This is a genomic window from Butyrivibrio sp. NC3005, from assembly GCF_000424545.1.
GTDB lineage: Bacteria > Bacillota > Clostridia > Lachnospirales > Lachnospiraceae > Butyrivibrio.
On sequence record NZ_AUKC01000029.1, the window covers coordinates 1 to 48,075 of the forward strand.

44 protein-coding genes, 1 tRNA gene, 1 rRNA gene and 1 other annotated feature are annotated in these 48,075 nt (G+C 35.3%); of the genes, 39 read left to right on the forward strand and 7 right to left on the reverse strand.

What is annotated here, in order from left to right; translation table 11 throughout:
* The 8 genes from G634_RS0108870 to G634_RS0108905 form a co-directional block, all read left to right on the forward strand.
* Positions 1-324, forward strand: a 23S ribosomal RNA gene (locus G634_RS0108870); the annotation flags it as partial.
* Between the two features lie 259 nt (positions 325-583).
* Positions 584-1,504, forward strand: coding sequence for a chemotaxis protein (locus tag G634_RS0108875; protein ID WP_026504995.1), 921 nt, complete (start codon positions 584-586; stop codon positions 1,502-1,504).
* A 153-nt stretch (positions 1,505-1,657) separates the two neighbouring features.
* Positions 1,658-2,455 carry a hypothetical protein gene (locus G634_RS20315; RefSeq protein ID WP_051233790.1) on the forward strand — a complete coding sequence of 266 codons (798 nt, stop codon included), beginning with the start codon at positions 1,658-1,660 and terminating at the stop codon, positions 2,453-2,455.
* Complete coding sequence (locus G634_RS0108885) at positions 2,455-4,953, forward strand: hypothetical protein (RefSeq protein ID WP_026504996.1); 2,499 nt, start codon at positions 2,455-2,457, stop codon at positions 4,951-4,953. Before G634_RS20315 ends, G634_RS0108885 begins: the two co-directional genes overlap by 1 nt.
* A 196-nt stretch (positions 4,954-5,149) precedes the next feature.
* On the forward strand, positions 5,150-5,761 hold the full coding sequence (gene hisH, locus G634_RS0108890; RefSeq protein WP_026504997.1) for an imidazole glycerol phosphate synthase subunit HisH: 612 nt from the start codon (positions 5,150-5,152) through the stop codon (positions 5,759-5,761).
* Between the two features lie 27 nt (positions 5,762-5,788).
* Positions 5,789-6,550 (forward strand): imidazole glycerol phosphate synthase subunit HisF, encoded by a 762-nt coding sequence (gene hisF, locus G634_RS0108895; protein WP_026504998.1) that lies wholly within the window; start codon positions 5,789-5,791, stop codon positions 6,548-6,550.
* Between the two features lie 37 nt (positions 6,551-6,587).
* A complete protein-coding gene (gene ung, locus G634_RS0108900) occupies positions 6,588-7,268 on the forward strand; it encodes a uracil-DNA glycosylase (protein ID WP_026504999.1) in 681 nt (226 codons plus the stop codon).
* 128 nt (positions 7,269-7,396) lie between these two features.
* Complete coding sequence (locus tag G634_RS0108905) at positions 7,397-8,680, forward strand: diaminopimelate decarboxylase (protein WP_035799477.1); 1,284 nt, start codon at positions 7,397-7,399, stop codon at positions 8,678-8,680.
* A 165-nt stretch (positions 8,681-8,845) separates the two neighbouring features.
* On the opposite strand, the gene G634_RS0108910 is transcribed toward G634_RS0108905, so the two are convergent.
* Complete coding sequence (locus G634_RS0108910) at positions 8,846-9,877, reverse strand: 3-deoxy-7-phosphoheptulonate synthase (RefSeq protein ID WP_026505001.1); 1,032 nt, start codon at positions 9,875-9,877, stop codon at positions 8,846-8,848.
* Positions 9,878-9,994: 117 nt separating this feature from the next.
* A complete protein-coding gene (locus G634_RS0108915) occupies positions 9,995-10,564 on the reverse strand; it encodes an alpha/beta hydrolase (protein WP_026505002.1) in 570 nt (189 codons plus the stop codon).
* 169 nt (positions 10,565-10,733) lie between these two features.
* Between G634_RS0108915 and G634_RS0108920 the strand changes: the two genes are divergently transcribed.
* From G634_RS0108920 to G634_RS0108950, 7 genes are all read left to right on the forward strand, one after another.
* On the forward strand, positions 10,734-11,729 hold the full coding sequence (locus G634_RS0108920) for an AAA family ATPase (protein ID WP_026505003.1): 996 nt from the start codon (positions 10,734-10,736) through the stop codon (positions 11,727-11,729).
* 18 nt (positions 11,730-11,747) lie between these two features.
* Positions 11,748-12,689: a DUF58 domain-containing protein gene (locus tag G634_RS0108925; RefSeq protein WP_026505004.1), complete on the forward strand. Its 942-nt coding sequence runs from the start codon at positions 11,748-11,750 to the stop codon at positions 12,687-12,689.
* Positions 12,674-13,159 (forward strand): hypothetical protein, encoded by a 486-nt coding sequence (locus G634_RS0108930; RefSeq protein ID WP_026505005.1) that lies wholly within the window; start codon positions 12,674-12,676, stop codon positions 13,157-13,159. Before G634_RS0108925 ends, G634_RS0108930 begins: the two co-directional genes overlap by 16 nt.
* Positions 13,150-14,313: a hypothetical protein gene (locus tag G634_RS0108935; RefSeq protein WP_026505006.1), complete on the forward strand. Its 1,164-nt coding sequence runs from the start codon at positions 13,150-13,152 to the stop codon at positions 14,311-14,313. Before G634_RS0108930 ends, G634_RS0108935 begins: the two co-directional genes overlap by 10 nt.
* 6 nt (positions 14,314-14,319) lie before the next feature.
* Positions 14,320-15,321 carry a vWA domain-containing protein gene (locus G634_RS0108940; RefSeq protein ID WP_026505007.1) on the forward strand — a complete coding sequence of 334 codons (1,002 nt, stop codon included), beginning with the start codon at positions 14,320-14,322 and terminating at the stop codon, positions 15,319-15,321.
* A 13-nt stretch (positions 15,322-15,334) separates the two neighbouring features.
* Complete coding sequence (locus tag G634_RS0108945; protein ID WP_026505008.1) at positions 15,335-16,072, forward strand: tetratricopeptide repeat protein; 738 nt, start codon at positions 15,335-15,337, stop codon at positions 16,070-16,072.
* Positions 16,073-16,412: 340 nt separating this feature from the next.
* Positions 16,413-17,192, forward strand: a complete 780-nt coding sequence (locus G634_RS0108950; protein WP_026505009.1) for a hypothetical protein — start codon at positions 16,413-16,415, stop codon at positions 17,190-17,192.
* 264 nt (positions 17,193-17,456) lie between these two features.
* Here the strand turns inward: G634_RS0108950 and G634_RS0108955 are convergent.
* Positions 17,457-17,529, reverse strand: a tRNA-Gln gene (locus G634_RS0108955).
* Positions 17,530-17,659: 130 nt separating this feature from the next.
* Complete coding sequence (locus tag G634_RS0108960) at positions 17,660-17,839, reverse strand: hypothetical protein (protein WP_026505010.1); 180 nt, start codon at positions 17,837-17,839, stop codon at positions 17,660-17,662.
* A 169-nt stretch (positions 17,840-18,008) separates the two neighbouring features.
* Between G634_RS0108960 and G634_RS0108965 the strand changes: the two genes are divergently transcribed.
* From G634_RS0108965 to G634_RS0109065, 19 genes are all read left to right on the forward strand, one after another.
* Positions 18,009-18,203 (forward strand): hypothetical protein, encoded by a 195-nt coding sequence (locus tag G634_RS0108965; RefSeq protein ID WP_026505011.1) that lies wholly within the window; start codon positions 18,009-18,011, stop codon positions 18,201-18,203.
* 121 nt (positions 18,204-18,324) lie between these two features.
* Positions 18,325-18,639, forward strand: a complete 315-nt coding sequence (locus G634_RS18600) for a class I SAM-dependent methyltransferase (protein ID WP_051233791.1) — start codon at positions 18,325-18,327, stop codon at positions 18,637-18,639.
* A gap of 649 nt (positions 18,640-19,288) precedes the next feature.
* Positions 19,289-20,023, forward strand: coding sequence for a CPBP family glutamic-type intramembrane protease (locus G634_RS0108980; protein WP_026505013.1), 735 nt, complete (start codon positions 19,289-19,291; stop codon positions 20,021-20,023).
* A gap of 328 nt (positions 20,024-20,351) precedes the next feature.
* A complete protein-coding gene (locus G634_RS18605; RefSeq protein WP_051233792.1) occupies positions 20,352-22,001 on the forward strand; it encodes a L,D-transpeptidase family protein in 1,650 nt (549 codons plus the stop codon).
* 448 nt (positions 22,002-22,449) lie between these two features.
* The gene (locus G634_RS0108990; protein WP_026505014.1) at positions 22,450-23,721 is read left to right on the forward strand and encodes an SPFH domain-containing protein; all 1,272 of its coding nucleotides are present in this window, start codon (positions 22,450-22,452) and stop codon (positions 23,719-23,721) included.
* A gap of 126 nt (positions 23,722-23,847) precedes the next feature.
* Positions 23,848-24,972 carry a hypothetical protein gene (locus G634_RS0108995; protein WP_026505015.1) on the forward strand — a complete coding sequence of 375 codons (1,125 nt, stop codon included), beginning with the start codon at positions 23,848-23,850 and terminating at the stop codon, positions 24,970-24,972.
* Positions 24,973-24,983: 11 nt separating this feature from the next.
* Complete coding sequence (locus G634_RS0109000) at positions 24,984-25,826, forward strand: TPM domain-containing protein (RefSeq protein WP_026505016.1); 843 nt, start codon at positions 24,984-24,986, stop codon at positions 25,824-25,826.
* A 455-nt stretch (positions 25,827-26,281) separates the two neighbouring features.
* Positions 26,282-27,745, forward strand: a complete 1,464-nt coding sequence (locus tag G634_RS0109005; protein WP_026505017.1) for an anthranilate synthase component I family protein — start codon at positions 26,282-26,284, stop codon at positions 27,743-27,745.
* Complete coding sequence (locus G634_RS0109010) at positions 27,742-28,308, forward strand: anthranilate synthase component II (protein ID WP_026505018.1); 567 nt, start codon at positions 27,742-27,744, stop codon at positions 28,306-28,308. The genes G634_RS0109005 and G634_RS0109010 overlap by 4 nt, the downstream gene beginning before the upstream one ends.
* A 397-nt stretch (positions 28,309-28,705) precedes the next feature.
* A complete protein-coding gene (locus G634_RS0109020) occupies positions 28,706-28,918 on the forward strand; it encodes a FeoA family protein (protein ID WP_026505019.1) in 213 nt (70 codons plus the stop codon).
* A 33-nt stretch (positions 28,919-28,951) separates the two neighbouring features.
* Complete coding sequence (locus G634_RS0109025) at positions 28,952-29,176, forward strand: FeoA family protein (RefSeq protein WP_026505020.1); 225 nt, start codon at positions 28,952-28,954, stop codon at positions 29,174-29,176.
* Positions 29,177-29,247: 71 nt separating this feature from the next.
* Positions 29,248-31,728 (forward strand): ferrous iron transporter B, encoded by a 2,481-nt coding sequence (gene feoB / locus G634_RS0109030; protein WP_026505021.1) that lies wholly within the window; start codon positions 29,248-29,250, stop codon positions 31,726-31,728.
* Between the two features lie 114 nt (positions 31,729-31,842).
* Positions 31,843-33,168 carry a Y-family DNA polymerase gene (locus tag G634_RS0109035; protein WP_026505022.1) on the forward strand — a complete coding sequence of 442 codons (1,326 nt, stop codon included), beginning with the start codon at positions 31,843-31,845 and terminating at the stop codon, positions 33,166-33,168.
* Positions 33,169-33,191: 23 nt separating this feature from the next.
* The gene (locus tag G634_RS0109040; protein WP_026505023.1) at positions 33,192-34,133 is read left to right on the forward strand and encodes an RluA family pseudouridine synthase; all 942 of its coding nucleotides are present in this window, start codon (positions 33,192-33,194) and stop codon (positions 34,131-34,133) included.
* An 82-nt stretch (positions 34,134-34,215) separates the two neighbouring features.
* The gene (locus G634_RS0109045; protein ID WP_026505024.1) at positions 34,216-35,067 is read left to right on the forward strand and encodes a class B sortase; all 852 of its coding nucleotides are present in this window, start codon (positions 34,216-34,218) and stop codon (positions 35,065-35,067) included.
* Positions 35,068-35,186: 119 nt separating this feature from the next.
* Positions 35,187-35,747 carry a CAP domain-containing protein gene (locus G634_RS18610; RefSeq protein ID WP_196805322.1) on the forward strand — a complete coding sequence of 187 codons (561 nt, stop codon included), beginning with the start codon at positions 35,187-35,189 and terminating at the stop codon, positions 35,745-35,747.
* Positions 35,748-35,829: 82 nt separating this feature from the next.
* Positions 35,830-36,112: a binding site (T-box leader), on the forward strand.
* 65 nt (positions 36,113-36,177) lie between these two features.
* Positions 36,178-37,269 (forward strand): ABC transporter substrate-binding protein, encoded by a 1,092-nt coding sequence (locus tag G634_RS0109055; protein WP_026505025.1) that lies wholly within the window; start codon positions 36,178-36,180, stop codon positions 37,267-37,269.
* A gap of 35 nt (positions 37,270-37,304) precedes the next feature.
* A complete protein-coding gene (locus G634_RS0109060) occupies positions 37,305-38,177 on the forward strand; it encodes an ABC transporter permease (RefSeq protein ID WP_026505026.1) in 873 nt (290 codons plus the stop codon).
* A gap of 27 nt (positions 38,178-38,204) precedes the next feature.
* Complete coding sequence (locus G634_RS0109065; protein ID WP_026505027.1) at positions 38,205-39,008, forward strand: ABC transporter ATP-binding protein; 804 nt, start codon at positions 38,205-38,207, stop codon at positions 39,006-39,008.
* A gap of 140 nt (positions 39,009-39,148) precedes the next feature.
* On the opposite strand, the gene G634_RS0109070 is transcribed toward G634_RS0109065, so the two are convergent.
* Positions 39,149-39,613 carry an aspartate carbamoyltransferase regulatory subunit gene (locus G634_RS0109070; protein WP_026505028.1) on the reverse strand — a complete coding sequence of 155 codons (465 nt, stop codon included), beginning with the start codon at positions 39,611-39,613 and terminating at the stop codon, positions 39,149-39,151.
* A gap of 22 nt (positions 39,614-39,635) precedes the next feature.
* A complete protein-coding gene (gene pyrB / locus G634_RS0109075) occupies positions 39,636-40,592 on the reverse strand; it encodes an aspartate carbamoyltransferase (protein WP_026505029.1) in 957 nt (318 codons plus the stop codon).
* A gap of 295 nt (positions 40,593-40,887) precedes the next feature.
* Here pyrB and G634_RS0109080 point away from each other — a divergent pair, with 295 nt between their 5' ends.
* Complete coding sequence (locus G634_RS0109080) at positions 40,888-42,267, forward strand: MATE family efflux transporter (protein ID WP_026505030.1); 1,380 nt, start codon at positions 40,888-40,890, stop codon at positions 42,265-42,267.
* A gap of 187 nt (positions 42,268-42,454) precedes the next feature.
* Here G634_RS0109080 and G634_RS0109085 read toward each other — a convergent pair whose 3' ends face one another.
* Entirely contained in the window at positions 42,455-43,501 is a 1,047-nt protein-coding gene (locus tag G634_RS0109085; protein ID WP_026505031.1) for a DUF5050 domain-containing protein, read from the reverse strand.
* A gap of 265 nt (positions 43,502-43,766) precedes the next feature.
* Between G634_RS0109085 and pheA the strand changes: the two genes are divergently transcribed.
* From pheA to G634_RS18615, 4 genes are all read left to right on the forward strand, one after another.
* On the forward strand, positions 43,767-44,894 hold the full coding sequence (gene pheA / locus G634_RS0109090; RefSeq protein WP_026505032.1) for a prephenate dehydratase: 1,128 nt from the start codon (positions 43,767-43,769) through the stop codon (positions 44,892-44,894).
* A 23-nt stretch (positions 44,895-44,917) separates the two neighbouring features.
* On the forward strand, positions 44,918-46,186 hold the full coding sequence (locus G634_RS0109095) for an ATP-binding protein (protein ID WP_155830544.1): 1,269 nt from the start codon (positions 44,918-44,920) through the stop codon (positions 46,184-46,186).
* 8 nt (positions 46,187-46,194) lie between these two features.
* Positions 46,195-47,736 (forward strand): Ppx/GppA phosphatase family protein, encoded by a 1,542-nt coding sequence (locus G634_RS0109100; RefSeq protein ID WP_026505034.1) that lies wholly within the window; start codon positions 46,195-46,197, stop codon positions 47,734-47,736.
* A gap of 108 nt (positions 47,737-47,844) precedes the next feature.
* The coding region (locus tag G634_RS18615; RefSeq protein ID WP_035799482.1) for a MerR family transcriptional regulator at positions 47,845-48,075 on the forward strand (231 nt) is incomplete at its 3' end.

A 48,075-nucleotide genomic window follows, 5' to 3' on the forward strand; every position in this document is an offset into this window, starting at 1 on the left:
CGAGCTGGGTTCAGAACGTCGTGAGACAGTTCGGTCCCTATCCGGCGCGGGCGTAGGATATTTGAGAGGAGCTGTCCTTAGTACGAGAGGACCGGGATGGACGGACCGCTGGTGTATCTGCTGCGAAGCCAATCGCATAAGGCAGGGTAGCCAAGTCTGGCAGGGATAAACGCTGAAGGCATCTAAGCGTGAAGCCCCCCTCAAGATGAGATATCCCCCAGAAATGGGTAAGACCCCTTGAAGAGTACAAGGTTGATAGGCATGAGGTGTAAGTGAAGAGATTCACTCAGCTGACATGTACTAATAGGTCGAGGACTTAACCAAGATAGGAAAGAGATTGATTAGTTTAGAATTCAGTGTTCGGTTTTGAGGGAGCGATTTTTTTACATAAAAATGTTTTTGGGGCTTCTACTGTTGCAGTAGGAGCATTTTTTTTACCAAAATTCTTGCTTGATCAGTACCAATGTTAAGCAATAAGTTTTTGAATAATATATTTGAAAAAATCATTTTAAGTGTTAAGTATTTAATCGCTTTTCCGATATATTTAGTGATCCATTATATATTTCATTGCGAGGTGAGAAGGATGGAAAGTAAAATTCTATTGGAAAATGGTACCAATGAATTAGAGGTACTAGAGTTTAAAATTGATGACCATTGTTACGGTATCAATGTGGCGAAGATCAAGGAGATCATAAATTATCAGGATGTGACGCCAGTTCCTAACGCTCATCCAAGCATTGAAGGTATATTTATGCCCCGCGATACTATGATTACAGCGATTGATCTTAGAAATTGCCTACAGCGTGGCACTTCAAAGCCAGGAGGATTATTTATCGTAACAAATTTCAACAAGCTTGATATCGCATTTCATGTGGATTCAGTTGTTGGAATTCATCGTGTTTCATGGGCTGATATCATTAAGCCAAATGCAACTATTTCTAAAGCAGAAGAGAGTATATCTACAGGTATAATAAAATACGATGATAGACTTATTATTATTCTTGACTTTGAGAAGATTGTTGCAGATATTAATCCTAATACCGGACTTAATGTTGATCAGTTGAAAGAAATTGGTCCGCGCAGCAGAACAGATGTACCAATTGTTTTGGCAGAAGACTCACAGTTGCTTAATAAGCTGATTGTTGATTCTTTGAATAAAGCTGGATATAATAATGTAAGACATTTTGAAAATGGAAAACTTGCATATGATTATATTCAGAACCTTAAGAAGAGAGGTCAGTTAGAGCAGTGTAAGTGCATCATCACTGATATCGAAATGCCTATCATGGATGGTCATAGACTTACTAAACTTATCAAGACTGATGATGCTACAAAAGAAATTCCACTTGTTATTTTCTCATCGCTTGTCAATGAAGAAATGAGAAGAAAGGGTGAGCAGTTAGGTGCTAATAAGCAGCTTTCTAAGCCTGAAATTGGAAATTTGGTACAGACAATTGATGATTTGGTTAATGTCAAGGAAAGACCTGGTGGCGGCGAAGGTTAATTAATTATTTATACTCCCTTTGTAGATGCAGTGTAGACAGGTCTACATCTGTAGATATAGAGGGAGTTTTTTGTTTTAATGATGGTTAAAACAAAATGTAAAGCAAGTAGTAAAGAAAAAAAGTAAAGAAAAGAGAAAAGAGGATTAAGATACATGTCGGGGAAGTTGACAGCTGCGATAGGACAGACAAAGAAAGTTTTAGTTGGACTGGGAAATGAATGGAAACTAAAAGATTCATATATTGAAAATGATGAGCTTTATGGTAAGGCCTTTAAAGCTATAAAAGATAAAAGTGATTATTTAGTTCCTTTTTTTAAAAAATTCTACTTAGAACGTAGAGAAGACCCAAGAAAAGAGGCTTTTGAAAGATTAAATAGTATGCTATCGGACAAAGACTATTTTGTTATTTCAACATTGGATGATGTTGAAATTTCAAAATTTGGATTTGTTGAAGAAAAAACTGTATTTCCATGCGGAAATATCCGATATCTTCAAAAGAAGCATGATGCTAATGGAGTTCTTATCAATACTGAACTGAGTAATGAATATAAAGAATTGGTTCAAAAGTTTGATGATTTTGTTGAGAATAAAATAAATCTAGACAGTTTTTCTCCATTAATGTATGAGAATGATGAGCTTATTCTAAATCAAAAGTCAGCTAGAGAAATTGATGTAAAATATAATGAGTCCGCGTATTTACCATCATGGAAAAAATACAATGAGTGGATTGCATCAACATTGTCTCAAGATTTGCTGATTTTAGAGCTTGGTACGAATTTAGAATATCCGGCTTTGATACGTTTTCCATTTGAAAGAATTGCATATTTCAATAAAAAGGCATATATGATTCGTGTGAATGAGACGTTGTATCAGTTAACACCAGAAATTGTTAATAAGGCAGTATCTGTACCTGTTAATTCTGTTAAATACGTACTTCAGGAGAATGAATAATGGCTTTGGCAGAAAAGGATATCACAAAAAAATCGAATAAAGGTTATGATTCTGCATCTGAAACAGGTGTGGATAATTTGGATGTATCTGATTCTGTCATTACAGAGAACAAAGATTTAAAAGAAATAAATGGTATGCTAGGCAAGGTCGAGGAAGGTGAACTTGTTGATGAAGCCATGCAAAAGAAACAGCAGCAGTATGCAGAAGCTGAAATAAATAGTGAAAACATCTATACGTATACTGTTGGCGATGAACCAGATTCTTTTGAGGAAGACGAAGAAGAAACACTGCTTAACAAAGCAATTGAAGATGCAGAAAATCTTCTGAAGTCGCAGGAAGAGTTACTTGAAAATACCCCTAACTTTCCGGAACAGACTCAAAATGATGAGATTGCTTTAGAAGGATTAGATGATTTTCCTGAAGTAGATGAAATAGATTTAAGCGCTGAAGATTCATTTGCAGGTAATCAATCTGAATCAGAGAATGTAAATGATGAAGTAGATAATAATAATATTCTTTCTAGCCTTGAAGAGTCTAGCGAAATAAATGGTTTTGAAGGAAAACTGGATAATATTTCAGAATCCAAAGATGATTTAACTGAAGAAAACAGACTTGATGATAATACAGATAGTTTTGTAAGTAATGAAGAAGTTTTTGAGGAACAAAACGGATTAGAAGAGACTTTTGATAGTTTGCCTCATATTGATGAAGGCGAGGGATTAACTAATAATTTTGAAGAAAATGTTGATATAGGCAATGATTTAGAAGAAAATGCGGAAAATTCTGAGGAATTGGATGATCCGCTTGATTTGGATGATGATACTATCCCGGAAGATATGATGTTAGCAGGTTTTGGAGAAAAGCCTGATACGAATATAGCTAATGATGCATTTGCAGAAGATAATATCAATGAAAATATAGAAGACAGTTTAAATATAGAAGATGTCGGCGAAAATATAGAAGACAGTTTAAATGTAGAAGATGCCGGTGAAAACATAGAAGACAGTTTTAATATAGAGGATACCAGCGAAAGTATAGAAGACGGCATAGTCAAAGAAAAAGCCGAATTAGGTAGTGATTTAGAAGCTATTGATAAACAGGAAGTTGTATCGGATTTAACCAATAATAAAGACGATAAGTCGGAAGGGAGTGCGACCGTGGCAGAGAATCAGAATCCTACATCGGGAGCGGATGACCCAAATCATGTCATGACTCCAGACGAAATAGCAGCACTGTTAGCAGCATCTGATGATGACGCGGCTGATGCGACACCACCTGCTGATGATATTCCAGTTGAGGATATTCTATCAGAGGGAAGTTCATCTGTAGATGAACTTCCAATAGAAGATATTAATGAGAAATCGGATGAACCAATCGGAATGACTACATTAAATGAATCAGATAGTGAGGACATAGATTCTATTATGAACTCTCTTTCAGACGAAAATATGACGGATAATACTGATGCAGCACAAAGCACTGATGAAGCTATGTTAGATGGTTTATCAGAGGAAAATATTGATTCTTCAGGTGGTGATTCTACAGAGATTTCATCTTCAGAAGAGCTTACAGATGAATTAGATGATATTGAACTTGAAAAGAGTCAGGCAGAAGATAAAAAAGGTAAAAAAGTCAAAGAAAAGAAAGCAAAGAAGCCTAAAAAGGAGAAAAAAGAAGGCGAAGGTGGAGAAAAGAAAGGTTTCTTTAGTAAACTCTTAGCTGCTTTATTTGAAGATGATGAGGAAGACGAAGAAGGTAATGTTCAAAATAATGAACTTGCATCTTTGACGCAAGAAAATCAGGAAGTTCTTAATGAACTTGAGGGCGGTAAGAAAAAGAAGAAAGAAAAGAAGGAAAAGAAACCTAAGGAAAAGAAAGAGAAGAAACCTAAAGAAAAGAAAGAGAAAAAGCCAAAAGAACCTAAGCCAAAGAAGGAGAAAAAACCAAAGCCTCCAAAACCGCCTGTACCGCCTGAAAAGCCAATGGCAAGAAAAAAATACATAATGGCTTTTCTGATAGTTATTCCGATTGGTATTATGGCTATTATTCCAGGTCTTGTAATGCCTGAAAGAAATGCTAAGAGTAGAGGAATTGCAGAATATCATAATGGCAATTACAGGGAAGCATATGAAGATTTGTATAGTTTATACAAAGCAGATAAGCTAAGTGAATCAGAAGTTCTTATTTATCGCAAGGCTCGTGCTGTTAGCAAGATGGATTACTATTATCGAACATATGAAGTATTTGCAGCTAAGAATCTTGATGTCGAAGCGCTTAACCAGCTGCTAAAAGGAGTAGAAGCATATCCTGAAGTTTATCAGATTGTTGAAGAAACAAATGACAGCGAGGTAGCAAAACAGATTAATACAACATATGGCAATATTCAGAGTACTCTTATGAATAAGTATGGAGTATCACTTGAAAAAGCTAATGAACTATTAAATCTTGAAAAAAAGAAAGATTATTCAAAACAGTTGCATAGAATATGTGGTAAATAACTAAAAAAAGAAAGCATCACTTAATAAAAACATAGAGATGCTTTCTTTTTATGTTTTTAACAATATTTTTGAATTCTTTCCTTCAAAAACTTGTATTTTCAATAATAGCAGTTCTTGGATAAATGTGTTATAATCATGCAAAATGTGTGCCGGAAGGTAATGCTTATAATATAAAAAAGCGCGGGAGTGAGGGAAAATGGTAGCAATTATTGATTATGATGCAGGAAATATAAAAAGCGTAGAGAATGCGTTCAACCTGTTAGGAGAAAAAGTTATTGTTACTCGTGACAGAAATCAGATTCTTGGTGCTGATCATGTGGTTTTGCCAGGGGTTGGAGCATTTGGAGATGCTATGCAGAAACTAAAAGAGTTTGATCTTATCAGCGTGATTGAAGAAGTTGTAAATTCTAAAATTCCTTTTTTGGGCATATGTCTTGGAATGCAGCTTTTATTTGATGAAAGCGATGAAACACCAGGAGTTCAGGGGATTGGAGTCTTAAAAGGTAAAATTAAAAGAATTCCGAGCACAGAAGGTCTTAAGATTCCTCAGATTGGATGGAATAGTTTAAACTATCCAAATAAGGGAAGACTTTTTGAAGGTATAGAAGCTGGTTCTTATGTATATTTTGTTCACTCTTATTACCTTGATGCAGAGGATAAATCAATTGTTCGTGCTACAACAGACTACGGAGTAAAAGTTGAGGCTTCAGTTGAAAAAGAAAACGTATTTGCTTGTCAGTTTCATCCAGAGAAAAGTGCAGAAATAGGTATGAAAATCTTAAAAAATTTTGTTGCTGTTAAGAACTGAGTTTACTTACTGAATAAGGGGGAATCAATGCTAACTAAGAGAATTATTCCATGTTTGGATGTTAAAGATAATAGAGTTGTAAAAGGCATCAATTTTGTGAGTTTAAAAGACGCAGGAGATCCTGTGGAAGTTGGAAAAGCTTATAGTAATGCTGGTGCTGATGAATTGGTTTTTTTGGATATAACAGCAACTTCCGATGCTAGAGAAACTGTTACTCAGATGGTTCGAAAGGTTGCAAAAAATGTCTTTATTCCATTTACTGTCGGAGGAGGAATACGTAGCATAGATGATATGAAAGCTATTTTGCGCGAAGGAGCTGATAAGTGCGCTATTAATTCTGCGGCTATTAATAGACCTGAACTTATAAGTGAAGGTGCCAGAAAATTTGGAAGTCAGTGCATAGTTGTAGCTATTGATGCACGTAGAAGAGAAGATGGAAGTGGATGGAATGTATTCAAGAATGGAGGTCGAATTGATACAGGTCTTGATGCAATAGAATGGGCAAAAGAGGCCAATAGACTTGGAGCTGGAGAAATTCTTTTGACCAGCATGGATGGTGATGGTACCAAAAATGGTTACGATATTAAATTAACTAGACTTGTTTCTGATGCAGTGAATATTCCCGTTATAGCTTCAGGAGGAGCGGGAGCAAAGGAGCATTTTTATGAAGCGCTTACAAAAGGAGGCGCAGATGCAGCACTTGCAGCTTCTTTGTTTCACTACAAGGAATTAGAAATAAATGATTTGAAAATGTATTTAAAAGATAAAGGTTTGTCTATTAGAATCTAAATCTTTGGGACAAAGCAGATTGGAGAAGTTTTATTTTATGTCAGCAATTACAGGAGAATGGTTGAACGCAGTTGGAGATGAGTTTCATAAGCCATATTATTCAAAGTTATATAAGTTTATTTCGGAAGAGTATTCAAAACACGTTGTTTATCCGCCATCAGAGGATATTTTTAATGCCCTTCATCTAACACCTTTGGATAAGGTAAAAGTTGTTATTATAGGTCAGGATCCATATCATGAACCAAATCAGGCACATGGTCTTTGCTTTTCGGTGAAACCTGAAGTTGATATTCCGCCATCTCTTGTCAATATTTATAAGGAGCTCCATGACGATTGTGGATGTTATATACCCGATAACGGTTATCTTGTGAATTGGGCAAAACAGGGAGTTTTAATGCTTAACACATTGCTAACAGTTAGAGCACATCAAGCTTTTTCACATAAGGGACAAGGATGGGAACAGTTTACAGATGCTATAATAAAGGCAGTAAATATGCAGGATAGACCAATTGTTTATCTGTTGTGGGGGAAACCTGCGCAGGAGAAAGCATCTATGCTCAATAATCCAAAACACCTTATATTGAAAGCACCTCATCCAAGTCCGTTGTCAGCATATAGAGGATTTTTTGGATGCAAACATTTTAGTAAGACAAATGAATTTTTGGAAAAAAATGGAATCACACCAATAAACTGGCAAATTCCAAATTTGAAAAAATAATAATTTTAAATAAATGCTGTACAATTTATTGTTTTCATGTTACTTTGTTATAGTAGTGTATCAAAGTGATTATGATTTGCAAGTGAGCACTAACAAAATAATTATTGCTGATGAAATGGAGAACTATTATGAAAAAAGCATTTTTGACAAAGCAACAGGCAGAAAAAATAGCTCAGACTTACCCAACTCCTTTTCATATATATGATGAAAAGGGAATAATTGAGAATGTTAAAGCTGTTAACGAGGCTTTTGCTTGGAATAAAGGATTCCGTGAGTATTTTGCAGTTAAAGCAACACCTAACCCAGTACTTATGGATATACTCTTGAAAAACGGTTGTGGATTTGATTGTTCATCAATGGCTGAGTTAGTGCTTAGTAAATCGCTTGGTGCAGAGGGTGAGAGAATAATGTTCTCTTCAAATGATACACCTGCAGAAGAGTTCTTATATGCTGAGAAAATCGGAGCTACTATAAATCTTGATGATTTTACACATATAAAATATCTTGAAGATATAGGTGCATGTTTTCCTGAGACTATGAGCTGCCGTTATAATCCAGGCGGAGTATTTGAAATGAGTAACGGAATTATGGATAATCCAGGAGATTCTAAGTATGGAATGACAGAAGACCAGATGGCTGAAGCTTTCACGATTTTGCAGAAAAAAGGTGTAAAGCATTTCGGTATTCATGCATTTCTTGCTAGTAATACAGTTACAAACGAGTATTATCCAAAACTTGCAGGAGAACTTTTCAACCTTGCAGTTCGTCTTCACGAAAAGACAGGAGCAGATATTGCATTTATTAATTTGTCTGGCGGTGTTGGAATTCCTTACCTTCCAGATCAAAAGCCAAACGATATCAGAAAAATCGGTGAAGGTGTACACGAGAAATATGATGAAATTCTGATTCCGGCAGGCCTGAATAACGTTAAGATTTTCTCTGAAATGGGAAGATTCATGATGGGACCATATGGAGCGCTTGTTACAAAGGCAATTCATGAGAAACACATTTATAAAGAATATATTGGAGTTGATGCTTGTGCAGCAAATCTTATGCGTCCTGCAATGTATGGTTCTTATCATCATATTACAGTTCTCGGAAAAGAAAATGATGAATGTACAGAAACTTATGATATCGTAGGTTCCTTGTGCGAGAACAATGATAAGTTTGCAATTGACAGAAAGCTTCCTAAGATTGATATGGGAGATTACTTATTTATTCATGATACCGGTGCTCATGGATTTGCAATGGGCTACAATTACAATGGAAGACTTTGGAGTGCAGAACTTTTACTTAAAGAAAACGGAAATGTTGAGTGTATTAGACGTCCAGAGACTTTAAGAGATTATTTTGCAACTTTTGATGAACTTCCTGTGTATAAAAGTATTGAAGAAGAATTAAAAAATATTTAAAGAAATTTTTGCTGTGTATAGTAATATTGGATAATATACACAAAAACAGCTATCACTTTGGAAAAATAAAGTGATAGCTGTTTTTAGTTGTACCTAGCGCACTTTTAAAAAGATAATTATGATTGTGACCACCTTTTTGAAATTATTAGTTTGTTGAATAAATAATCAGCAAAGGTCAGCAATTTTATAAATGAGTTCTTCTGTATCTGCCCAACCAAGACAAGGATCAGTAATTGATTTTCCGTAAATACCCTCACCGATTTTCTGAGATCCTTCCTTGATGTAGCTTTCAATCATAACACCTTTAACAAGCTTCTTGATGCTGTTAGAGTGTTCTCTGCTTCTCAAAACCTCTTTAACAATTCTAATCTGCTCTTTATACATCTTTCCTGAGTTGTTATGATTAGAATCAACAATTACTGCAGGATTCATAATTCCAGGATTTTCTGCATATAATTGTTCAACCAGCGAAAGATCCTCGTAGTGATAATTTGGAATATTACGACCGTTTTTATTCTGCGCACCGCGAAGAACACAGTGAGCAAGAGGATTACCATTGGTGCTGACTTCATATCCGCGATATGTGAAGGAATGTGGATGTTGAGCTGCGTAGATTGAATTCATCATTACAGTAAGATATCCGCTTGTAGGATTTTTCATACCGGCAGGAACATCAAATCCACTTGCTGTCATTCTGTGCTGCTGATCTTCAACGCTTCTGGCGCCGATAGCTACATAAGAGAGAATATCGTCGACGTATCCCCAGTTTTCAGGATAGAGCATCTCATCGGCAGCAGTAAGACCAGTTTCCTTGATTGCACGAATGTGCATATGACGCATTGCAATGAGACCAGCTTTAAAATCTGTCTCACCTTCAGGATCAGGCTGTGAAGTAATACCTTTGTATCCTTCACCGGTTGTTCGTGGCTTATTAGTATAGATTCTTGGAATAAGGATAATCTTATCATTGACTTTGTCATTGACTTTAGCAAGACGATTAACATAATCAACGACTGCTTCCTCGTTATCTGCTGAGCAAGGGCCTACGATTACAAGAAATTTATCACTTTTTCCAGTAAATACATCAGCAATTTCTTTATCACGCTCTAATTTTATTTTTTTTAATTCTTCCGGTAATGGAAATTCGTCTTTTATCTCCTGTGGAGTTGGTAGTTTTTGACTATATGAAAAAGACATACTATTTTCCCCTTTCAAAAATATATCACTTTTGTGCATTGATGCTTTAAAGTGTAAAACATTCAAACATCATACAGTATAGCACATTTTTTTAAATAATAGTAAGTTTTTTTCAATTTATTCGTAATCAGAAATATAATTTTCAATAAGGCTGATAATTTCATTAAGATTATCAATATCTTCTCCAATGTCTCCGACTTCGAGAGAATGATTAGCATCAGGGATGGTGAAAGTCTCGATGTGCTTCATAGCGCACAGCATATTGATTTCATCAGAATCAGCCCATCTGTCATCATCTCCGTGGAATACAAGGTTACAGCCATCTTCAAGATAATCTATTGTCTGTTTAAGAGGAGTAAGAATAATTTGTCCGACTGTAAGATTATTTTCTTTTGCATATCGTGCTGCGGCTACAGTTCCGATACTTTTCCCTACAAAGAATATAAGATCATCATCTCCGTTTAATGATGCAAAATCAATTTTTTTAAGTTGGTTGCAAGTCTGCTCATATACAAGATCAAGACATTTATTAAAAGAGTCTTTATTAGAAAAAACATCTGAAGGAAGATTGGAATATTCAATTTTTACCACTTCGAATTCATGACTTTTGAAGAGTTTTCCACTATAATATAGAAGCGGTTTATCATTGTTGTATCCAATTCCTGGAAATAATATAGCAAGTTTCATTTGTGAATCCTCCGAATAAATCAATGATATTTGTAAATTATAGCACATCTTGTCGTATAAAAAATGTTATTCGTCAGTATTTTAACAATTTATAAATTTTCTATGTAAAATAGATAAAGAACAGGAAAAGTGTAAAGCTTTTCCTAAAAGTAGAGGGAGATAATAGTTTATGGCTTTTCATACAGATATAACACAAGACGAATTTAACTGGGCACAGAGTAAGATTAGGGTAATAGCGGCTTATTTTGAACAGACAGTTGTAGGACAAAAAAATCTTGAAAGAGCGCTTATTGCAGCACTTCTTGGAAATGGACACGTTTTGCTGGAGTCTGTTCCTGGACTTGCCAAAACTACTGCAGCTAAGGCTGTGGCCGATGCTGTTGGAGGAAAGTTTTCGAGAATACAGTGTACACCTGATTTGATGCCTAGTGATATTATTGGAACACAGATTTACAGGCCTAATACAGGAAACTTTGAGACAGTTCTTGGGCCGGTTTTTGCTAATTTTGTTCTTTTAGACGAGGTTAACAGGTCAAGTGCCAAAACTCAAAGTGCCATGCTTGAAGCCATGCAGGAAAAGCAGGTTACAATTGGAGGAGTAACTTATTCACTTCCTGAAGATTTATTTTTTGTAGTGGCAACTCAAAACCCTGTTGAACAGGAGGGAACATATCCTTTATCAGAAGCTCAGTCCGACAGATTTATGATAAAAGAAATAATTACCTATCCAACTGCGCTAGAAGAACAGGAAATATTAAGAAGGAAAGAAGCTGAATATAAAGCTGCACCTCCAAAGAGTCAAATGACAGTTGAAGATGTTAAAAAGCTCCAAAATATTACATCAAGAATCTATTGTGACGACGTTCTCAAATTATATATTTCATCAATAGTATCAGCTACCAGATATCCAGATAAATTCCTGCAGCCACAGCTTAGAGGATATGTTGGACTTGGGGCAAGTCCTCGTGCTTCTATTGCGTTTATGAAGATGAGTAAAGCAATAGCTCTTATGCAGGGGCGAGTATTCGTAACACCTGATGATGTGAAACTTGTAGCAAGACAGGTTCTGAGACATAGAATATCATTAAAATATATGGCAGCTGCGGATGGAATAACAGTAGAGACAATTATTGACTCTTTGCTTGCTTCTGTCCACACTCCGTAAAAAGAAAGCTTATAACATATGAAAAAGAGTTTTTTTAAAAAGAAAACAACAGAAAATACTATTCAAAACAAAAAAATTCGCCCAAACTATGAATATTTGTCCACGATAATAGGAAAAAGGATATTACAAAGTAGAGGAAAGACAGCTCATGTTACAGATGGTGCCTATACGTCAGTTTACAAAGGCCAGTCAATGCAGATGGATGACTTAAGACCATACAATGCAGGCGACAATATCAGAGATATAGATTGGAAAACTTCTTCAAGAATGGGAGATTTGGTAGTTAAAAATTATGTTTCTGAAAGAAGAAAAAAGGCACTGGTAATTGCGGATGCTTCATGTTATATGTCAGGAATGATGTCGGTAAAGTACTCAAAGAAACATGCAGCAATTATTACCTGTGCTACGGCAGCTTTTTCTTATGAGAAAGCGGGTGCAGATTTTCAGATAATCACAGGTGATGAGCACACAATTATTAATGTGTCTACAGGATATAAAAATGGACCGGCTTTTTTGGAAGAGAGTCTTTGTAATTATGAAAAGTGTTTTTCTAAAAATCTGGATAATAAAAACGAGTATGATGTTTCAAAACTTGTAGAAAGCTGTTTTTCAAATGGATTATCCAAAACAGATATAGTAATTATTTCAGATATATATGGGTGCAGGAATATAACAGATAAACACCTGAAACAGTTATGTGAGGCAGGAAAGTATACATTTTTTTGTATCGATGACATCGAACTTGGGCAAAGTCTTATATATGATGTAAAAAAAGGAAGTAAGATAGAAGATTTCTTTTGCTTTGACAATAAACTAAGAAAAAAGCTTAATGCCAAAAAACAAGAATTTCTAAATGATATAGAATCTAGAGTTAAACATTTTGGCGGGAATTTTGTTTTGATTAAAGATATTCAAAATATATCTGAGAGGATTGTAGAGAATCTATGGAAATATCAGTAGCAAGACAGCCTTTTTATATGGATTCATTTTGGTGGTTTTTGGGATGCGGAATTGTCTTTGTGGTAGGAAGTGTATTATTTGCGATTACAATTCTTAAAATAATAGTTCTTTTTACGAATAAAGATAAGAAGAATGCAAATGGATTCAGATTTTTAAAAGGTATAAATAAAGAAGCTATAAGGCAGCAGACGTTGCAGCAGTTAGGACTTATCGAGAAAAATCTTAGAGAAGGAAAAATCAGCGCTAGAGACGGAGCTGTTGCGATTAGTAAGACAGTCCGTGATTTTATTTTTGCAGTAACCGGATATGAGATTACTAAAAAATCGCTTATGGAGATTAGGAGCTGGCAGCAGCCACAGGTTACACAGCTTATTAGTCATCTATACGGTCCAGAGTTTTCAAAGCCTTCTATAAAAGATGATACTATGTTATTGGATGAGGCTAGAAAGTTGGTGATGACATGGTATTAATGACATTTTTACTTGGTAAAGATCAGTATTATAAATGGCCACTTATACCAAAGATTGGTATAGTAATTCTTATTATTTTTTTACTTGGAAGAGTAGTTTTATATTTTTACAAAACTAAAGCTAAAAAATCCGATTATAATCCTGATTTTCTTCCATATGGACAGATGTGGATGTTAGAGGAAATTCCAGAATACAGATTTAAGAAAAAGTTCTTTTTCGTAATGAAAAAACTTGCACTTGTAAGTTTTTGCTCAATGCTGGTTTTTCTTTCTATTGCAGCCGGCAGACCATCAACTATCCAAGTTAAAAAAATAGGAAGACAGAAAAGGGATCTTTTTCTTTGTCTTGATGTTTCTTATTCCTTGTATAAACAAAATTACGATTTGGTAGATCATTTGGAAAAGCTGGTAAACGGGCTTGAAGGTGATAGACTGGGGATTTCAATGTTCAATACATCTTCAATGTTGTTTATGCCAATGACAGATGATAGAACTTATACAATTGAGAAACTAGAAGAACTGAAATCATATTTTAAAATGCAGGGTGAATATATGGAATTGCAGGATATAATTGATGATAATCCTTCTTTGCATACTGATGAAGTAAGTAAATCTGAAGATTTACTTATGACTCTTAGATTATTTGATAAAGGGACACTTCATGATAATATTTCCAAAGGTAGTTCGCTTATAGGTGATGGACTTGGAACATGTCTATATAATTTTCCGTCTATTACTGATAGTGAGAGAACCAGAATAATAATAATGTCAACAGATAATCAGCTGAATGCATTTTCGTCAGATTCGCAGGTAATAAATCTTTCTGATGCATCGCTCCTTTGTAGGGATTCAAGAGTTACTGTGTTTGGCATTTTTCCATCAGATGAGTTCTTTTACAAAAAAGATAATCAGAATTATGATTCCTGTAAAAATGGATTCGAAGAGGCTGTTGAGAATACCGGCGGAGCATTTTATACATTTAGCGGAGACTCTTTTAACAGTGGCGATATATTAAAGGAAATTCAGAAACATCCAGCAATGAAAGTCAATGATATTACTATTAAGAGAGAGATAGATTTACCAAATTATGCTCTTATGGGAGTGTTTATTTCATTGGTAATATTTGCAGCCTGCAAGTTTGCGATAAGAGAGTAAAACGAGATGAAAATGTTTTTAAAGACTTTTAATATGACAATAGATCCGATTTATGATAAAGACTCCATATGCATAATTGGTGCAATACTTACAGTCTTGCTGATTTTAAGACTTTTTAGAATGCGAATTAACATATTACAACGAATATTTGGAATAGTGTTCGCTGTGATGATAGCAGCGAGTCTTACGATTATGTGTCTTAGACCGATGGAGAAGGCAAAAGATTCAAAGGTTAATAGACCAGCAGTGAATGTCCTATATGTTTTGGATAATTCTATAAGTATGTGGGCAGACGATGGATATAATAACAAAAAAAGAATATTATCCGCTGCCCAAATATGTCAGGAATCATTAGAAGAATTAAGCGGTGGTAATTTTGCACTAATAGTTTTTAATGATGAGTCCCATATAAAACTTCCACTTACGCAGGATGCTGAATCTTTGAAAGATGCATTTATGACTGTTGCAGAACCAAGCTATTTTTATGCACAGGGAAGTAACCTTAATCTTCCTATGGAAGATATTTCTAAGGTTAATTCTCATATGAGAGAAAAGGAAGACTATTTAAACATCCTTGTATATTTGAGTGATGGCGAAATTACAGATGATTCCAAATTAAAGTCCTACGAGGAATTTAAAGAATGTTTTGATGATGGAATAGTAATAGGATTTGGAACAAAAGAAGGTTCCAAGATGTTTGATTGTAATGGATACGAAATAAAAACACCTATATCATATGAAACGGCATATACACATATGGATGATACAACTTTAAAGCAGATTGCATCGGATATGGAAATGAATTATTATCATGAATCAGATAGGGATGCAATTAAAGCAAAATTTAAACAGATTTACAAAGAGGCTCATAGTATAGAAGACAAAAGTACAGAGAAACTCTATGATGATATCTGGTTTGAATACTTGCCTTTATTTATTGGTGGAATAATCCTTTATTCTTTGTGTGGAATGAGGATAAAAGCGCCAATTGAAGCTTTGAAAATATGAAAGGGGCAAATGGATGAGCAAAAAAACGCTTTTAACTATTGGAATATTTCTTTTTTCTTTGATTCTTTTAGCATCCGGAATGGTTATAGGCTTCAGGCTTTTTGTTAATACATCTTTTGTTCATGCTATGGAAAAAGATACAGGTTCTAATACGAAGGCAGAAGAGTTTATAGATTCGTGGAACTTTGTTGATGAATACGTAGTTAAATATAATCTTGGTAATGCAGCTTATGAAAGAGGAGAATATAAAGAAGCTGAAAGTTATTATGAGGAAGCTCTCAGCAGGAACATACCAGCTAAAAAAGAGTGTAAGATTCATATAAACCTTGCATTATCACAAATTGCGCAGATTGATTTTGATAATCTTAAAAGCGAGGAATCAATCAAAAAGACTATAAAAAAGCTTAAAGGAATAAAAAAAGAATTACAAAGTCAAGACTGTGCCGGAAAAGATGGAAAAGAGGGCCATTGCAAAGAGGCTGATAAGTTGCGCGATGACATTGATAAAGAAATAAAGAAGCTTGAAGAAATGCTTAAAAATCAGCCTCAAAAAAAATCGAATTCAAATAATAAACCAAGTAAAAAGAAAAACAATTCTAATCCAACCAAAAAGAAATCAACAAAAAATGGCAATCAGATTAAAAAACAGTTGAAAAAACAGCAGCAAATGTCAATGTCTGATCATAATGATAATTATGAAAAGACCAAAGGTATAGGAAAAAATAAGCCAAGTAACAAAAAAACATGGTAAAAGGGATTGTTATAGGTAAAATTGCACATTAGTTCTATTTACCATAAAAAAATTGTATTATTACTTGTAAAATATCGTAAACCCACTTATAATGTGTGCATCGTAGCAGGATGTACGCATTATTTGTTTTGGAAAAGTATATTCAGACACAAAAAAACGATAACTAGCAATCGGAAAAAAACATCTTGCGAAACTTACTTGTGCAAAATGTGAAAAATACACAAAAAAGCAATATATCTATTCCTGTTTTTGTGAAAATGTGATAGAGTATTTGTAGGCGAACGGAGATAATATTCGTTTATTTGGTATGAGAATATTATTCTGTTGGGGGAGGTGTAGTTTGAGAACATCGAGAGCATATATGGAGCTGGTTACCAAAAATGATAAACCGTTAATAATCGAATATGGTTTCGAATTAGCGATATATTGTGATGATAATGGTGCCATTTCAATCGGACTAGAAAGTGTTGGTCCTTCTAATAAAAACGGAATGAATAATCCGGAAAATTTTGAACCTATTAGAGACGCATTAGTATATATGATGGAACATCCAAGCGAAGATAATAATTTGGATTCCGTAGCTGATAATCTTCAGATTATTTTGCACAGACCAGACGGGGATATTGTCAAGACGTCTAACGGTGTTTTATATAATGCTGAGATGAAGAATTTCTACTTTGTTGGAATTGGATGTGATTCACCCTACATTGAATTGTTTTACAATTTTATGCAGGAACATTTAGAACGGGTTATGAATCATGTCACAAACAGCGGAAACAGTATTTTAGACAGACCGCTTCCAAGCGGATTTGAGCGTGAAGAAGATGAGAGATTTTTGAAAGCAATCCCTCATCATAAGCCGCGTAAGAATCTTAAACTCAGAACTGCATTTGACTATGTAAGTTCTGGAATGTTCGTTTTTGCATATACCAAAGAGGAAGAACCGTATATTCACCATTTTGCTCAGATAACAGGTATTTCTGATGATCTTGTACGTAAGGGAATGTATGAGTTTTATCATTATGTAACCATTCAGGATAGAATGATGGTTCCTGTTAGAAAGTGTAACTGGGACAATATTATTAGTTGTAAGGCACTTCTTCGTAAAATGCAGAAATAAAAAGAAGGTATGGGGATTACTGCTTTGCAAGCGGGGCATGCAGTGATAAAAAAATCCACATCGTGGATTGTGAAATTTGGTATAGGGGTATAGCAAATTTTAATATAAGAGAGCATTATTTCATTTCTTTAGATAAAGAATTGAGATAATGCTCTTTTACTTTGTTATGTGAGTTTTGGATGATTATATGACTGCTTGCTGATGTGTTTTAGTTTAAACTTCTGAATAACAAAAAAGCATCCTGCTAACAGGATGCTTTAAACACTGGGCTAGCAGGATTCGAACCTGCGAAGTGACGGAGTCAGAGTCCGTTGCCTTACCGCTTGGCGATAGCCCAAAACTTTTTATCGCAAGACTTTGTGCCCCACAACAATTAAATACTATACAGGAATTGATAAAAAAAGTCAAGCGTATAATTAAAAAAAATCAAAAAACATTCTGAATTTAAATTTTATATTGGAAGATGACTAATTTTCTTTCTTGTCAGCTGTTTCTTCCATAGGATTACGAAGAACATAATAAACAGAATTGGACTCATCAGGAAGAAGTCTATATCCTTCTGAAGTCTTTTTTAAATCCATCTTTTCAGAGCAGAGTTTATCGAAAATATCTATACTTGAAATAGGCTTGGAATTCATATCTGTCATAAGTAATACCTCTCTTTCTGATTCATAATAGTGATGGCAAAGAGTATATCGGTAGATTTGTATAAAACATTAGTTTTGTATTTTGAGATTTGACTAATAAAATCTTTTTGATTGGCCGAAAGAGATAATAGGATGGTATTTTAGCCCAAAACAAGGAGGTTTGATTCTTATGGAGATAATAATTGCCGGACTTATTCTTATGGTGACAGGGGCGCTGGTGTGTTATATCAACTATGGTATGGAGTTAAAAATAAGAAAAAGAGATATCCAATATTCGGAGAAGATAGTACCATTTAAAAAGAAAGTCAGGACACAGCCTCGAAAAAGAAAAAGAACGTCTAGATATTATACAAGAAGATATTAAAATATAATGACAACAGGCAAATGCGGATATGCAAATGCCTGTTATTTATTTTGACAAAGCTTTTTTTGACAATGATATAATATTTTCAAGAATATAAGTAGAAGGCGGTTTGAAATCCAAAATGAATAAGACATTAGAGTATTACAACAACAATGCAGAAAATTTTATCAAAAACACAAGAAATGTAGATTTTAGCGCTACACAGAACCTGTTTTTGGAATACATCCCAAAAGGTGGTAAGATTCTTGATTTTGGATGCGGTTCAGGAAGAGATACAAAGTATTTTTTAGAACAAGGATATAGTGTGGAAGCAATCGATGGTTCGAAAGAGTTATGCGAGCTTGCAACTAAATACACAGGAATCAAAGTTTGGAATCTGTTATTTGAAGATTTATCAGAAAAAGATAAATACGATGGAATCAGGAATAAGACATAATCCAAAAACTATTGACGCTATTTCATTAAATCTTTATAAATTCAATGAAAAATATTCTAAAATGCATTGTCAAGAAAGCTCTAAGGTGTTATTTTGGTAGTACTTGATTTTGAAGTAAAGATGTTTGTTATTACAGATTGGAAATAAGATATTGATCAGTAGCAAATATTTATAACAAAAGAATTGGAGGAAAAGGTATGACACCTCAGAAAAACGTTGATACATCCGTTGTTTTGAAAAAATTGTTTTTAACGTTGGCATTCGGTTTAGGGGGACTATTTGTAGGTTATTTATTATTTACAAGCATATTAGTATCAATTACTACTTCGAATATTAATAATTTCTTTATTATAGTTTTTCAGATGTACTCTTTGTATTTGATAATTGTATCTTATATTAAGGCTATGAGTGCATAGGGCTGAATGTGTAAATTTGTCATTGTAGAAATGTGAATACATTTTTACAGTGGCAGATTTTTGTGGCGGATATACCTGTTAAAAAACAGGAAATATCCGCTACTTTTTGTTACAAAATAATTGCAGAAATAAAGGCTGAAAGAAAAAAATCTTATTTGCATATTGTAATTTGTAAATTTTAGCGGTATGATAGGGAAGAGTTTTTACGTAAAATTGATAGATGAGGAAAACAAATGGATAGTTCGATATATTTAGGGCGTGCCCAAGAGGAGCGTCATCAGAAAGTACGTACAACTTCATATAATGTTCGTGAAATTAGAAAATCAGAGATTATCAGATGGGCGATTGCAGGTGTTTCGTTTGCTATATTCCTTGCACTTACCATTCGAATGGATACAGATTTTGTGTTTGCAAAGCAGGGAGTAGTAGTATATGCCATATTCTATGCTTTGATGATAGCTGTTTTTCATAAGTCTTTTTCTATTAAAAAAGCGGTTAAGAGTATGACTTACATAAGATACTGGATTTTTGCAGCGATTACTACAGTGGTTGTATTCGCAGTGAATTTCTTGAAAGTCAATGTCAGCATGAAATTTTTTGAAGGCGTTTCTACAGGAGAAGTAAATCTTCTTCTTAAAGAAAACTATGGAATGCTTATTTTATATGCAGTTACGATGGTTATTTTACAGCCTCTTGCTGATAATATGGTTTTGAGAAGAGCAATGGTTTCTTTTAGAAGTCAGAAACTTACAGTTATCACAGTGGCTATTTCACTATTTTGCGGTGCTTTGATGCATGCACATGGTTTTGTAGGAATTATAGAATCTGTTATAGTTTCGTTGCCACTTATGATTATGTATGTGAAGTCCAAAAACCTCTACATACCTCTTTTGGCTCAGATGATTTTTTGTGCATATGATATAATTCCTAATACAGTTTATTCGATTGCACGTCTAATGCTCAGATAAAAAATATACAAGAGATTTAGAATGTTTATAGCTTTGGCATAAACATTCTTTTTTATTTTTAAATTTCATCTTTTATTTCGCTAAGATTCTGATATACTTAAATCTAGACGGTATTATTAGAATATTTTTTGACTAAATTAACTTCAAGTTGACATTCGTCCCCCGAAAAAAGGGAACTATTTTGAAATGTTTTTCAAACGAAAAACAGAAAATATCTTTTATTTATCATCGTATTAAAATAAACAAGGGAGCAGATAGGGTAGAACTTTTTGGTGCTACCTAGTGAGAGTTAGTGCCTTTTCTAGGGAAAACTGACTAAAAGGAGATTATGAAGAATAAAAAAATCTATTTATGGTTAGGAATATGTGGTGTACTATTATGCACTTATCTAGCAGTGGCAGGTTGGTATAGTGTGCATTATCTTCCTGGTACAAACTTTAACGGAAAAGAAATTTCAGGTAAAACAATTGATGAAGTTAAAAGGATAATTAGAGATGAAGCGTCTTCTTATGTGATTTTGATAAATGGCAGAGGTGATTTATCTGATGAAATAAAGGCTGATGAAATAGATTTAGAAGTTGTCTTTGATAGCACTCTAGATAATATGCTGGGATTTGAAAACGGATTAAGGTGGCCGGTTACACTTGTTTTTAAAAATCACGTAGTATCAGATTCGGTTGTAGAGTATTCAGAAGATAAATTGAATAAGAGAATTAAAGAATTATCTTTTTTAGAGAAAAAAAATTGTATAAAGCCTGAAAATGCATATTTAAATTTTGATGATGATGCAACTGAATATGTAGTTGTGCCTGAGAATTCTGGACAGGAAGTTGATAATAAAAAGCTTGTTGATGCATTACAAAATGCTATTAAGACCATGCGAGAAAGTATTGATCTTGATGAGGCTGATGTTTATGTAAAACCATCAATATTTAGTGATGATAAGGAACTCGTAAAGGAAAAGGATGCTTTGAATAAATTCGTAGCAGCTAAAATAACATATTCATTTGGCAGCAATGTTGAAAAAGTTGATGGAAAAGTAATAAAAGACTGGGTTTCTATTGAAAAAGGATTACCAGTTCTTGATGAAAGTGCTGTTACAGGCTTTATTGATTCTCTAGCTAGAAAATATGATACTTTTGGAAGGAAAAGGACCTTTAAGACTTCTCTTGGCAACGAAATAAAGATTTCTAAAGGCGACTATGGATGGTGGATGGATAAAAAGACAACCACCAAAGACTTGATAGAGGCTATCAAAAGCGGCAAGAAAGAAGAACTTGAACCAGTTTATTTTCAAAAAGCAGTAAGCTTTGATGGTTATGATTTTGGAAACACTTATGTAGAAGTTGATTTGAACAATCAGCACGTATATGTTTACAAAAACGGTGAACTTATCGTAGAGACTGATTGTGTATCGGGAAAAGCAACTAAGGATAGGATAACTCCAGAAGGAATTTATTCTATAACATATAAGGAAAGAAATGCTACACTCAGAGGAGCAAACTATGCTTCAAAAGTTAGATACTGGATGCCTTTTAATGGAAATGTTGGACTTCACGATGCTGACTGGAGAGGAAAGTTTGGAAGCGATATATATGTAACAAGCGGTTCTCATGGCTGCATTAATCTTCCTGTTAGTGTTGCAAAGAAAGTTTTTGAAAATGTTGAGAAGGGCGAGGCCGTAATTGTATATGGAGGAGTAAAACCTGAGCAGGTTAAATCTTATCTGAAAAATAGAAGTAAAAAGAAAGATGAAAAGAATAATGGTGCAGATAAAGCTAATTCTTCTTCTAGTTTTTCTTCAACTTCACCTGCAGAAGGCCAATCTCAGGATAATAATACAGGAAATGCTGCAAGTACTGTGCCACAGAAAGCAGGCAGTGGAGCAAGTAATCAAAATGATGTTAATATCGGTGCGTCTGTAGCGCCGCAGCCGGTTCCAAATAGTAATGGTGCTACAAATGCAGTTTCTAACTAAGCTTATAGCAGATAGAGAATTTGAATTTGAAAACCTTGCTTGCTATTATATTTCTTTTTTAGTTTTACTTTATAAATGCTTTAGAAACTGTCCAAATTTCGTACATATTCATATTGTAATATATAAACATCAGAGGCGAACAACCTCTGATTCCCCAACAAAACTTTTTTCATACCGGACCGTTCAGTCCCCGCTGAACGGTCCCTCCTCCCAAAAATCATTGCATTTTAGGTGCAAATCGATTATAAGCGAAAATCGTTATCTTTTTTGAAGATAATACAGTACTCGGCGAAAATGTGGCTTTGAAAAAAGCCACATTTTTTTATCAAAAATATTAATACGCAAAATCAAATTAATGTGGTAAAATGATAAATACATATTTTTTACTTGGGACAATTCCTGACTAAATATAAATTTATTTTTGAAAAAAGAAAGGGGAACTTTTAAAATGGGATTATTAAAAGTTGGAATCTCATCTGCTGCAAGTGTTTTAGCAGATTCTTGGAGAGATTATTTTTATTGTGATTCAATTGGAGATGAGGTCTTGGCTGTTAGGGCTTTGAAGCGTACTGACAGAGGTAATAAGAAAGGCAATCCTGATGTTATCTCTAACGGAAGTATCATTGCAGTAAATGAAGGACAATGTATGATACTTGTTGATCAGGGTAAAGTTATTGAGGCATCTGCAGAGCCTGGAGAATTCGTATTCGATACAAGTTCAGAACCATCACTTTTCTATGGCGGTTTATCTAAAGGAATCAAAGCCACTCTTGACCAGTTTGCAAAGCGCGTTGCTTTTGGCGGAAATGCTGGAACAAATCAGAGAGTATATTTCATCAATTTAAAAGAAATCATGGGAAATAAATATGGAACAGCTAATCCTATTCCATTTAGAGTTGTAGATCAGAGAATTGGTCTTGACATTGATATTTCTATACGAGCTCATGGTGAATATAGCTATAAAGTTATTGATCCATTCCTGTTTTATCAGAATGTGTGTGGAAACTTTGATAGAGAATTTGAGAGAGACGAAATTGATTCTCAGCTTAAGACAGAGCTTTTAACAGCTTTGCAGCCAGCTCTTGCTAAAATAAGTGCTATGGGAGTTCGTTACAGCGATCTTCCTGGACATACATTTGAAATCGCAGATGCTTTAAATGAAGTACTTAGCGAGAAGTGGCAGAATACTCGTGGTATTGAAATTGTTAGCTTTGGTATCAGTTCTGTATCTGCATCTAAAGAAGATGAAGATATGATTAAGAACTTACAGCGTACAGCTGTATATCGTGATCCTGGTATGGCAGCAGCTAATCTTTCCCAAGCACAGGCACAAGCCATGCAGAGTGCAGCAGCTAATACTGCTACTGGTCCTATGTTCGCGTTCCAGAATATGGCAGCAGCTAATAACATGGGCGGCATGAATGCTAATACCCTTTATCAGATGTCAGCACAGCAGTCTATGCAACAGCAGTCTATGCAACAGCAGCCAATGCAGCAGCAGCCAGTTCAGCAGCAGCCAATGCAGCAGCAGCCAATGCAGCAGCAGCCAGTAGCACCGGCTCAGTCATCATCCTGGACATGCTCTTGCGGAGCAGTTAATTCTGGGAATTTCTGCTCTAATTGTGGAAAGCCAAAACCACAGCCATCATCTTGGACATGTTCTTGCGGAACAGAAAATACAGGAAATTTCTGTTGTAATTGCGGAAAGCCAAGAGCATAATTTGATTTTGAATAACACAAAATACTATAAATAAAATGAAATCCAAAAGAGATTATCGGGCGTAGCAATACGTTCGATAATTCTTTTGACTTAAGATTAAATAAGAATAATAGGAGTGAAAGTTTTATGGGAACACAGGAATATGAATGTCCTGCATGTGGCGGTGTTATGGAATTTAATGCAGCGTCGCAGAAGTTGAAATGTATTTTTTGTGATACAGAAATGTCAGTTGAAGAATATAAAGACATGGTCGCAAAAAGCAAGGCAGAGAGTGCAGCAAATTCGGGAAAAGCAGGGGGAACTTCTACCGAAGAAACAGAAAGTGTCAATCCTCATAAGCTCTCTCAGGAACAAGTAGAAAATGCAGGTTTTGGAAAAGATAAAGCTGTATATATATGTCAGTCCTGTGGTGGAGAAATAATTGCTGATCAGAATCAGGGGGCGGCAACATGCCCATTCTGTGGAAATAATGTTACTTTTAAGGAAGTCTTTCATAAGGGAAGACGTCCGGATTATATTATTCCTTTTAAAATTTCCAAAAAAGAGGCAAAAGAAAAATATAAAGGATTTACTAAAGGAAAATATCTTTTGCCAAATTCATTTACAGAAGAAAATCATATCGATGAAATCAAAGGTGTATATATCCCATACTGGCTCTATGCCGGAAAATCGCATGTAAGTATGGATTGTGTAGGTACTAAGGTAAGAACCTGGTCTGATTCAGATTATCAGTATATGGAAACAAGTTATTATAATATTGCAAGAGATGGAGAATCTTCTTTTGAAGCAGTACCTGTAGATGGTTCTTCTAAAATGCCAAATGATCTTACAGAATCAATTGAACCCTATAATATCAAAGAAAAAGTGCAGTTTGATGATGCGTATCTGGCTGGTTTTATAGCCAATCAATATGATGAAGATGAGAATGTTAATATTGAACGAGCTAAAAAGAGAATGACAAATACCGTAGTAAATGAAATTAAAAATACAATAAGCGGTTATAGCTCTATCAATACACTTTCTCAAAATGCTAATTCTACCATTACCAATATTGACTATGCTCTTTATCCGGTATGGTTGTTATCGACTACCTGGAATAATCAACATTTTCTTTTTGCGATAAACGGTCAGACTGGAAAAATGGTTGGAAATCTTCCGGTTGACAAGAAAAAGGCAGTTACATATTTTGGAATATCATCTGTCTTATTTTCTATATTGTTTATTATTTTAGAGTTAATCTTGAAACTTTGAGGAGATTGAGAATGATTTTTGAAAAGAATAGAAATAGGATTATTGCAGGGATTTGTGCACTTTTTATGGTGCTTACCTTTATGATAAGTACATTTAGCGTAAGTGCCAAGACTAATGAATCTCGTGTTGAGTCATCATATGGTCTGGGTAATGTTACCGAATACGGTTTTTGCTTTGATGAAGTGGGATATTTATCAGCAGAGGACACTAAAAAAATTGCTGAAATTTTGAATGAGTATGGAAAAAAGTGCGATATTCAAATTGGTGCTCTCTTAATGGAAAAAGAAAATAACGAGGATACGTTAAAGTATGCTGATTATGTAATGGATAACAATGACTGGGGATTTGCCAAAGATACAAACAGAGCATTACTGTTTGTTTACAGCCCATCTGATACTACATTTGGATTTGCAACAGAAAGTGGAGTTATAGCTACTTTCAATGATGCAAGCCTGCAGACTATTGTTAAAAGCATGTCTAGTGATTTAAAAAGTGATAATTACATAAAAGCTTTTGAAACACTCGGTCAAAAAGTATATGACAGATACAATACTGTTAATAATAAAAAAAATAATGATTTTATGTTGAAAATGTTAATCTGCGTAGTCCTCGGACTTGTCGCAGGGGGCGCAACAGTAGCAACTATGGTAAGCGGAATGAAGACCGTTCGCTATAATAACAGTGCAAATGCATACGAAAGTGGACAGGGACTTATTCTTCACAGAAAATCAGACTATTTCACTCACAAGAATTTAACAAGAACCAAAATTCAACATGAGAGCAGTTCTGGAACATCCACCCATACTTCATCGTCGTCAGGACATACACATGGTGGAATTGGTGGAAAATTATAGGTTTTGGATTTTCCTGATGATTATCCTAAATCTCAGCAAGAAGCCATAGGTTTTGGTTTTCATCAGGAAAACCCAAAACCGTACCAGACCAAAATTTGTCGATAAGACAAATTTTGTCCTGCGAAGCAGGATTCTTGCTGATGATTATCCTAAATCTCAGCAAGAAGTCATAAATGATTAATTTTGTCACTTGTTTTTTGAAGAAAAATGAGTTTTAATCTTATATAACAATGTAATGCGGTAAACTGGTAATGTTCTAAATATAAGACTAAAACGGGCACTTAGAGGATAGTATATTTCAGTTGTATCACGAGAAATGCACTAAATAGTGGGTAATTCCGCGGGTGTAAGTTTTTGAAAAACTCGTCCCTGATAAAATGTGTGTAAAAGCATATTTTATCAGGGATTTTTTGTTTCATATAAAAGGGTTTACAAGAAAGGGAGATTGGATTGTTATGAAACAAACTTCATTAGACGAAGTGAAAAAGATTGCGAAAAGCGGAGATTACAAGCTTATTCCGATAAAAAGAGAAATATTGGCAGATGTAAGAACACCCTTAGAAACCTTACGAGCTTTGCAGAGAGTAAGCAAACATTGCTTCCTGTTGGAAAGCTGTGAGGATAACAGACGTCTTGGAAGATACAGTTTTCTCGGGTATTCTCCGGAAATGACATTAAAATGCAAGGATCACTCTTTGACAATATCAGCAGGAGGAGATATTCACCTTGAAGTTGAACATCCAGGAGAGTATATACGTCAGATAATCGAAGAAAACAGAGCTCCAAAACTTGACGATTTTCCTGTATTTACAGGAGGATTTGTAGGATATTTTTCCTATGAGTATATGCAGTATGGAGAAAAGGCGATAAAGTTTTCGTCTAAAAACGCTAATGACTTTGATGATATGGATCTCATGCTGTTCAGAAATGTTATATGCTATGACAATTTAAAACAAAAGATTATTCTAATATCAAATATTAGTGTTGATTCACTTGATATTTCCTATGAAGCTGGCGTTTTGAAACTTGATGAAATGGAGAAATTAATTCGCAGTGGTCTTCCAGCTACTATCGAAAAAGGAAAGCTTCTTTCTGAGATAAAACCTCTTTTTACCGAGGAAGAGTATAGTGAGAAAGTTAAGAAAGTTAAAGAACATATTTACAAAGGAGATATTTTTCAACTGGTTCTTTCTAATCCGATGGAGGCGGAATTTGAAGGATCATTGTTAAATACATATCGAATCCTCAGAACTACTAATCCATCTCCGTATATGTTTTATTTCTCAGGCGATATGGAAATTGCTGGAGCATCACCTGAGACACTTGTTAAAGTGGTGGATAACGAAGTAAGAACTTTCCCGCTTGCCGGTACAAGACCAAGAGGGGTAACTGATAAGGAGGATAAAGAACTTGAAAAAGAGCTTTTGTCCGATAGCAAGGAACTTGCAGAACACAACATGCTAGTAGATCTTGGAAGAAATGATATTGGCAAAATCAGTAAATTTGGTAGTGTCAATGTCGAAAAATATATGGAAATCGAAAGATATTCACAGGTTATGCATATTGGATCAGAAGTAGCTGGAATATTGCAGGAGGGTAGAAATCCAATTGATGCTATAGATAGCGTTCTCCCAGCAGGAACTTTATCCGGAGCTCCAAAGATTAGGGCTTGTGAACTTATTGATGAATTAGAGAATAATAGAAGAGGAATATACGGAGGAGCGATAGGATATGTGGACTTTACAGGTAATCTTGATACCTGCATAGCAATAAGGCTTGCTTTCAAAAAAGGCAGAAAACTCTTTATTCGAAGTGGAGCAGGAATTGTAGCAGATTCTGTTCCGGAAAATGAATACAGAGAATGCATTAACAAGGCAAAGGCAGTTGTTCTGGCAATTAAAGAAAGCGAGGAGTTATGATTCTTTTAATCGATAATTATGACAGTTTCACGTATAATCTATACCAGTATATAGGTACTATTAATCCTGATATTAAAGTTGTAAGAAATGATCAGGTTACAGTTAAAGATATCGAAAAGATGCCCATTGAAAAGATAATTCTATCTCCAGGTCCAGGTGAACCCAAAGATGCAGGTATCTGCGAAGAAGTTATTCGCATCTTTGGAGGTAAGATTCCGATTTTGGGAGTATGCCTTGGACATCAGGCAATCTGTGAAGCATATGGCGGACGAATAGTTAATGCCAAAAAGCTTATGCATGGAAAAAAGTCAGAAATAACTATTGATAATACATCCAGAATCTACAAGGGACTTCCTGAGAAAATAGAAGTGGCAAGATATCATTCTCTTGTTCTAGATAAGGACACTCTTCCAGATGTCTTGAAAATAACTTCAAGGGATGAAGATGGAGAGATTATGTCGGTTGAACATGAAAATGGTAAAATATTCGGTGTTCAATTTCATCCAGAGTCTATAATGACCAAAAAAGGAATGGACATTCTCAAAAACTTCCTGGAACTTTGATGCAAAGCAAAGGAATAATCAAAAAGGTATTAAAAAGTAATAAAAAAGCAGCGTTTTTAGATTATATAAGTCTAAAAACGCTGCTTTTTAATTGTTTGTTACATAAGAAATAGTAGTGTTACGTTCATGTGAATGTTCACATCAAAGAGAAAATGAATTTTTGATGTAATAAACAACAAGAAAGAACAGCAAGATTAATTTATTCTGAAATTATTCCCAAAAGTCGCTTAAGTGGCAATGAAATAATGGTAAAAAGGAACAATAAATAGTTTTAAACTGCTGGAAAATCCAGAAAAAAGGGTAAAAATAATTTTTGAGAATGTTATTGACTTTCATTCTCATTTATGGAATAATGAGAGCTGACAAAAAGTTATTAATGAAATGAAAGGAGAAAACTGTGATGCCTCTTACAATGGCTAGAGTGGGTGAACCCTTAAAGGTTAAAAAAGTCGGCGGACTAGATGAGACCAAACGTTTTCTTAATAATCTTGGCTTTACCGAAGGAGCTGATATCAGAATAGTTAGCTCAATTGCTGGAAATATGATTGTGCAGGTTCGTGATGCACGAATTGCAGTGGATAAAGATATGGCAAAAAAGATTATGGTTTAAATCATAATATTTTAATACAGGAGGATGGGTTCGATGAGAACACTTAGAAATGTGAGTGTCGGAGAAACTGTTAAAGTTAAGAAATTAAGCAGTACCGACGCAATGCTAAAAAGAAGAGTAATGGATATGGGAATTACAAAGGGTAGTTCGATTTTTGTGAGAAAAGTAGCACCTCTTGGAGATCCAGTCGAAATTACAATCCGTGGATACGAGCTGTCTCTTAGAAAAGAAGATGCAGAAATTGTTGAAGTTGAGTAATTTACAGTTCGCTAAATAGTAAGTGCATTTTAAACTAATGCACAAGATAGTGATGAAGAGAGGGATAAAAAATGTCAGTAAGAATTGCTCTTGCAGGAAATCCAAACTGTGGTAAGACCACAATGTTTAATACCTTGACTGGTTCAAATCAGTATGTTGGAAACTGGCCAGGAGTTACCGTTGAGAAAAAAGAAGGTTATCTGAAAGGTCATAATAAAGAAGTTATTATAACTGACCTTCCTGGTACATATTCACTTTCTCCATATACTTTGGAAGAAGTTGTTTCTCGTGATTATCTTATTAATGATAAGCCGGAAGCTATCATCAACCTTATCGATGGAACCAACATTGACCGAAACCTTTACCTTACAACTCAAATTCTTGAACTTGGAATCCCAGTTATTATCGCGCTTAACATGATGGATGTTGTTGAGAAGAACGGTGATAAGATTGATGTTGATCTTTTAGGAAAGAAACTTGGTTGTAAAGTTGTTCCAACATCTGCACTTAAGGGAACAAATCTTAAAGAGTTGTGTGAAGAGGCAATTGCTCTTGCAAAGAGTAAAAAAGGTCAGAAAGCATGCGAATTCTCCAAGGATGTTGAAGCAGCAATAAATGAAGTTTCTGAGATTCTTCCAAAAGATATTTGTGAGGATAAGCTTAGAAGATGGTATTCAATAAAGCTTCTTGAAAACGACAAGAAAGTTGTTGAGAATACAAAACTTAGCTTCGATGTAAATGCAAAGATTAAAGAAATCAGAGAGAATATTGAAAAGGCTGAAGATGACGATATCGAATCTGTAATTGCTAATGCAAGATATGAATCAATTGCAGATTTAATCGACGGATGTATAAAGAAAAAGCCAAGAAAAGAATCTACTTCTGATAAAATCGATAAGATTGTTACAAACAGATTCCTTGCAATACCTATTTTTGTAGCAGTTATGTGGCTTGTTTATTATATTTCCATTTCAACAATTGGTGGAACAGCTACTGATTTTGTTAACGATAATGTATTCGGTGATCCAGGAAGCGGCTGGTTCTGGGCAGGTCAGGGAAGAGAAGCTTATGACAGTGCTGTAGAAGAGCTCGCTGATCCTATGGAAATTGTAAGTGCATACGAAGATGCAGCAAGTGAAGCTGGTGAAGATGCAGCAACTTCTCAGAAGTCATTTGAAGTTTATAAGACTGTAGATGAAGATTCTGGTGAAGTTGAGAGCGAAGAAATTACTCCACAGATGTATCATGATGCACTTGATACTATTAAGAACTATGAAAAAGAAAATCCAGACAAGATGAAAGATGGAGAACTTGTTCCTTCAGCTTTCGGTCCTTGGGCAAGAAGTGCCAAGTCTGTAGCATCTGACTTCTTAACAAAAATCGGAACTGCAGATTGGATTCAGAGTCTTGTTGTTGATGGTATTATCGCTGGTGTTGGTGCTGTTCTTGGATTTGTACCTCAGATGCTCGTACTTTTCTTCTTCCTTGCATTCCTTGAAGGATGCGGATATATGGCAAGAATTGCATTCATCATGGATAGAGTATTTAGAAAATTCGGTCTTTCAGGTAAGTCTTTTATTCCTATGCTTATTGGTACAGGATGCGGAGTTCCTGGTATACAGGCATCTCGTACAATCGAGAATGATAATGACCGTAGAATGACTATCATGACAACAACATTTATTCCATGTTCTGCAAAGCTTCCTATCATTGCTATGATTTCCGGCGCTTTGTTTGATAACTCTGCATGGGTAGCTACAAGCTCATATTTCATCGGAATTGCAGCAATTGTTGTTTCTGGTATCATGTTGAAAAAGACAAAGATGTTTGCAGGTAATCCAGCTCCATTCGTAATGGAACTTCCAGGTTATCATATGCCAACAGCTTATACAATTCTTCATTCTATGCTTGAGAGAGCATGGGCATTTATCAAGAAGGCTGGTACAGTAATCCTTCTTGCAACAGTTCTTATTTGGTTCTTGAATGGATTTGGTGTATATGAAGGACATTTCCAGATGCTCGATGAATCACTTGTTGATCACAGTATCCTTGCAAAGATTGGTACAGTTATGGCATTTGTATTCAAGCCACTTGGATTTGGAAATTGGAAGTTTGCTGTAGCTGCAGTAACAGGTCTTATTGCAAAAGAGAACGTAGTAGGCACATTTGGTATTCTTTTCGATACACCAATGTGGACTTCGATGTCTAATGGACTTAAGGAAATCAATGCAAATTCAGCTTCTGTAGCTGCTCTTGCAGGATATGCTTATCTTGTATTCAACCTCTTGTGTGCTCCTTGCTTTGCTGCAATTGGTGCTATTAAGAGAGAGATGGGTGATGCAAAGTGGACATGGTTCGCAATTCTTTATCAGTGCGGATTTGCTTATGTTGTATCATTTATAATCTACCAGATTGGTTGCGCTGTCCTTGGAAATGTTCATGTAGTAGGACTTGCACTTGCAGTTGTACTTGCAGCAGGAATTGTTTACATGCTTGTTAGAAAAGATCCATACAAGAACACTTCAATGGAAGTTAAACGTTCCGTAGCATAAAAAATGTTTAATCAGTTGTTTTATAATCGTTTACTTTATTAAAATCTTTAATAGCAAAAGAGTCTTAGATGTGATAAAAGCGCATCTAAGGCTTTTTTGTGTTAGAATAAAACTATGAGTAGATTAATATTTCATGCTGATGTTAATAGCGCCTTTTTATCATGGACTGCAGTAAAAAGACTAAAAGAAAATCCTGACGATGTCGATTTAAGAACCATACCATCTGCCATTGGAGGAAGCGTAGATGACAGACACGGAATTATTACTGCAAAGTCAATTCCAGCAAAAAAATACGGAATAGTGACAGGAGAACCTGTAGTAAAAGCTTTGCAGAAATGCCCGAATCTCGTTCTTGCTAAAGGCGACTTTAAGATATACAGAGAGTTTTCCAGATTGTTTATTTCTATTTTGAAAAGATTCTCTAATAGCGTTGAACAAGTATCAATAGATGAAGCTTTTATTGATATGACAGGCTTTTGGGAGAAAAAAAGAAATGAAATTAAGCATTTTGATGAATATCAAAACGCAAATGATAAAGAAAAATATCTTGAAGAAAGTCTTAAAGAGAGTGCGATTAAAGAAGCAGAGAAGATAAAAGAAACCGTATTCACAGAACTTGGTTTTACTATAAATGTTGGCATTTCGACTAATAAACTCCTGGCGAAAATGGCTTCTGACTTTGAAAAGCCATATAAAGTGCATACTCTTTTTAGAAATGAAATACAAGAGAAAATGTGGCCACTTCCTATCGGAAATCTTTTTGGATGTGGAAAACAGACTGCCGCAAGGTTAAATAGCCTTGGACTTAGGACTATTGGAAAAGTCGCAAGAGAAAACGAAGAACTACTATGCACTATTTTAGGAGAAAAATCCGGTGAGTATATTCATGAAAGTAGTAATGGATACGGCAGCGATAAAGTAGAGCCTCAAAAGGAAGATGCAAAAGGTTATTCAAACGAAACAACTACCAGGTTTGATATTACTTTTGAAAACTATGAAAGAGAAATGGACAAAACATTACAGTATCTGTGTGAAAGCGTTAGCAGAAGACTTCAAAGAGATAGTGTATTTGCAGGAACAATTGGAGTGAGTGTCAAAACAGATCTTTTTCAAAGACGATCCAAACAGCTAAAATTATCAGATTCGACTAATGACTACGAGAATATTTTGGCTATTTCAAAAAAACTAATGAATGAACTTCTCCTAGGAGAGAATGGACTTTTTTCTCAGGGATATAAGGTTAGATTAGTCGGAGTATCTGCTACCAATCTTGATGATGGCCAGTACAGACAAATGAATCTTTTTGATATGATGACTGATACCAAAAGCGAAGACACAAAACGTTTTGATAAAATGCAGAAGCTAAAGCAAATGTCCAGTGAGATTAATAGTAAATTTGGAGATAAGTCAATATATAAAGGTAAAGATTTTTTTACATAAAAAAGAGAAATAGAGAGTTACAGATGTCAGATAGAAAGTTACAATATTATGCCAAAAAGGAAGATGAAGGGCATTTAGTTAAAGAGTATTTAAAGTCTAAATTTCATCTTTCTGTAAAAGAAATTAGTCATGCAAAAGGCTTTGATGACGGAATTACAGTAAATGGAATGCATGTTAACGTAAAATACAAATTAAAGGAAAACGATTTATTAGAAGTGGTTCTTCATGAAAATATGGATAGTGCATCTGAAATTGTTCCGATTAAGGGCAACCTTGATATAGTGTATGAGGATGAAGATATAATAGTAGTTAATAAACCTTCAAATTTAGTAGTTCATCCTATACATAACTATTTTGATAATAGTCTCAGTAATATTATCGCATGGCATTTTAAGCAAAATAATGAGGAACACGTATTAAGGCCAGTTGGAAGACTAGATAGGGAAACATCAGGACTTATCGCTTTTGCTAAAAACAGACTTGCAGCGGGACAGCTGAATTTGCAGAGTGAAAATCGCACCAAAGTCAAAGAGTATCTTGCTATATGTGATGGAGTATTCAAGGAAGAAGAAAGTGAAGGAACTATAAATCTTCCTATAGGCAAGGTTCCAGAAGTAAGGATGCTTAGAAGAATAAGCGAAGACGGTGATTATGCAGTAACTCATTATAAGGTAGTGACCCAAAAACAGCATTATGCACTTGTACGGCTACGCCTTGAAACAGGCAGAACACACCAGATAAGAGTTCATATGAAAGCAATAGGTCATCCGCTTCTTGGAGACGGTCTGTATGCAGATAATCTTTCAGACTGGTATGGAATGAAAAGAGTAGCACTTCATTCAAGCCACATGGAGATAACACATCCTGTAACCGGTAAGCGACTTCAATTTGATGCACCAATTCCAGAAGATATGCAAAAATTATTAAATGATAATTTGAAAACAATAACCTATGACTTTTTATAAAATTCGTTTAAAAACTTGAATTTATATTTTGGCTTTATTTACTATTTGTGACGCAATAAACAGTAGCAGAATGGAGATTAATATGAAAAAAGCTAGTGGAAAGTCTGGAGTAACTGCCGGAAGAGTTATTAGCAGTATCATTGTATTATTTTTGTTAGGCGTTATTTGTTATGAGCTTTATCAAATAGCAATAGAATTAAAAGAAAGACAGGAGGCGGTATCCTTATACGAATCGCTTCAAGAAAAATGTGTAAAAGTTAATAAAAATAAATTGAATTCGATAGTTAAAAAAACAGAAACGGATGACGAAATACAGTCTAAAGAAGTAATGCTTGACGTAAATCATGTTCAGCTTTCAGAGGCGAACAAAGATTACGTAGGATGGCTTTATTGGAATTTTGATGTAGAGGATAACAGTAAGGATTTTACAATAAGTTATCCGATAGTCAAAGAAAACTATGTAAATGAGTATCTGTATACTACTTTTGAAAAAACTTCAAATAGTGCTGGGTGTATATTCATGGATGTAGATTCTGATGCGAAGTTTAAAGGATATTCGGATTTTTTATTTGGACATAATATGAAGAACGGAACGATGTTCGGCTCTATTGATAATATTTATAGAACAAAAGATTCTGATATTTTAAAGACTACACCTCAATTTGTCTATGTTTATACAAAAGAGAAGATTTTGAAATATGTAGTGTATGGATATGAGTTCACTACAACTGCAGATGAAAATGCTTATTCTTATGTAAAAAGCACCGATGAGTATGATGCTTATGTTAATAGAATGCAGAAACACAGCGGTTATAAAACTCCTATGTATGTGGATTTTTATAAAAGACCCGAAATATTAAATTTATCAACTTGTTCAGGTGCATCTGGAACAGATAAGAGATTTATAGTGCATTGTGTTTTGGTTTCAGAATAAAAATCATAAAAACAATTAGATTATTGATTATTTTTGAAAAATATGATATCATTATTTTGAACGGAATTGCGATAAAATAGTTGATTTTATTATTTATGACCATGGAGGGGCATACAATTATGAAAAAGAACAGTTTCAAAAAAGTCATATCATTAATCATGGCAGTCACAATACTGGGGCTATTCGCTGCATGTTCATCTAGCAAATCTTCAATTGATGATACAGCTGCAACTCGTGGACCTGGAGAAGGCGCAGGACAGACATTTATTGATGATGAAGCTATTGCTCTTGCAGACGGTGCAGCATCTACTCAGGACATTGCGGCAGCAGAAGCAATTGCATTTAACCTCGTTAACAAGCAGCGTGAAAGCGCAGGACTTCCGGCACTTGCATGGAACACAGGTCTTTACAGTACTGCAAAAGTTCGCGCAAAGGAAATAGTTAGTTCATTCAGTCACACAAGACCAGACGGATCCGAGTGGTGGACAGTTAACAGTAATATCATGTATGGCGAGAACCTTGCAAAGCACTATCAGAGCGGAGACAGCGTAGTTACTGCATGGATGAACAGTCCGACTCATAAAGCCAATATCCTTGATGGAAGCTTTAAGAGTGTAGGAATTGCTATTTTCCAGACTGAAACAGGAGCATGGTTCTGGGCACAGGAATTTGGATATTAAAAATAATTATTCTTGACATTAATTTAGTTCAAGTGTACTATAGTAATTAGTTTACCGCTTTTACTTGTTAAAGAATAATAATTACAAATCGATGAGAAAGACGAGTACATATCTATAAATTTGTACAGAGAGCTGCGTTTGGTGAGAGCAGTCAAATGGAAGATGTGGAATGGACTTTTGAGAGCAATCCGAAAATGAACATGAGTAGGTGCGCCGGAGTTTTGCCTCCGTTAACAAAGCAGCATCTGTGATGGCAGATGATTGAGAGGGTTATCCTGTTTCTATGATTGAAGATTAAGATAGAAATAGATAATCAATTCGGGTGGCACCGCAGGTGTTTATAATTTCGTGAACCTGTCCCGTAAGAATAAAGAATGTGAAGTTCTTTATTCTTACGGGACTTTTTTGGTTGTTAAGGAAGGGGAAAGTTATGAAAAAGAAGATGCTTGTAACAATTTTATCAACAATGCTTGCAGTAAGTTCTCTTTGCGGATGTTCACAAGATGCCAATAAGAAGAGTACAAATCAGGGAAACTCTGCAAATAGTGCGCAGACTACGGATAAAGAAACATCTAGTGCAGGTGATGATGTAGAGCTTGTAGAGGGAGATTACAAAATAGGTATTTCACAGTTTGCAGAGCATGGATCACTTGACAATGCCAGAAACGGCTTTATAGAAGGTCTTGCAAGCGAAGGTTTTGTTGAGGGAAAGAACCTTACAATTGAATATCAGAATGCGCAGACAGATACAGGAATTGCCAGTACTATTACAGACAGCTTTGTTTCAGACAAAGTTAATCTGATTTGTGCAATTGCAACTCCGTCGGCAATGAGTGCGTATAACTCAGCTAAGAGTACAGATATACCGGTTATCTATACAGCAGTTTCTGATCCGGTGGCAGCAGGGCTTGCAAATGAAGATGGAACAAGTGTAGGCAATATCACAGGAACATCCGATTATCTTGCAGTAGATGCCCAGCTTCAGATGATTAGAGAGATTCTTCCTAAGGCAAAGAAAATTGGAATAATCTATACAACAAGTGAAGCCAACTCAGTCAGCACGATTGAGAAGTACAAAGAAAAAGCAGGTAGCTATGGTTTTGAAATAGTGGAAAAAGGAATTAGTACAATAAGCGATGTTGACATCGCAGCAGCTGCTCTTGCTGAAAACGTTGATTGTATCAACAACCTTACAGATAACACAGTTGTTTCTGCACTTGATACAGTAATTAGCAGAGCAACAGAGAAAAACATTCCTGTTTTTGGTTCTGAGATTGAGCAGGTTAAGAAAGGCTGTGTTGCATCAATGGGACTTGAGTATTACCAGCTTGGAATTCAGACAGGAAAGATGGCTGCTAAAGTTCTCAAAAAAGAAAGCAGCGCAAAAGATATGAAGTTTGAAGTAATTGATGAACCATCACTTTATATCAATACAGCTGCAGCAAAGAAGATTTCACTTGAAATTTCAGATGATGAGAAATCAAAGGCAGCAGAAGTATATGATGAGATTATCAGTAAGTAAAGAGTAAATATAAAAGTAAAAAGGGGATTTGTTTCATGGCTTTCGTCATCAGTTTTATAGAACAGGGGCTTATATATGGCATCATGGCTCTTGGAATGTACATCACATATAAGATTTTGGATTTTCCGGATATGACAGTCGATGGATGTTTTCCAATGGGAGTTGCACTGTCTGTTGTAATGATTCGTCAGGGAGTATTTCCCTGCGCCACTCTTCCAATCTGTTTTTTGTGCGGCGCAGCAGTCGGCATGATTACAGGAATAATAAATGTATATGGAAAAGTAAGAGACCTTCTGGCTGGAATAATCATGATGACAGGTTTGTATTCTGTTAATCTGATGATTGCAGGTCAGGCAAATCTTCCTATGTATGATTATTTCAATATCTTTGATAATAACCTTCTTAACGGCATATTTCCAGAATCAATGCGAGGATATCAAAGACTTATAGTACTTATCGTTATTACACTTGTAGTTAAATGGATTTTAGATTTATACATGAAGACTAAATCCGGATATATGCTAAGAGCTGTAGGAGATAATGACCTTCTTGTAACATCAATGGGAGTTGATAAGGGCAAAGTTAGAATAATAGGACTTGCAATTGCGAATGGACTTGTATGTCTTTCGGGTTGCATCTTTGCTCAGCAGCAAGGCTATTTTGAAATATCCATGGGAACAGGTACAGCTGTTATCGGACTTGCCAGCGTTATTATAGGAACAAACTTAAAAAAGCACTGCAAATTTATAAATGTGACAACAATGGTTATAATAGGAGCAATTATCTATAGAGCCTGCGTGGCACTTGCACTTAAATTTGGAATGCAGCCAGCTCTTATGAAACTTATTTCAGCATCTATACTCCTTGTTATACTGCTTGCTACAAGGGATAGAAAAAAAGCATCTTGAAACGTGGAATTAAAATAGGGGAAATTTATGCTTGAGTTAAATCATATTTATAAAACATATAATCCGGGTTCAGTTAATGAAATGTGTCTGTATGAAGATTTTAATTTGAAAGTACCGGATGGACAGTTCGTAGCAGTAGTAGGAAGTAACGGTTCAGGAAAGACCTCGCTACTAAAACTTATTTGCGGCAGCATGGAACCAGACAAAGGAGAAATTATTCTTACACAGAGAAATCATTCAACAGGTAAAGAAGAAACTGTAAATCTTGTTGGAGTATCAGAACATGTAAGACATAAGACAATAGGAAGAGTCTACCAGAATCCTGCGCTTGGAACCTGCCCGTCTATGACCATTTTAGAAAACATGGCGATTGCTGATAATAAAGGAAAAATATTTGGATTAGGAAGATGTGTTTCCAAAAAAAGAGAAGAATATTACAAAGAGCTGCTAAAGACAATAGGACTTGGCCTTGAAGACAAAATTCATATTCCGGTAGGCTATCTTTCTGGCGGCCAGAGACAATGCCTTGCCCTTCTTCTTAGTACTATGACACCAATAGACTTTCTTATTCTGGATGAGCATACAGCAGCACTTGATCCAAAAACCGCAGATATAGTAATGGAAATGACTGATAAAATCGTCCATGAGAAAAAAGTCACAACGCTCATGGTTACACATAACCTACGTTATGCAGTAGAATATGGAGACAGAATCCTTATGATGCATGAAGGAAAAGCAATACTGGATAAGGCAGATGAAGAAAAAAAGACTATAAGTACAGAAGAAATCATGCACATATTCAACCAGATAAGCGTTGAATGTGGCAATTAAAACCTATGACTTCTTGCTGAGATTTAGGATAATCATCAGCAAGAATCCTGCTTTGCAGGACAAAATTTGTCTTAACGACAAATTTTGGTCTGATACGGTTATTGATTTTCCTGATGAAAACAATAACCTATAGGTTATTGTCAGTTCCTTGAATGTGAATCTTTTACAAAATCCGCATCAGTCTCGGAGTATTTTTCATCGCAGTACTTACAGCGATAGATTTCTTCCTGCTCGTCTGCTAGATAGAAGATGTGAGGAAGTCCCTGCTCAATAGATGTGATACATCTTGGGTTATGGCACTTTAACACATTTTTTATCTGAATAGGAAGTGTCAAAGCTCTTTTCTCAATAATAGCTCCGTCTTTGATAACGTTGACAGTGATATTGTGGTCAATAAATGCAAGGATATTTAAATCCATAGAATCTATAGGACATTCAACTTTTAAAATATCTTTTCTTCCCATTATATTGCTGCGTGCATTCATAATGATGGCAACAGTGCAGTCTAACTGAGAAAGTCCAAGGTGATGATATATTGACATGGCTTTTCCGGCCTTAATGTGATCTAGAACAAAACCTTCTTCGATTTTTCCAACATTTAACATGGTTTAATCTCCTTTGGTAATATTAATACTCTTTTAACAGGTTGTGGTTAATGTGTGACTTAGTCATATCGAGCAGAGTCAGAATAAGAGCCATTCTGACATAAAGTCCGTTCTGAACCTGTTTGAAATAGGCAGCTCTTTTATCATTGTCAATTTCTACAGAAATCTCATTTACGCGAGGAAGCGGATGTAGAACGTACATATTTTCTTTGGCAAGTTGAATCTTAGCCTTGTCGAGAATATAGAAATCTTTTAATCTGATATAATCCTCTTCATTGAAGAAACGCTCCTTCTGAACACGTGTCATGTACAAAAAATCAAGCTCAGGCATTACATCTTCAAGTCTAATGACTTCTCTATAAGGGATGTTTTTGTGCTTAAGCATATCCGTAATATAATCAGGAATTCTGAGTTCATTAGGTGAGATAAAAATGAACGTTATACCTGTGTATCTAGAAAGAGCATTGATAAGAGAGTGGACAGTACGTCCAAATTTCAAATCGCCACAAAGACCTATAGTGAAATTGTGAAGATTACCGTGAAGGTTTCGGATAGTAAGTAAATCGGTAAGAGTCTGTGTTGGATGCTGATGTCCGCCATCTCCAGCGTTAATAACAGGAATAAGAGAGTGATCAGCAGCGACCATAGGAGCACCTTCCTTTGGGTGACGCATTGCACAGATATCTGCAAAGCAGGAGATAACTCTAATGGTATCGGCTACACTTTCGCCTTTTGATGCAGATGAATTTGATGCATCAGCAAAGCCAATAACCTTGCCGCCGAGACGAAGCATAGCAGTCTCAAAAGAAAGCCTTGTTCTTGTGCTTGGCTCATAGAAGCATGTAGCAAGAATCTTATCATCGCACATGTGAGCATATTTTGACATATTGTTCTCGATGTCAACTGCTACATCGAATAAATTCTCTAGTTCCTCAGTAGAGAAATCCATAGGGCTCATCAAATGGCGTAAATCATTCATTTTAATTTTTTCCTCCAATTGTATAATGTTACAGCTTTAGATAGACAAAAAAAGAAGAGATATTAATAATACCTCTTCAAATTAAATAACAATTATAAATTAATAAATACTGATTATTAGATTGTGAATGGAAAAAATGAGAATTACGGTATTTGTTTTTGAAAATATAGTTACGCATAATTAATTTCTTCCTTTCTACAAAAGTGACTAACATTTTTTATCTTTGGTATGATAACATGGAAATAAATAGAGTGCAACATTTATTTGAGTAAATATTCAAAAAAGAGGTTAAAAAATGTTAAAAGCAAAAGAAATTGATATGACAAAAGGAAATCCATCGTCATTGCTCTTGCAATTTCTGCTGCCACTTGTACTTGGAAATATCTTTCAACAGTTTTACAATATGGCAGATACAATAATTGTAGGACATTATGTTGGAGTAAAGGCTCTTGCAGCCGTTGGAGCAACCGGTAATATTATGTTCCTTATTTTTGGATTTGTTACAGGCCTTTTGCAGGGATTTGCAGTAATAACCTCGCAGAGATTTGGAGCAGGAGATGTAAGAGGCGTTAAAAAAAGTGTAGGAAATGCGCTGGTTTTATCATTGATAATCACTGTTATTTTTACCATAGGAAGCTGTCTTGCTATGGATTTTATGCTAAGCGTCATGAATACACCGCAGGATGTATATGATATGTCCAAAACCTATATCATAACCATATGTTATGGAACCTGCTGCAATGTATTGTACAACCTTATGGCGAGTCTTCTCAGAGCAGTAGGCAATAGTAAAATCCCTCTTTATTTCCTCATAGTATCAGCTGGACTTAATATTTTGCTCGACATAGTATTTATTGCAAACTTCAACATGGGAGTATTGGGAGCAGCGCTTGCAACACTTATATCACAGGGAATATCCGGAGTTTTGTGCGTTGCCTACACCTGGAAAAAAGTTGAAATACTAGTGCCTTCAACAAGTGATCTTCACTTAGATCATCAATGTGTGAAGAATCAGTTGCAGATGGGAATCCCAATGGCGCTTCAGTTCTCAATCACAGCAATTGGAACTATTATGGTGCAGAGTGCCTTGAACCTTTTAGGCACAGTGGCGATGGCATCATATACCGTAGCCTGCAAAATCGAACAGCTGTTTACACAGTTCTTTTCAGCGATGGGAATGACCTGTGCAACATACAGCGGCCAGAATGTTGGAAGCGGCAAAATAAAGAGAATAAACCTTGGCGTAAGATATGCTCTTTTGTATTGTTTTATCTATGCGCTTCTTATTTATGCTATATTGTTTAATACATGTCCGTTTTTTGTAAAACTTTTTGTAGACAGCAAGGAAAGTGCTGAAAGCATAGTGGTAATTACCGGATATGTAAAAGAGTATATTCATCTGTGCGGACTAATGTTCTTCCCGCTTGGAATGATATTTGTATTTAGAAATATACTTCAGGGAAGCGGATACAGTTTCTGGCCGATGATGGGCGGAGTAGTAGAACTTATATGCAGAGCAATAGCTGCAAACTTCGCAGTTAGAAGTAATAACTTTACAAGTATATGCTATGCAAATGCAAGTACATGGCTTGTTACTGGGTTGTTCCTTTTTGGATGTTACCTGGCTATAATGCCAAAGCTGTATAGAAGATTTGGCATAGATAAAAAGAAATAACTAAGAAGTCAGTAAAAGGTAGCATATTTCCATATAGGAAATATTTTTAAGTAACGATTATTATCAACCAGAATAAAAGGCATAAATTAAAGTACCGGTCCACGAAAAGAAAGATTATGAAACCTGACTTTTCGAAGACCGGTATTTTGACAACTTAAACTTTTTTATTTTTTGAAACTTTCACAACTCATTCTCTTATAGGGTTGAATAGACTAGGCTTTTCTGAAAGGTTAACAGGTACATGCCAGATTCTACTCTTATCTTTGTAACCTTCGAAATATACATACTTTGAAGTGACACTTATATTGCTGTAAATGCCTTCAATGAGAATCTTATCATCCGAACCGTCAAGCTTTGCAGCATGGAGCGCAGAAACCTTATTGGTAAGGTTGTTTGACTCCGAGTAAGAAGTTGAATAGAAGATGTGTTCATCATTGAGGTTGAAATAGTCAGCTTTTTCCTTAGAAATAACTTCTACTTTACCGCCATTTATCGGGATTCTCGAAACACGCATATCATTTTCGCCATCAAGATAATAAACATAATCTTTTGTTACAATGGGATTAAAGGAACTACCTGAACGTATTTGTTTAGAGGAAAAGCTTCCCTTTGTATCAAGGGTGTGGAGGTCACGATTTTTTTCTACGCCCGTATAGAAAATAACACCATTAAATGCACTCGAAGGATCGATATATTCGTCAGAAACATGACCTTTATCTCTCTTGTCAATACGGATACGCTCGAGAGTTCCGAGATTTTCGCCTTTTAGCTGATAATAAACATAACTACCAATAAGATTGATATTTCCTACATATTCACGGATAAGGCATACCTGACCAGTGCCGTCTTTTTTGCTTCTGTATGGACCATACTGATTAGTAACAGCATTAAGACCGGTTGAACTATTGACTGAAGTATTAGTGGAATCCATATAGAAATACAGATATTCACCGCAGGTTCCGATATTTCTGACATTCATATTCGTGACCTGCTTAACATCACTTTCGTTGGCATTCATCGAATACATACAGTTGTGGTCATAATTGTTTTTGAAAAAAACTCTGCCACTTGTATCTTCACAGAAATATCCGCCGTTTACCATGTTTCCGCTGCTGTTGCCCACATTTGTTGGTTCATTCATGGGGATTTTATGGGTTAATAAATAGAATAAAGTTCCGAAAGCAATAGCGAACATGCAGATAATAATTATTATGGTATTTCGAAGTTTAGCCATAGTAAGTTACTCCTTCCAAATTTTTATCCATTGCAGTGAGAGGAAAATTGCGTTAAAATTTCATTTGACTATATCACTTTAATGTAAAAAAGTTCCAAAAAACTTACACAACAAGACGCTATATCCTATTTATCGGCATTATTTAATTGTTGATTAGTCTATAGAAAAGATAATAATAAAGTCCTTTTTGCTCATGAACTTAATTATTTCAAGCTTGCAAAAAACTGGAAAATAAATTACCAAATAAAGAAATTGGAGAAAAAATATGGATTTAAAAGAATTACGTGCAAAATTAGATGAAATAGACCCAAAGATTGTAGAACTGTTCGAACAAAGAATGGAATTATGTTCGCAGGTTGCAGATTATAAGATAAGTGCAGGCAAAAAAGTTTTTGATCCTGCAAGAGAAAAAGAAAAAATACAAGCGGTTAAATCGCTTACCCATAACGATTTCAATGCTACAGGAGTAGAAGAGCTATTTGAACAGCTAATGTCAATGAGCAGAAAACTTCAGTATCAGAAACTCTCGGAAACAGGAGCGCTTGGAAGACTTCCGTTTATTGAAGTTGATTCACTCAAAAAAGAAGGCAGCAGAGTAGTTTTCCAAGGAGCAGAGGGTGCTTATTCTCAGGCTGCCATGTTCAAATTTTTCGGTGAAGATGTGAATAATTTCCATGTAGATACCTTCAGAGATGCGATGGTCGCAATAGAGGACGGGGCAGCAGATTTTGCAGTTCTTCCAATTGAAAATTCAACAGCAGGCATTGTTACAGACATATACGATTTGCTGAATGAATATGAAAACTTCATAGTAGGAGAGCAGATAATCCCTATTGAACACTGCCTTATTGGAGTACCAGGGACAAACATATCTGATATAAAGACAGTCTATTCGCATGCACAGTCGCTTATGCAATCCAGCAGATTTCTGAACGACCATCCTGATTGGAGACAAATCAGTATGAAGAATAATGCTTTTGCAGTGCAGAAGATTGCAAATGACAAAGACAAAACCCAGGCAGCCATCGCCAGCGAATATGCAGCAAAATTCTATAATATGGAAATTCTGCAGAAAAAGATAAATCATTCGGATACTAATTCTACCAGATTTATTATTGTAACCAATCAGAAGATATATCTTCCTGATGCAGGAAAAATAAGCCTTCTGGTAGAGATAAGAGATGAAGTTGGTTCCCTTTACCATATTCTTTCGCACTTTATCTACAACCATGTGAATTTGACCAGAATTGAATCAAGGCCAATAGAAGATAGAAACTGGGAATATCGATTCTTCATAGACTTTGAAGGAAATCTTGCCGACAGTGCAGTCAAAAACGTTTTAAGAGGCCTTAGAGAAGAGTGTAAATCACTAAGAGTACTTGGAAATTACTAAACAACAAACAAGGAGAACATGGTATAATGAAAAAAGAACTAATTTGCTATCGAAACATTGAAGACACCTGCATTATTGATGAAATGCAGAAGTTTTTCAATGAAAAAAAAGACTGCGATATCTATAAAATCTCATCTAAGTTAGTAGAACTTGCTGGGAAAAGCGGCTTTTATGGGAATCTCTTTCATGATTACCTGACACTTATTCTCGTAAATAATGAAAATGCCTATTCAATTGCCTGTGAAATGCGAGGAAAAGTTACAGGAACCGTGAATGACATGGCCTATCATGACATGGAAGTGTTTAGAAAACTGTTTTCCTATGATTTGAAACTAATAGATGAGAAGTACGGCGTAACACTTATGGAGAAAATCGCAGATTATACGCCTGTATCTAACGACTCGTTTATGTACAATCACAGAATAAGAGACAGAATCTGTGAACTTTCCAAAGAACTTGCAGCTGCTAAGACTGTTGAAGAGTTCAAAGATATACTTACTTTATTTTACAAAACATATGGAGTTGGAAAGCTTGGACTCCACAAAGCGTTTCGAATAGATAAAAAAGGCGAAGAGATAATCATTGAACCGATCAAAAATATTCGTCATGTTAAACTTGACGACCTGGTCGGTTATGAAATTGCCAAAAAGAAACTCACCGATAATACAGAGAGCTTTTTAAATAAAAAGCCTGCAAATAATTGCCTTTTGTACGGTGATGCCGGCACAGGCAAGTCCTCCAGTATCAAGGCTATTGCCAATGAATACTTTGACAGAGGACTTAGAATAATAGAAGTATACAAACATCAGTTTCAGTATCTTAATGAACTGATTGCTATGATAAAGGGAAGAAACTATCGCTTTATCATATATATGGATGATTTGTCTTTTGAAGAATTTGAAATCGAGTACAAGTATTTAAAGGCTGTTATAGAGGGCGGACTTGAGAAAAAGCCTGAAAATGTGCTTATATATGCAACTTCTAACAGAAGACATTTAATAAAGGAAACTGTATTTGACAAGAAGAACCTTTCTGATGATGGTGATATTCATGCAAATGATACAGTTCAGGAAAAGCTTTCACTTGTAAACAGATTCGGAGTCACCATCTATTTTGGAAAGCCTTCTCCTAAAGAATTTGCAGGAATTGTCATAGAACTTGCAAAGAGAAACAACATTGATATGCCAGAAAAAGAATTGTTATTAAAAGCAAATCAGTGGGAAATGGCTCATGGAGGTCTTTCAGGAAGGAGTGCTCAGCAGTTTATCGACTACTTGCTTGGCGGAAAATAGGAGGAAAAATGAGCGAAACTTTTGCAGCGGTTCATGTAGGTTCCTATGAACTTACCATGAAAATATATGAGATTTCCAAGAAAAACGGTTTGAAGAGCCTTGACCATATCAGACACAGGATTGATTTGGGAACAGAAACCTATGCAACAGGTGCAATAAGTACAGACCACGTGGTAGAACTTACCAAACTGCTTAATGAGTTTACAGATATAATGCGAAGTTATGGAGTTACTTCTATGCAGGCTTATGGAACAAGTGCGCTTAGAGAAACCCATAACATCAGTATTATATTATCGCTTCTGGAACAACGCTGCGGCATGAAAATAGGCATATTGTCCAATTCAGAACAAAGATTTCTGGATTACAAATCAATAGCCCTGCACTCTCAAACCTTCATGAAACTAATAGACAAACCGACTGCTATAGTGGATATTGGGGGCGGCTCCATCCAGGTTTCGCTCTTTGATAAAGACAAACTTGTAACAACACAAAACCTTAAAATAGGTGCTCTTCGACTGCAGCATACATTAAGAACCCTGTCTGCAAGCAAAGACAGACTCCCTATTCTTATATCTGAACTGGTAGATTCACAGCTCAAAGTCTTATCCAAATTTTATTTAAATGATAGAACATATCAAAATCTTATTATAATCGACGATTATGTATCACCGATGCTGCAGAAAGTAGCCTCAGAAGGATTTGAAAACGGTTTTTTAACAATAGAAGATTTTGAAAAAACACTGAAAGAAATAGGAGATATCTCTAACGAAAGAATTTCCAAAAAGTTTGGGATATCTCTTGAAAATGTTGCTCTTTTCTATACAACAGGACTTCTAATATCTAGAATTACCAAAATGCTCCATACAAAGCTTTTGTGGTCGCCAGGAGTGACTTTATGCGATGGAATGGCTTATGAATTTGCTGAAAAGAAAAAGTATATTCCTATAACACACGATTTCGAAGCAGATATCCTTGCATGTGCCTCGTCAATTTCCCAAAGATATGGAGGAAGTAAATCGCGTGCCAAAACCCTTGAGTCTTTGGCAATGCCAATCTTTGATAAGACAAAAAAACTCCACGGACTTGGCAAAAGGCAAAGACTTCTTTTGCAACTGGCCACAATCCTCCATGACTGCGGCAAATATATAAGCCTTATCAACATGGGTGACTGCAGTTATAACATCATCATGTCTACAGAGATTATAGGACTTTCTCATAGAGAAAGAGAGATAGTGGCTAACGTGGTAAGATTCAACCACGAACCCTTTGCATATTTCGAAGATGAATCCATATACTATGCAAATGTGACAAAAGAAGACTACCTTGTTATCTCTAAGCTCACAGCTATACTCAGATTAGCAAATGCGCTCGACAGAACACATCAGCAGAAATTCAAAGATGTTAGCGTAGTACTCAAAGATGATTTGATAATTACAGTTGATACTACAAGCGATATTACAATAGAACGCGGACTATTTGACAATAGAGCTGGATTCTTCGAAGAAATATTAGGAGTAAGACCTTTAATCAGGCAGAAAAGATCATTTTGAATAAAATGAGAGATTAATAACTGTTGAATAATACTTGTAAAACTATATAAATAGATGTTGAGTTTTATAGTTTGCTGATGTATAATAATATTGAAAGGAGCTAGCACTTTGAGTAAATATTATTCTATACATGAATTTTCAAAGATTATAGGTGTATCTGCGCAGACATTACGAAATTGGGATGCTAACGGAAAACTTCATCCACATCATACTACAGCAAGTGGTTATAGATATTATTCTGATGAACAACTTAACCAAGTAATGAATGTAAAGCCTAAAAATCGTATCACAATTGGATATTGCCGAGTATCGAGTCAAAAACAAAAAGATGACTTAGAG

What these genes read in the sequence shown, in the direction of transcription:
- G634_RS0108935 (WP_026505006.1), top strand. Translation starts at nt 13,150, where the DNA reads ATGGTATTAATGACATTTTTACTTGGTAAAGATCAGTATTATAAATGG.
- G634_RS0109000 (WP_026505016.1), top strand. Translation starts at nt 24,984, where the DNA reads ATGATTTTTGAAAAGAATAGAAATAGGATTATTGCAGGGATTTGTGCA.
- G634_RS0108920 (WP_026505003.1), top strand. Translation starts at nt 10,734, where the DNA reads ATGGCTTTTCATACAGATATAACACAAGACGAATTTAACTGGGCACAG.
- G634_RS0109045 (WP_026505024.1), top strand. Translation starts at nt 34,216, where the DNA reads ATGAAAAAAGCTAGTGGAAAGTCTGGAGTAACTGCCGGAAGAGTTATT.
- hisH (WP_026504997.1), top strand. Translation starts at nt 5,150, where the DNA reads ATGGTAGCAATTATTGATTATGATGCAGGAAATATAAAAAGCGTAGAG.
- G634_RS0109040 (WP_026505023.1), top strand. Translation starts at nt 33,192, where the DNA reads ATGTCAGATAGAAAGTTACAATATTATGCCAAAAAGGAAGATGAAGGG.
- G634_RS0108980 (WP_026505013.1), top strand. Translation starts at nt 19,289, where the DNA reads ATGGATAGTTCGATATATTTAGGGCGTGCCCAAGAGGAGCGTCATCAG.
- G634_RS0108910 (WP_026505001.1), bottom strand. Translation starts at nt 9,877, where the DNA reads ATGTCTTTTTCATATAGTCAAAAACTACCAACTCCACAGGAGATAAAA.
- G634_RS0109080 (WP_026505030.1), top strand. Translation starts at nt 40,888, where the DNA reads ATGTTAAAAGCAAAAGAAATTGATATGACAAAAGGAAATCCATCGTCA.
- G634_RS0108995 (WP_026505015.1), top strand. Translation starts at nt 23,848, where the DNA reads ATGGGAACACAGGAATATGAATGTCCTGCATGTGGCGGTGTTATGGAA.
- G634_RS0109025 (WP_026505020.1), top strand. Translation starts at nt 28,952, where the DNA reads ATGAGAACACTTAGAAATGTGAGTGTCGGAGAAACTGTTAAAGTTAAG.
- G634_RS0108990 (WP_026505014.1), top strand. Translation starts at nt 22,450, where the DNA reads ATGGGATTATTAAAAGTTGGAATCTCATCTGCTGCAAGTGTTTTAGCA.
- G634_RS0108915 (WP_026505002.1), bottom strand. Translation starts at nt 10,564, where the DNA reads ATGAAACTTGCTATATTATTTCCAGGAATTGGATACAACAATGATAAA.
- G634_RS0109035 (WP_026505022.1), top strand. Translation starts at nt 31,843, where the DNA reads ATGAGTAGATTAATATTTCATGCTGATGTTAATAGCGCCTTTTTATCA.
- G634_RS0108940 (WP_026505007.1), top strand. Translation starts at nt 14,320, where the DNA reads ATGAAAATGTTTTTAAAGACTTTTAATATGACAATAGATCCGATTTAT.
- feoB (WP_026505021.1), top strand. Translation starts at nt 29,248, where the DNA reads ATGTCAGTAAGAATTGCTCTTGCAGGAAATCCAAACTGTGGTAAGACC.
- G634_RS0109060 (WP_026505026.1), top strand. Translation starts at nt 37,305, where the DNA reads ATGGCTTTCGTCATCAGTTTTATAGAACAGGGGCTTATATATGGCATC.
- pheA (WP_026505032.1), top strand. Translation starts at nt 43,767, where the DNA reads ATGGATTTAAAAGAATTACGTGCAAAATTAGATGAAATAGACCCAAAG.
- G634_RS18600 (WP_051233791.1), top strand. Translation starts at nt 18,325, where the DNA reads ATGAATAAGACATTAGAGTATTACAACAACAATGCAGAAAATTTTATC.
- G634_RS0108885 (WP_026504996.1), top strand. Translation starts at nt 2,455, where the DNA reads ATGGCTTTGGCAGAAAAGGATATCACAAAAAAATCGAATAAAGGTTAT.
- G634_RS0108925 (WP_026505004.1), top strand. Translation starts at nt 11,748, where the DNA reads ATGAAAAAGAGTTTTTTTAAAAAGAAAACAACAGAAAATACTATTCAA.
- G634_RS18610 (WP_196805322.1), top strand. Translation starts at nt 35,187, where the DNA reads ATGAAAAAGAACAGTTTCAAAAAAGTCATATCATTAATCATGGCAGTC.
- G634_RS0108965 (WP_026505011.1), top strand. Translation starts at nt 18,009, where the DNA reads ATGGAGATAATAATTGCCGGACTTATTCTTATGGTGACAGGGGCGCTG.
- hisF (WP_026504998.1), top strand. Translation starts at nt 5,789, where the DNA reads ATGCTAACTAAGAGAATTATTCCATGTTTGGATGTTAAAGATAATAGA.
- G634_RS0109085 (WP_026505031.1), bottom strand. Translation starts at nt 43,501, where the DNA reads ATGGCTAAACTTCGAAATACCATAATAATTATTATCTGCATGTTCGCT.
- G634_RS0108960 (WP_026505010.1), bottom strand. Translation starts at nt 17,839, where the DNA reads ATGACAGATATGAATTCCAAGCCTATTTCAAGTATAGATATTTTCGAT.
- G634_RS0109100 (WP_026505034.1), top strand. Translation starts at nt 46,195, where the DNA reads ATGAGCGAAACTTTTGCAGCGGTTCATGTAGGTTCCTATGAACTTACC.
- G634_RS0108945 (WP_026505008.1), top strand. Translation starts at nt 15,335, where the DNA reads ATGAGCAAAAAAACGCTTTTAACTATTGGAATATTTCTTTTTTCTTTG.
- ung (WP_026504999.1), top strand. Translation starts at nt 6,588, where the DNA reads ATGTCAGCAATTACAGGAGAATGGTTGAACGCAGTTGGAGATGAGTTT.
- G634_RS20315 (WP_051233790.1), top strand. Translation starts at nt 1,658, where the DNA reads ATGTCGGGGAAGTTGACAGCTGCGATAGGACAGACAAAGAAAGTTTTA.
- G634_RS0109055 (WP_026505025.1), top strand. Translation starts at nt 36,178, where the DNA reads ATGAAAAAGAAGATGCTTGTAACAATTTTATCAACAATGCTTGCAGTA.
- G634_RS0109010 (WP_026505018.1), top strand. Translation starts at nt 27,742, where the DNA reads ATGATTCTTTTAATCGATAATTATGACAGTTTCACGTATAATCTATAC.
- pyrB (WP_026505029.1), bottom strand. Translation starts at nt 40,592, where the DNA reads ATGAATGATTTACGCCATTTGATGAGCCCTATGGATTTCTCTACTGAG.
- G634_RS0108875 (WP_026504995.1), top strand. Translation starts at nt 584, where the DNA reads ATGGAAAGTAAAATTCTATTGGAAAATGGTACCAATGAATTAGAGGTA.
- G634_RS0109005 (WP_026505017.1), top strand. Translation starts at nt 26,282, where the DNA reads ATGAAACAAACTTCATTAGACGAAGTGAAAAAGATTGCGAAAAGCGGA.
- G634_RS0109070 (WP_026505028.1), bottom strand. Translation starts at nt 39,613, where the DNA reads ATGTTAAATGTTGGAAAAATCGAAGAAGGTTTTGTTCTAGATCACATT.
- G634_RS0108905 (WP_035799477.1), top strand. Translation starts at nt 7,397, where the DNA reads ATGAAAAAAGCATTTTTGACAAAGCAACAGGCAGAAAAAATAGCTCAG.
- G634_RS0108930 (WP_026505005.1), top strand. Translation starts at nt 12,674, where the DNA reads ATGGAAATATCAGTAGCAAGACAGCCTTTTTATATGGATTCATTTTGG.
- G634_RS18605 (WP_051233792.1), top strand. Translation starts at nt 20,352, where the DNA reads ATGAAGAATAAAAAAATCTATTTATGGTTAGGAATATGTGGTGTACTA.
- G634_RS0109065 (WP_026505027.1), top strand. Translation starts at nt 38,205, where the DNA reads ATGCTTGAGTTAAATCATATTTATAAAACATATAATCCGGGTTCAGTT.